This is a genomic window from Candidatus Sulfotelmatobacter sp. (assembly GCA_035498555.1).
Lineage (GTDB): Bacteria > Eisenbacteria > RBG-16-71-46 > RBG-16-71-46 > RBG-16-71-46 > DATKAB01.
This window is the reverse complement of record DATKAB010000126.1, coordinates 1-41,223: the sequence shown is the minus strand read 5'-3', so window position 1 is coordinate 41,223 and position 41,223 is coordinate 1. Positions and strand designations below refer to the sequence as shown.

At 69.4% G+C, this 41,223-nt stretch carries 29 protein-coding genes; 14 read left to right on the top strand and 15 right to left on the bottom strand.

Annotation, left to right across the window (positions count from 1 at the left end):
• Positions 1-181 precede the first annotated feature (181 nt).
• Positions 182-1,990 carry a phosphoenolpyruvate carboxykinase (GTP) gene (locus tag VMJ70_10955; protein ID HTO91636.1) on the top strand — a complete coding sequence of 603 codons (1,809 nt, stop codon included), beginning with the start codon at positions 182-184 and terminating at the stop codon, positions 1,988-1,990.
• A 27-nt stretch (positions 1,991-2,017) separates the two neighbouring features.
• Here the strand turns inward: VMJ70_10955 and VMJ70_10950 are convergent, their stop codons facing one another.
• Positions 2,018-3,316 (bottom strand): aminopeptidase P family protein, encoded by a 1,299-nt coding sequence (locus VMJ70_10950; GenBank protein HTO91635.1) that lies wholly within the window; start codon positions 3,314-3,316, stop codon positions 2,018-2,020.
• A 110-nt stretch (positions 3,317-3,426) separates the two neighbouring features.
• On the opposite strand from VMJ70_10950, the gene VMJ70_10945 reads away from it, so the two are divergent.
• From VMJ70_10945 to VMJ70_10930, 4 genes are all read left to right on the top strand, one after another.
• Complete coding sequence (locus VMJ70_10945; protein HTO91634.1) at positions 3,427-3,603, top strand: hypothetical protein; 177 nt, start codon at positions 3,427-3,429, stop codon at positions 3,601-3,603.
• A 17-nt stretch (positions 3,604-3,620) separates the two neighbouring features.
• Positions 3,621-5,969 carry a hypothetical protein gene (locus tag VMJ70_10940; protein HTO91633.1) on the top strand — a complete coding sequence of 783 codons (2,349 nt, stop codon included), beginning with the start codon at positions 3,621-3,623 and terminating at the stop codon, positions 5,967-5,969.
• Positions 5,970-6,066: 97 nt separating this feature from the next.
• Positions 6,067-7,266: an aminotransferase class V-fold PLP-dependent enzyme gene (locus tag VMJ70_10935; GenBank protein ID HTO91632.1), complete on the top strand. Its 1,200-nt coding sequence runs from the start codon at positions 6,067-6,069 to the stop codon at positions 7,264-7,266.
• A 16-nt stretch (positions 7,267-7,282) separates the two neighbouring features.
• Positions 7,283-8,449 carry a DUF2911 domain-containing protein gene (locus tag VMJ70_10930; protein HTO91631.1) on the top strand — a complete coding sequence of 389 codons (1,167 nt, stop codon included), beginning with the start codon at positions 7,283-7,285 and terminating at the stop codon, positions 8,447-8,449.
• 13 nt (positions 8,450-8,462) lie between these two features.
• On the opposite strand, the gene VMJ70_10925 is transcribed toward VMJ70_10930, so the two are convergent.
• Positions 8,463-8,849, bottom strand: a complete 387-nt coding sequence (locus VMJ70_10925; GenBank protein ID HTO91630.1) for a DUF6165 family protein — start codon at positions 8,847-8,849, stop codon at positions 8,463-8,465.
• A 69-nt stretch (positions 8,850-8,918) separates the two neighbouring features.
• Here VMJ70_10925 and VMJ70_10920 point away from each other — a divergent pair, with 69 nt between their 5' ends.
• Positions 8,919-10,445: a M20/M25/M40 family metallo-hydrolase gene (locus tag VMJ70_10920; protein ID HTO91629.1), complete on the top strand. Its 1,527-nt coding sequence runs from the start codon at positions 8,919-8,921 to the stop codon at positions 10,443-10,445.
• A gap of 53 nt (positions 10,446-10,498) precedes the next feature.
• On the opposite strand, the gene VMJ70_10915 is transcribed toward VMJ70_10920, so the two are convergent.
• From VMJ70_10915 to VMJ70_10880, 8 genes are all read right to left on the bottom strand, one after another.
• Positions 10,499-11,149: an NAD(P)-binding domain-containing protein gene (locus tag VMJ70_10915; protein ID HTO91628.1), complete on the bottom strand. Its 651-nt coding sequence runs from the start codon at positions 11,147-11,149 to the stop codon at positions 10,499-10,501.
• Between the two features lie 266 nt (positions 11,150-11,415).
• On the bottom strand, positions 11,416-12,540 hold the full coding sequence (locus tag VMJ70_10910) for a PilT/PilU family type 4a pilus ATPase (protein HTO91627.1): 1,125 nt from the start codon (positions 12,538-12,540) through the stop codon (positions 11,416-11,418).
• Entirely contained in the window at positions 12,537-13,820 is a 1,284-nt protein-coding gene (locus VMJ70_10905; protein ID HTO91626.1) for a type IV pilus twitching motility protein PilT, read from the bottom strand. Before VMJ70_10905 ends, VMJ70_10910 begins: the two co-directional genes overlap by 4 nt.
• Complete coding sequence (locus VMJ70_10900) at positions 13,820-15,397, bottom strand: ATPase, T2SS/T4P/T4SS family (GenBank protein HTO91625.1); 1,578 nt, start codon at positions 15,395-15,397, stop codon at positions 13,820-13,822. The genes VMJ70_10905 and VMJ70_10900 overlap by 1 nt, the downstream gene beginning before the upstream one ends.
• Before the next feature lie 168 nt (positions 15,398-15,565).
• On the bottom strand, positions 15,566-18,703 hold the full coding sequence (locus tag VMJ70_10895; GenBank protein ID HTO91624.1) for an efflux RND transporter permease subunit: 3,138 nt from the start codon (positions 18,701-18,703) through the stop codon (positions 15,566-15,568).
• Positions 18,700-19,758, bottom strand: coding sequence for an efflux RND transporter periplasmic adaptor subunit (locus VMJ70_10890; protein ID HTO91623.1), 1,059 nt, complete (start codon positions 19,756-19,758; stop codon positions 18,700-18,702). The genes VMJ70_10895 and VMJ70_10890 overlap by 4 nt, the downstream gene beginning before the upstream one ends.
• A 118-nt stretch (positions 19,759-19,876) precedes the next feature.
• Complete coding sequence (locus VMJ70_10885) at positions 19,877-21,328, bottom strand: ATP-binding protein (protein ID HTO91622.1); 1,452 nt, start codon at positions 21,326-21,328, stop codon at positions 19,877-19,879.
• The gene (locus VMJ70_10880) at positions 21,325-22,011 is read right to left on the bottom strand and encodes a response regulator transcription factor (protein ID HTO91621.1); all 687 of its coding nucleotides are present in this window, start codon (positions 22,009-22,011) and stop codon (positions 21,325-21,327) included. The genes VMJ70_10885 and VMJ70_10880 overlap by 4 nt, the downstream gene beginning before the upstream one ends.
• 292 nt (positions 22,012-22,303) lie before the next feature.
• Between VMJ70_10880 and VMJ70_10875 the strand changes: the two genes are divergently transcribed.
• From VMJ70_10875 to VMJ70_10860, 4 genes are read left to right on the top strand one after another with little or no spacing between them, the layout of a single operon-like run.
• Complete coding sequence (locus VMJ70_10875) at positions 22,304-23,167, top strand: hypothetical protein (protein ID HTO91620.1); 864 nt, start codon at positions 22,304-22,306, stop codon at positions 23,165-23,167.
• A 41-nt stretch (positions 23,168-23,208) separates the two neighbouring features.
• Entirely contained in the window at positions 23,209-24,507 is a 1,299-nt protein-coding gene (locus tag VMJ70_10870) for a TolC family protein (GenBank protein ID HTO91619.1), read from the top strand.
• 46 nt (positions 24,508-24,553) lie between these two features.
• Positions 24,554-26,179 (top strand): efflux RND transporter periplasmic adaptor subunit, encoded by a 1,626-nt coding sequence (locus VMJ70_10865; GenBank protein HTO91618.1) that lies wholly within the window; start codon positions 24,554-24,556, stop codon positions 26,177-26,179.
• A gap of 1 nt (position 26,180) precedes the next feature.
• Positions 26,181-27,404: an ABC transporter permease gene (locus tag VMJ70_10860; protein HTO91617.1), complete on the top strand. Its 1,224-nt coding sequence runs from the start codon at positions 26,181-26,183 to the stop codon at positions 27,402-27,404.
• A 1-nt stretch (position 27,405) separates the two neighbouring features.
• Here VMJ70_10860 and VMJ70_10855 read toward each other — a convergent pair whose 3' ends face one another.
• Both VMJ70_10855 and VMJ70_10850 read right to left on the bottom strand, forming a co-directional pair.
• Entirely contained in the window at positions 27,406-28,851 is a 1,446-nt protein-coding gene (locus VMJ70_10855) for an HD domain-containing phosphohydrolase (GenBank protein HTO91616.1), read from the bottom strand.
• The gene (locus tag VMJ70_10850; GenBank protein ID HTO91615.1) at positions 28,844-30,676 is read right to left on the bottom strand and encodes a HEAT repeat domain-containing protein; all 1,833 of its coding nucleotides are present in this window, start codon (positions 30,674-30,676) and stop codon (positions 28,844-28,846) included. The genes VMJ70_10855 and VMJ70_10850 overlap by 8 nt, the downstream gene beginning before the upstream one ends.
• Before the next feature lie 192 nt (positions 30,677-30,868).
• Between VMJ70_10850 and VMJ70_10845 the strand changes: the two genes are divergently transcribed.
• Positions 30,869-32,704: a S1 RNA-binding domain-containing protein gene (locus tag VMJ70_10845; protein HTO91614.1), complete on the top strand. Its 1,836-nt coding sequence runs from the start codon at positions 30,869-30,871 to the stop codon at positions 32,702-32,704.
• 27 nt (positions 32,705-32,731) lie between these two features.
• On the opposite strand, the gene VMJ70_10840 is transcribed toward VMJ70_10845, so the two are convergent.
• A complete protein-coding gene (locus VMJ70_10840; GenBank protein HTO91613.1) occupies positions 32,732-33,775 on the bottom strand; it encodes a molybdopterin-dependent oxidoreductase in 1,044 nt (347 codons plus the stop codon).
• Positions 33,776-33,785: 10 nt separating this feature from the next.
• Positions 33,786-34,574 carry a cytochrome b/b6 domain-containing protein gene (locus VMJ70_10835; protein ID HTO91612.1) on the bottom strand — a complete coding sequence of 263 codons (789 nt, stop codon included), beginning with the start codon at positions 34,572-34,574 and terminating at the stop codon, positions 33,786-33,788.
• A gap of 117 nt (positions 34,575-34,691) precedes the next feature.
• Here VMJ70_10835 and VMJ70_10830 point away from each other — a divergent pair, with 117 nt between their 5' ends.
• From VMJ70_10830 to VMJ70_10820, 3 genes are all read left to right on the top strand, one after another.
• Positions 34,692-36,044: an aspartate kinase gene (locus VMJ70_10830; protein ID HTO91611.1), complete on the top strand. Its 1,353-nt coding sequence runs from the start codon at positions 34,692-34,694 to the stop codon at positions 36,042-36,044.
• A 70-nt stretch (positions 36,045-36,114) separates the two neighbouring features.
• Positions 36,115-37,020, top strand: a complete 906-nt coding sequence (locus VMJ70_10825) for a protein phosphatase 2C domain-containing protein (protein HTO91610.1) — start codon at positions 36,115-36,117, stop codon at positions 37,018-37,020.
• A 7-nt stretch (positions 37,021-37,027) separates the two neighbouring features.
• Positions 37,028-40,174, top strand: a complete 3,147-nt coding sequence (locus VMJ70_10820) for a CHAT domain-containing tetratricopeptide repeat protein (GenBank protein HTO91609.1) — start codon at positions 37,028-37,030, stop codon at positions 40,172-40,174.
• Here VMJ70_10820 and VMJ70_10815 read toward each other — a convergent pair.
• Entirely contained in the window at positions 40,171-40,926 is a 756-nt protein-coding gene (locus VMJ70_10815) for a hypothetical protein (protein HTO91608.1), read from the bottom strand. The two genes, VMJ70_10820 and VMJ70_10815, sit on opposite strands and share 4 nt — an antisense overlap.
• Positions 40,927-41,223 lie beyond the last annotated feature (297 nt).

The following is a 41,223-nucleotide window of genomic DNA, read 5'->3' as shown; positions in this document are numbered from 1 at the left end:
TCAGGAGCAGCTGTCGTGACAGGGCCAAAGAGACTCCCATCCCTGGAAGAGGGGGGTGGACCCCGTCGAGCCCGGCCCGGCGGGGTCGACGGAGTTTTCGGCACTCCGGCGGTCGGTCTGGAGCGCCTTTTCCGGCCGGCTTTTCCGGGCGAGACCCCATCCGCTAGACTGCCGCACCATCATGACGGCACATTCGCGGCTCGAGTCCTGGGTTCGGGACATGGCGCTGCTCTGCCAGCCCGACCAGGTGGTGTGGTGCGACGGCTCGCCCGAGGAATACCAGCGGATGCTCAAGCTGCTGGTGCAGGGCGGCACGGCCCAGTGGCTGGATTCCAACCGGCGTCCCAACAGCGTGTTCGTGCGCTCGGACCCGGCCGATGTGGCGCGAGTCGAGGAATTCACCTTCATCTGTTCCAGGACGCGGGAAGAGGCGGGCCCCACGAATCACTGGCGCGAGCCGACCGAGATGCGCGCCCATCTGACCCAGCTCTTCACCGGCGCGATGAAGGGACGGACGCTCTACGTCATTCCCTACAGCATGGGGCCGATCGGCTCGCCGATCGCCAAGATCGGCGTGGAGCTGACCGACTCCCCGTACGTGGTCGCCAACATGCACATCATGGCTCGGGTCGGGAAGACGGTGCTCGAAGCGCTGGGCGGCGATGGCGAGTTCGTGCGCGCGCTCCATTCGGTCGGAGCACCGCTGGCCGACAACGCTCCCGACGTTCCCTGGCCGTGCAACGCCGCCAACAAGTACATCACCCACTTTCCCGAAACCCGCGAGATCTGGTCGTTCGGTTCGGGCTATGGCGGCAACGCGCTGCTCGGCAAGAAGTGCCATGCGCTGCGCATCGCTTCGGTGCAGGCGCGTGACGAGGGCTGGCTCGCCGAGCACATGCTGATCCTGGGACTCACCCATCCCGAGGGGCGCAAGATCTTCATTGCCGCAGCTTTCCCATCGGCCTGCGGCAAGACCAATCTCGCCATGCTGCAGCCGACGCTGCCGGGCTGGAAAGTGGAGACCATCGGCGACGACATCGCGTGGATGAAGTTCGGCCCTGACGGCCGACTCCACGCCATCAATCCCGAGTCCGGCTTCTTCGGCGTCGCCCCGGGCACCAGCTCGCGCACCAATGCGAACGCCATGGCGACCATGGCCGGCAATTCGATCTTCACGAACTGCGCGCTCACCGCCGAACAGGACATCTGGTGGGAGGAGATGACCGAAGCCCCGCCCGCCGAGTTGAGCGACTGGCTGCGTCGCCCTTGGACGCCGAAGAGTGGCCGCAAGGCCGCGCATCCCAACGCCCGCTTCACCTCACCGGCGCGCCAGTGTCCGGTGATCTCGCCGTCGTGGGAGGACCCGAACGGGGTGCCGATCTCGGCGATCCTGTTTGGCGGCCGCCGCGCGACGGTGGTGCCGCTGGTCTACGAGTCGCGCTCGTGGCAGCACGGCACGTTCATCGGCTCGATCATGAGCAGCGAGACCACCGCCGCCGCCGCCGGCAAGGTCGGCGCGCTGCGTTTCGATCCGTTCGCCATGCTCCCATTCTGCGGGTACCACATGGGCGACTACTTCGCGCACTGGCTCAGGATCGGGGCGCGCGCCGACGCCACGAAGTTGCCGCGCATCTATCACGTCAACTGGTTCCGCAAGGGCGACGACGGCAAGTTCCTGTGGCCCGGCTACGGCGACAACAGCCGCGTGCTCAAGTGGGTGTTCGAACGCGTGACCGGCAGCGGGCAGGCGGTCGAGACCCCGATCGGCCTGGTGCCCGCGCCCGGCGCGCTGGACACGAGCAATTTCAAGATCACGCCCGGCGCGATCGACCAGCTCCTGCGCGTCGATATCGAGGCGTGGAGCAGCGAGCTGATCGCGATCCGCGAGCACTTCGAGCGCTTCGGCAAGCACCTGCCGCAGGGGCTCAGCGACGAGCTGGCGACGCTCGAGCAGCGGCTCCACGCCGCCAAGGTCGACGCCAACGCTTGAGAGCGGCCGGGCGCCCGCGCCGGCGAGCTACCGCACCGGCGCGAGGTCGCGCGGGATCGCGACCGTCAGGTTCTCCGGACCCTGCTCGGTGACCAGCACGTCGTCCTCGATCCGGATGCCTCCGAACTCGAGCAGCTCGTCGACCCGAGACCAGTCGACCGCATCGGCGTACTGAGCACGCCGCGCCGCGTCCTTCAAGAGCGGCGGCATGAAATAGATGCCGGGCTCGACGGTGATCGCGTAGCCCGGCTCGAGCGGCAGATCGGTGCGCAGGTTCTTGAGCCCCGGCCGGGTGCTGCGCACGCGGCCACGCAGATAGCCGCTCGCGTCGCGGACGCCGAGCCCCACCATGTGGCCGAGCCCGTGCGGGAAGAACAGCGCGTGCGCGTCGCGTTCGACCAGCGAATCGGCCGAGCCCTTGAGAATCCCGAGATGCGCAAGGCCTTCGGCGACCTCGCGGCAGGCGGCGAGATGGACGTCGCGCCACTCGGTGCCGGGAGTGCAGCGGGCGACGCCGCGCTCGAGGATTCCCAGCACCACCTGATACAGCTCGCGGAAGAAACCGGCATCGGTGGTGCCCGGCGACGCGCCGCTCTCGGCGCGCCAGGTGCGCGTCACGTCGGCGGCGTAACGCGACACCTCGGCGCCGGCATCGATCATCAGCAGGTCGCCCTCGCGCAGCTTGCGCCCACCGGGCGTGAAATGGAGCACCGCGGTGTTGGAGCCGGCGGAGACGATGGTGCCGTAGGCGGGCCGGTCCCCGCCGTGGCGGAAGAACTCGGCCTCCAGCTCGATCTGGATCTGTCGCTCGCTCGCGCCCGGGCGGATCAGCCGCTCGACCGCCGCGAAGCCCGCCGCGGTCGCCGCCGCCGCGCGCTTCATGCGCTCGATTTCGACCGCGTCCTTGGGACGCCGCGCGTGCATCAGCGCTTCGCCCAGCTCGTCGGTGCGCGCCGCCTCGCCGCGCAAGCCGGCCAGCGGGACGCCGAGCATCACCAGCGGCCGACCGCGCCGCGCCGCCAGCCAGCCGGGCAGGATCTGCAGCGACGTCCCGGGCGAATCGGTGCGCCCTTCCCAGATCCGCTCGGCCTCGGTGACGTCGGGAACGAAGTCGGTCCAGCCTTCCTTGGGATCGAAGGCCAGCACGCCGCCGACGGTTTCGCGGTCGGTGAGATAGAAGTAGTCGGAGTGGGCGACAAAGGGATAGGTCTGGTCGGCGCCGCCGGGAATCCCGATCGGCTCGCCGGCCCCGAGCAGCACGAACTCGTCGGTGAGATTCCAGGCGTCGGCGACGCGCTTGCGTCGGGTCTCAAGGTAGTGGCTCATGCGGGAAATCTACTGCACCCAACCGGCTGGCGGGAAGCGTCAAGCCTCGCTAGACTGCGTGGCGCCTGTCCGAGTCTCCTGCCGCTGGATCCACAGGGAGGGAATCCCACGTGCTGCTCGAAGCCGAACCGGGGCTCGTCCCCGCGCTCCAGAAGGTGTTTTCGGTCTACGCCGCGTTCTGGGTCACGGTGCTGGTGGTGCTGTTCGTCGCAGTCGGCCTCCTGAGCAGGAAGCGCGAGCAGATCTTGTCCAAGTCCCAATCGCACGAGGGCCACTCCCACCACTGACTACTCGCGGGAGTGCCGTGGCGGTCACGCCTGCCGATGCGGCGCTGAATCCGCCGCGCCGCGCCTACGCCGGACTGTTCGCGCTCTCCGCCGGGGCGCTGCTGTTCCAGGTCACCTTCGTCCGCATCTTCTCGGCCGCGATCTGGTACCACTTCGCCTTCCTGGTCGTCTCGGTCGCGCTGTTCGGCATCGGCGCGAGCGGGGTCGCGATGGCGATCGCCGATCGCCGATCGGCGACGTCCGGCTCGCGCGCCTCGGCCATGCCGTGGGCGGCGCCGCTGCTGTTCGCGCTCACCGCGATCGGCGCCCATCTCGGGGCGAGCGTCATCCCGTTCTCCCCGTTCCGCATCCTGCAGCAGCCGGCGCAGGTGCTGTGGTTCCTGCTCGACGACCTGCTGCTGGCGCTGCCGTTCTTCTTCTTCGGCTCGACGGTGGCACGCGTGCTCGGCCGCTGGCCCGAGCGCGCCGGCCGGCTCTATGCGTTCGATCTGGCCGGCGCCGCGCTGGGGACGCTGCTGGTGTTCGTGGCCCTGCCGGCACTCGGCGCCCGCGGCGCGATCGCGCTCTCGGCGGCGCTCGGGGCGATCGCCGCCTGGCTGATGGCGCCGCCCGGACGCGCGCGGATGCTCAGCGGCGGCGTCGCGCTGCTCCACCTGCCGCTGCTGCTCTGGCCCGCGTTGCTGCCCGACGTGCGGCTCGACGACAGCAAACCGGTGGTGCAGGAGGTTCGTGATCGCGGCGGGCGGCTGGCCTCGACGACCTGGAGCCCGCTGGCGCGCGTGGACGTGGTGGATCGCCCGAACGCTTCGCCGATGATCTTCCTCGACGCCGGCGCCGCCACCCCGATCGCGCCGCCGCGCACCGCCGCCACGGCTCTCGCCGACGTGAGCGCGCTGCCCTATGCCCTGCGCCGCGGCGGCTCGGTGGTGGTGATCGGCTCGGGCGGCGGCATCGACGTGCAGAACGCGCTGGCGCTGGACGCCGCGCGCATCACCGCGGTCGAGATCAATCCGGTGATCATCGACCTGGTCACACATCGCTATGGCGAGACGGTGGCCTACGCGTTCGCCAATCCGCGCGTGACACTGGTGCGCGACGAAGGGCGGAGCTGGATGGCCAGGAGCCGCGCGCGCCAGGACGTGATCCAGATCACGCTCATCGACACCTGGGCGGCGAGCGCGTCGGGCGCCTACAGCCTGTCCGAGAACTACCTCTACACCGTCGAAGCGATGAGCACGTTCCTCGATCACCTCGCGCCCCACGGCTTGCTCGCCATCACCCGCTGGTATTACGAGGCGCCGCGCCTGGTCTCGCTGATCCGCGCGGCGCTCGAGCGGCGTGGAGTGCGGGAACCCTCGCGTCACGTCATGGTGATCGAGGAGCGGCTTCGCTCGCTGGTGCTGGTGAGCCCCGAGCCGCTGACCGACGCCGATGTGTCCGCGGCGCGCGCCTTCGTCGCCGCCGATCCGCAACGCCAGCTCCAGCACGATCCCCTGGCCCCGTCCGACACCAGCTTCTTCGGCGCGTTCCTCGGCACGCGCGATCCGAGGAGCTTCTATACCGCCACCGATTTCGCGCTCGCGCCGGTCTCCGACGACAGCCCGTTCTTCTTCCAGATGACGCGCTGGAGTCGCGTCCGGCTCGGCGCGTTGCGCCACTTCACCGGCCGCGGCTTCCTCGAGCCGCTGGCGATCCCGGTCGCCCAGATCGTGCTGCTCACGGCGCTGGCGCTGGCGGTGGTGCTGTCGGCGGGATTGCTGGCGGTGCCGCTGCTCGCGGGCGCGGCGCCGCCTGCGCAGCGCTGGCGATGGCTGGCGTACTTCCTGGCGCTCGGGGTCGCCTATATCGCGGTCGAAGTCGTGCTGATGCAGCGGCTGGCGCTGCTGCTCGGCCATCCGACCTACTCGGTGACGCTGGTGCTGTTCGCGATTCTGCTGTTCTCGGGACTCGGCGCGGGCTGGGTGGATCGGCGGCCGGCGGGTCCGGGGCTCGCGATGCCGTTGCTTGGCGCCCTGCTGGTCTCGATCGGGTTCGTGGCGGTGGTGCTGCCGAGGCTCGTGCCGCTGTGGCTGCCGCTGGCGCTGCCGGTGCGCGCCGGCGCGGCGCTGCTGGTGATCGCGCCGCTGGCATTCGTGATGGGCATGCCGTTCCCGCTCGCGGTGCGGCGGCTGGGCGGACGCGCGCCCGGAATCATCGCGTGGGGCTGGGCGGCCAACGGCTGTGGCAGCGTGATCGGTTCGGTGGCGGCGGTGCTCGGGGCGATGCTCATGAACTTCAGCGCGGTGCTGCTGGGTGCCGGGGCGGTCTACGCTCTGGCGATGGTGCTGTTGGCGCGGGATCCGCCAAGGCAAACCTCCGAGCGATGAGGCCGGGGCCGAGGCCGCGGCCTCCCAGATGCGCTAGAGTGCCGCTTCGGATGCTGGCGGCGCACGGCCAGCTCGACACTTCGACCCGGGATCTCCCATGACCCTCCAGAAAGACGCCCCGGCGCGCTTCGGGCGCGCGGTGCGCGACCTGTGGCCGCTCGACCCGGCGATGCTCTACCTCAATCACGGCACGGTGGGCGTCACGCCAAGGCGCGTGCTCGAAACGCAGCAGCACCTCCGCGACGAGATCGAGCGCGAACCGGCGCGCTTCCTGCTGCGCGAGCTGTCGATGGGGCAGAGCCCGGCGCGCAAGGAACCGCCGCGGCTACGCGTCGCCATGCGACCGGTGGCCGAGTTCATTCGCGCGCGGCCCGAGGACGTCGTGTTCGTCGAGAACGCCACCACCGGCGCGAACGCCGTGCTGCACTCGTTCCCGTTCGAGCGCGGCGACGAATGCCTGGTGACCGAGCTCAACTACGGCGCGGTCACCCATGCCGCCCGCCACGCCGCCGAGCTGCGCGGCGCCACCGTGCGCAGCATCGAGATGCCCTATCCGGTCGGGGATCCCGCGACCTGCGTCGAGACCATCGCCGCCGCAATCGGACCGCGCACCCGGCTGCTGGTCGTCGATCACATCACGTCCGAGACCGCGCTGGTCATGCCGATTCGCGCGATCGCCGAGCGCTGCCGTGCCCGTGGCGTCGCGATGCTGGTGGATGCGGCGCACGCGCCCGGTCAGCTCGACCTCGACGTGCCGTCGCTGGGCGTCGATTGGTACGTGGCCAATCTCCACAAATGGGCGTGCGCGCCGCGGAGCTGCGCGTTCTTGTGGGCGCGGGCCGACCGCCAGGCCGGGCTTCACCCGAGCGTCATCTCCTGGGGCTACGGCAAGGGTTTCCTCGAAGAGTTCGAGATGGTCGGCACGCGCGACAACACTTCCTACCTCGCCGCGCCGGCCGGCCTCGAATTCATGCGCGACCTGGGCCTCGACGAGATGCGCCGGTATCAGCACGCGCTGGCCATGGAGACCGGCCGCATCCTCACGCGGCGCTGGGGCACCACGGTGGAAACGCCCGAGTCCATGATCGCGGCGATGATCACGGTGCCGGCGCCATCCTCGATCGGCAGCACTCGAGAAGATGCCCAGCGGCTCCGTGACGCGCTGCTGTTCGAAGATCGAATCGAAGTGCAGGTCCACGCGATCCGGGGGCGGGTCTGGCTCCGGATCTCGGCACAGGTCTACATCGAGCCCGCCGACATCGAGCGGCTCGGCGAAGCGGTGGCGAAGCGGGCGTAGCGCTCGCAGGGGGGCGATGATGTTTGCGGCCATGCTGGTGGTCTCGCTGGCCACCGCGCAGAACGCGCCGATGCCTTCGGCGGAGCAGGCGGTCAGTTCGGGCGTATTCATCACCCGGCTCGGCACCGACACCATTTCGGTCGAGAAGATCCAGCGGTTCGCCGACCACATGACCGGCAAAGTGGTGCGGCGCGTCCCGCGCACCACGGTGTTCGACTACGTGGTGTCGCTTCGCCCCGACGGCTCGCCCGATCACGCGATCTTCACCTTCGGTCCGCCGCCGGGAGTGAACGGCACGCCGCGCACGATCTTCGTTCGCGCCACCCCCGACTCGATGTACGCGGGGGAGAAGCGCGACACCCTGGTGATGCGCAGCTGGCCGCTGGCGCACGCGTTCCTCTCGATGCCCGACTCCTACGGCCTGTTCGAGCTGTGGCTCGCCGGGCTGCGCCGGTCGGGGCGCGACACCATGGGCCTGAATCTCGTCGGCCCGGTGGGCGGCGCGACCGGCCGGTTCTCGGCGACTCGCGGCGGCGGTGACACGGTACGCACCGTTCTCCCGCCCGGCCGCTACCTGCTCCTGGCCGATGCGCGGGGCCGGCTGCAGAAGCTCGATGCCACGACCAGCACCATCAAGCACACCGTGCAACGCGTGGCCGACGCGGATCTCAACGCGATCGCCGCGCACTTCGCCGCGGTGGACGCGAAGGGCGGCGCCTTCGGTCCGGCGGTCTCTTCGCGCGACACGCTGCGGGTGTCGATCGGCGTGGCCGACCTCAAGCTGGACTACGGACGTCCTTCGAAGCGCGGGCGCGTGATCTTCGATCACGGCGTGCTGGGCGACACGCTGTGGCGCACCGGCGCCAATGCCGCCACCCAGTTCTGGACCGATCGCGATCTCGTGATCGACGGCCGGACGCTGGCGGCGGGCAAGTACACGCTGTGGACGCGCGTCACCGGCGATGAGTACGCGCTGGTGTTCAACTCGCAGACCGGCCAGTGGGGCACCGAGCACGATCCCGCACGGGATGTGGCGCAGTTTCCCCTCACTCGCAGCTCGATGAAGTCCCCGCTCGAGATCTTCACGATCGGGATCGCCACGGTGCCGAACCGTCCCCAAGCCGGCGTGCTCCACCTGCGCTGGGACACCACCGATCTCTCGCTGCCGTTCTCGGTGAAGTAACCGGCGCCGCCGGCTAGTACGGCGTGTAGAACTTTTCCTCGAGCACTTCCGAGCCAAGCGCGACGTTCAGCTCGCGCTTGATCGCCGCGCGGCGATCGTTGGTGCGATAGATCGAGCGCGCCAGCTCGACGAAGTCCGAGTCGAACACCCGCTCGGCCTCCTTGCGCCGGATGCGATCCTCGATCTCCCACAGCGTCTCGTTCACGCTCTTCAACTCGGCGACCAGCTTCGCGACATCGCGCTTCGAGAGGGGCGAGGCCGCCCAGGTGGCGCGCATCAGCTCCAGCTCGCGCCGCACGTTGGCGAGCTTCGCCGCGTCGCGAATGCGTTCGGACTTGATTTCGAGAATCGTGAGCCGGTCGAGGAACTCGCCCGGCGCCGTGGGGACGTTGAGCAGCATGGGACCTCGCAGTGAGCCTCAGGTTAGGCGCTGGACTAGGGATGCGGCAAGCGGGCATGATGCCCGGCCATGACTCCAGACTCAGAGGATCGGCGCACCCACTCGGGGCGCGCGAACCACGTGCGTTCCACGCCCGCAGGCCATTCGCTCGGGGTTCTCCTGACCGCGGCGCTCGTCGTGATCGCGGCGGTGCCCCAGGCGCAGGCCGGCGCCTCGATTTCCGCGCCGCGCAAGCAGAGCGCCTCGGCCCCGAAGGAGAAAGAGCTGGCGCCGACGGCCCTCTCGGGCGACGAAAAGAAGCTGGTGGAAGCTGTGGACAAGGGGCTGCCGGCGGCATTTGCGCTGCTCGAGCGCGCCGTCAACCAGAACAGCGGCACCATGAATTTCGAGGGCGTGCGCGAAGTGGGGAAGATGTTCGAGCCCGAGCTGCAGAAGCTCGGCTTCACGACGGAATGGAGTGACGGCTCGAGCTGGAATCGCGCCGGCAATCTGATCGCGAAGCGCGCGGCCGCACGACCGGAACCGGCTCGCCGGCGCCCGGGAGTGCGAGACATCAAGGGCGCGAGTCAGGACACGATGGCCGTTCCCCACATCCTGCTGATCGGGCACATCGACACGGTGTTCGAGAAGGACAGCCCGTTCCAGCGTTACGAGAAGCTCACCGATTCGACGGCGAGTGGCCCGGGCGTCTGTGACATGAAGGGTGGCGACGTGGTGATGCTGCTCGCGCTCCAGGCGCTGAAATCGACCGGCGCGCTCGACCACATGAACCTCAGCGTCTATCTGGGCGGCGACGAGGAGCGGGCCGGCCTGCCGCTCGACCTCGCTCGCCGAGATCTGCATCAACTCGCTGAGACCGCCGACGTCGCCATTGGCTTCGAGGACGGCTCCGGGGATCCGCGCACCGCGGTGGTGGCGCGGCGTGGCTCGAGCTCGTGGACGCTCGCGACCGGCGGCACGACCTACCATTCGTCGCAGATCTTCCGCGACGACGTGGGTGCCGGCGCGATCTTCGAGGCGGTGCGGATCCTCGAGACCTTCCGGGATTCGCTGCAGGCGCAGCCGAATCTGACCTTCAGCCCCGGCACGATTCTCGGCGGCACCGAGGTGGCCTGGGATTCGGTCGCCAGCCGCGGCACTGCGTTCGGCAAGAACAACGTGGTCGCCGACAGCGCGATCGCGCACGGCGATCTGCGTGCTCTCGCCATCGATCAGCGCGAGCGCGTGAAGCAGACCATGAATGCGATCGTCGCCGCGCATCTGCCGCGCACCCGTGCGACCCTGACGTTCGACGAAGAGTATCCGCCGCTGTCCCCGACCGACGGCAACCGGCAGATGCTCTCGCTCTACGACCAGGCCAGCCGGGATCTCGGATTCGGTCCGGTCGAAGCCAGCGACCCCATGCGGGCCGGCGCCGCCGACGTCTCGTTCACCGCCTTCCATGTCGGGATGGCGATGGACGGCGTCGGGCTCAAGGGCGACGGCGCGCACTCGCCCGGCGAGACCGCGCGCCTGAATACGTTGCAGAGCCAGGCGAAGCGCGCGGCGGTGTTGCTCTCACGCCTTGGCGCGGAGTGGGGAAAGCTCAGGAAGTAGCGGCCGGCGCGCCCGAACCCGCGCGCTTACTTCCCGAGAGACAAGGCCGGGAACTACTTTCTCAAGACTTTATAGGCGTGATTCCACTGGCCGCTGTTGAATCCCGGCGCGCACCACAGGATGCACAGCGGCTCGATGGCGCGAGCGCCCTCGACGCCGCCGATGTCCTGCCACTCCCAGCCGAATTTCGCCAGCACGTCCTGCACCCGGGCCTTGGCATTGGCGTCGTTGCCGCAGATGAACATGGTTGGCTTGATGCCGGCGAAGTCGGGATTGACCATGAAGGCGTTGCCCACCGAATTGAACGCCTTGACGAACCGCGCGTCGGGGGCGAGGCGCTGCAGGCGTTCCATCAGTGACTGCTCGAGCGTCGTGAAGTAGTGGAGCACGCCGTTGGTGGGCGGCGCGTCGGCAATCGGATTGGTGGCGTCGATCACGACCTTGCCGGCGAGACTTGCGGGGCCGGCTTGCCGGACGGCGTCTTCGGCGGCGGTGCCCTTCACGGCGAGCACCACGATCTCGCCGAATCTCGCGGTGTCGGCCATGGTGCCGGTCGAAGCGCTCGCTCCGGCTCCCGATTTCCAGGCGGCGAGCTTGGCCGGGTCGCGGCTTCCTCGCATCACCTCGTAGCCATGCTTCAGAAAGCCGTTCGCCAGAACTTCGCCGACTTTTCCCGATCCGAGTACGCCGACCTTCGTGGCCATGAGCCTCTCCCCGGCAATGATTCGCTCGATTCCATCAAGAGCGCGACGGCGTGCGACACTGCTCCCGCGCGGCATTGGATGTCGCGTGAGGCGCTGGAGATGCCGGCGAGTTGAGAATTGTGGGCCTGCGGCGATCGCCAGACGTGTCGGGATGTGCGTGCCTGGCCGGCGGCCAGGCGCTTTCCCTTCATGAATGCCCCGGGGTGTGGACCGGGCGTCTCGGGCGGGCGCGGGAATCGCCCGCCCCTGCCGGCGTGGAGGAGAGCCTACGCCGCCTCGTCTTCTTCCTTGCGAATCGCGAATTGGGGCGCGCCCGTGGCGGGAGCGCCGCCGGCCGACATCTTGATACGCAGGCGCAGATTGTTGGCGCTGTCCGCCTGTCGCAGCGCCTCATCCTGCGTGATCTCGCCGCGGCGCAGGAGCTCGAACAGGGCCTGATCGAACGACTGCGAGCCGTCCAGCGCGTTGTCCTCGATGGCGGTCTTCAAGGCCCCGATCTCCCCCTTGGCGATGAGATCGGCGACGCGCGGCGTGTTCAGCATCACCTCGATCGCGGCGACGCGGCCCTCGCCGCTGGTTCGCGGAATCAGCCGCTGCGACACGATGCCGCGCAGGTTGAGCGCGAGCTGCGCGTAAAGTTGCGCCTGATGCTCGGCCGGGAAGAAGTTCAGGAATCGCTCCACCGCCTGATTCGCGTTGTTGGCGTGCAGCGTTCCGAGGACCAGATGCCCGGTCTCCGAAAAGTGCATCGCCGCCTCGACCGTCTCGGAGTCGCGCATCTCGCCGATCAGGATCACGTCGGGCGCCTGGCGCAGGGCGCTCTTCAGGCCCGCGGCGAACGAGGCGGTGTCGACGCCCACCTCGCGCTGCGTAATCACGCAGCCCTGATGTTCGTGCACGAACTCGATCGGGTCTTCGATCGTCAGGATATGGCCGCGGGTGTTCCGGTTGCGATGATCGACCAACGCCGCCAGCGTGGTGGACTTGCCGGCGCCGGTGGCACCCGTCACCAACACCAGACCGCGCTTCTGCATCACCAGCCCGAGCAGCGCCTTCGGCAGGCCCAGCTCGTCCGCGGTCGGCAGCCGGATCGGAATGATGCGCGCGACCAGCCCGACCTGGCCACGCTGCCTGAAGACATTGAGTCGAAAACGCCCGACGCCCTTGATCATGCGCGCGGTGTTGAGCTCGTGGGTCCGCTCGAACTCCGCCTGGTCGGCGGGAGAGAGCGCGGCGCGAATCAGCGCTTCGACCTCGTCGGCGGTGGCCGGACGCTCGGTCACCGCGATCGTGGCGCCGTCCACCCGCACCAGGGCCGGCGCCTCGGCGGTGAGATAGAGATCCGAACCCTGGCGCTCGCGGACCTGTCGCAGCAGTTCGTCGAGCGTCATCGGCCGAAGAATCCCGGTTTCTTGGGGGGCGTCGGCGGCCCCATGCCGCCGGTGGCGGGCGGGCGAGCCGCGGGTGGAGCCACCGGACGAGCCGCGCCGGCCGCAGACGGAGCCGCAGGGCGGGGAGCGCCGGCCGCCGGCGCCGCAGGCGGGCGCGCCGCCACGCCCGCGGCCGGCGTTGCGGGCTCGAAGCCGGAACCGACTCCGGCCGAGACCGTCGAGGTCGGCGCCGGCTGCTCGAACAGCTTGGGATTCGAAGAGCGCTTCATCGCCACCTCGCGGGCGAGGCGGCCCTGCATCACCAACTCGCGCAGGTGCTGATCGAGGCTGATCATGCCGTGCTGCGCGCCGGTCTGGATCACCGAGAGGATCTGCGCGGTCTTGTCCTCGCGAATCAGATTGCGCAGCGCCGGCACCCCCACCAGCACCTCGAGCGCCGCCACCCGGCCCTTGGCGTCCTTGGCGGGCAGCAGGGTTTGCGCCACCACGCCCTCGATCGATTCCGAGAGCATCGTGCGCACCTGCGCCTGCTGACCCGACGGAAATATGTCGATGATTCGATCGATCGTCTTCGACGCCGAGTTGGTGTGCAGGGTTCCGAACACCAGGTGCCCGGTCTCGGCGGCGGTGATCGCCAGCTGGGTGGTCTCGAGATCGCGCAACTCGCCGACCAGGATCACGTCGGGATCCTCGCGCAGCGCGGCTTTCAGTGCGTTGCTGAACGACTGCGTGTGCGGGCCGACCTCGCGCTGGGTCACCACCGACTTCTTCGGCTGATGCACGAATTCGATCGGGTCTTCGATGGTCAGGATGTGCAGCCGCTCGTTCGAATTGATCCAGTCCACCATGGCCGCCAGCGTGGTGGATTTGCCCGATCCGGTCGGGCCCGTCACCACCACCAGCCCGCGCTCGAGCTGGGAGAGCTGCTGCAGCACCGGCGGCATCGCCAGCTCCTCGAGCGACTTCACCTGCGAGGGCACGAGCCGGAACACCGCGCCGACGCCCTGCCGCTGCACCAGCACGTTGGCGCGGAAGCGCGAGAGCCCGGGGATTTCGAAGGCAAAGTCCAGGTCGTGGCGCTCTTCGAACACTTTCTTCTGCTCGTCGTTCATCAGGTCGTAGATCGCGGCCCGGGTGGCATCGGGTGAGAGCGGCGCCATTTCCAGCGGCCGGGTCTCGCCGCGCAGGCGAAGCACCGGCGCCATGCCGGGCACGATGTGTACGTCGGAAGCGCCCTGGTCCTTGGCGAAGGCGAGAATCGCGGTGAGGTCGATCGCCATCAGCTCACCGCCCGCGCCGCGTCGCCCGGATCCAGCTCGCCGCGCTCAACCAGGTCCCGAACGCGGTCGGGAAGCAACCGGAAGCCGTCGGCCTGAGCGAGCGCTCGTAATTCTCCGGCGTTCGCGCCGCGAAGGATCGCGGCGCGCATCGCATCGGTCGCGAACAGCGGCGCGAACACCGCTCGCCGTGCCGCGCCGCCGGATGAGGCGCCGCCGGAGTTCGCGACGCTCACCAGCCGCTGTTGGATCACGGCGTGCCAGCGCCGCGAGAGCAATGCGCGCCCCTCGGGGGTCGCGCTCATCGCCTCGAGCAGCGCGAATGGCTCTTCCCAGTCGGTGCGCGCCAGCACCCAGCGCGCATGAGTCGCGCTGCCCAGCACGCGGCGCACCCGCTTGCCGCTGAGGCCGTCGTCCAGCACCAGTCCGTCGGCCCCCTGCACGACCGCGATGCCGCTCCAGTGGCGCGCGAGCCGCCCGCTCACGACTTCGACGAGTCCGGATCCCGAGTTCCACCGTCGATGGTGGTTCGCGAACACCAGCCAGCGCCGGTCCTCGGTCGGCAGCTCCCGGAGCAGCGCCGCGAGCGTCGTGCTGCAGCCCGAACCGGTCGGCCCCGAGACCAGCACCAGGCCGGCGGGCTCGGCCGCCACCGCGCGCAGGCGGGCAAGGTCGATCGCCTCGAGCCCGAGCGAATCGAGGGTCGCGTGGTCGGTCGGGTCGCGCAGCAACCGGACCGTCACGGAGAGCCGGCCGTTCGTCACCAGCCGCGAAGCCAGGATCTCGCCCTCCATCCCGCCGATCTCGCACTCGAGCGCCTGCACGCGATGGCTGCTCCCCTCCCCGGCGGGCGGCATCCCCAGCGATTCGAGCCGCGCCAGCACCAGCTCGGCGAGCTGAGCGGGTTCGTCGGCGACCTTCTGGAGCACGGCGCCGACACGATGGAGCACGCGCAGGGAACTCTGAGAGCCCAGAAAATGCACTTCGTGCGCGCCGGCGCTCGTCGCGCGGCTGAGATGGAACTGAAAGAAGGTGTCGCCTGACTTGTCCCACACCACGTCGAAGTGGGGTGCCGCGCCCTTCGCCGCCTGCGCGAGCGGCGGCGCGGGGGCCGGATGCGACCGGCGCGAGTGCCGCGAGCCCCACACCGCGTCGAGTGCCCGCTCGATGGCGCTCGGAGTCGAAGCCACGCACGACACCGCGACGCCGGTCAGACGCTCCAGCTCCCGCACCAGATCAGGGTCGGTGGGGTCCGCGGCGGCCAGCGCCAGCTGTTCATCGGAACGGACCAGCGGCACCACCTGCAGCCGGCGCAGCGTGGATTCGGGAAACGATTTCACCAGCTCGGGATCGAGGGTGTCGGCGCGTACGTCCACGAACGAGAGACCGAGCTGGCGCGCCAGCGCCCAGGCGATGTCCTCCTCGGAGACGTAGCCGAGCTCGACCAGGGTCTCGCCGATGCGCTTGCCGGTGGCGCGTTGCCGCTCGAGTCCGGCCTGGACCTGCGGCTCGGTCACCACGCCGGCCTCGATCAGGATCTGCGTGATGTTCTTGCGCGGACTGGAGGGGGGCGCCGACATGCGGGGTTCCCGGGCCGATCGGTAGGGGGCGAACGACGGTGCCGCGGACTGCCCAGTCGGTATCGGAACCCCGCCGCGAAACTTGAGAGATCGCTTGCGGGATAGGGAAAGGCGCGCCCCGGTCCTGCGGGATCGGGACGCGCCCCTGGGGCCGGAGGCCGGAACCGCCTAGCCGGCCGACTGAACCTGGGGCTGCTCCACGCGTTCGCTGCTCGAGCCGGCGCGGTGGCGCGGGGCCGAGCGACCACGCGAGAGCCGGCGCTGGAAGGCGTCGAGATAGGTATAGAAAACCGGCGTCACGTAGAGCGTGACGACCTGCGAGAAGGCGAGTCCGCCGACCACCGCGAGCCCGAGCGGCCGGCGTGATTCCGAGCCGGCGCCGAGGCCGACCGCGATCGGCAAGGTGCCCATCAGGGCCGCCATGGTGGTCATCATGATCGGCCGGAAGCGGACGGTGCATGCCTGGATGATCGCTTCCCGCGCCGACTTGCCCTGCTCGCGCTCGGCGTCGAGCGCGAAGTCGATCATCATGATCGCGTTCTTCTTCACCAGTCCGATCAGCATGATCACGCCGACGAACGCATAGATGCTGAGGTCGGTGCGGAAGATGACCAGCGTGAGGAGCGCGCCGAAGCCCGCGAACGGGAGACCCGAGAGAATCGTGAGTGGGTGAATGAAACTCTCGTACAGGATGCCGAGCACCAGGTAGATCACCAGCACCGCCAGCAGCAACAGCCACAACAGACCCTGCTGGCTCGATTGGAAGACCTGGGCGGTGCCGCTGAAGTTGGTGTTGACGTTGGAAGGCAGCGTTTCGCGGGCCACTCGCTGCACCGCGTCCACCGCCGCGCCCAGGGAGGCGCCGGGCTTCAGATTGAACGAGATCGTCACCGCCGGGGACTGGCCCTGGTGGTTCACGGTCAGGGGACCAACGTCGGAAGCAAGCGTGGCGACCGCGCCGAGCGGGACCAGATCCCCATTCTTCGACGGCACGTAGAGGTTGCCGAGTGCGGTGGGATCACGCTGGAATTCCGGCTTCAGCTCGAGGATGACCCAGTACTGGTCGTCGGCGGTGTAGATCGTGGAAACCTGTCGCGACCCGTAGGCGTCGTAGAGCGCCTGCTCAATGTCGTTCGCCGAGACGCCCAGCGCCGCCGCCCGGTCGCGATCGATATTGACCGACACCTGCGGGTTCTTGATCTGCAGGTCGCTGGTCACGTCCTGCAGCTGTGGAACGTCCTGGAGCCTGGCCAGCAGCTGGTTCGAGCTGTCGTAGAGCTCGTTGATGTCCGAGGTCTGGAGCGTGAACTGGTACTGGCTCTTCGACGAACGTCCCCCGACGCTGATCGAAGGCGGGTTCTGCAGGTACACGCGGATCCCCGGCACGCGCGCCAGCTTCGGCTGCAGCTCGCGGATGATGTCGTCGGCCGAGAGCTTGCGCCGGTTACGGGGCTTGAGGCGCAGGAGCAGGCGGCCCTGATTGACCGAGGAGGTCGGCCCGCCCGCGCCTACCGAGGACATGAAGGTCTCGACGTTCGGATCCTGCGAAATGACCGCCGCGATTTCGCGCTGGTGCGTGACCATCGCGTCGAACGAGGTGCCTTCGGCGGTCTCGGTGGTGCCGCTGATGCGACCGGTGTCCTCGCTCGGAATGAATCCCTTGGGCACGATCATGAACAACACCACGGTGCCGAGCAGGATGCCCAGCGAGAACGCCAGGGCGGTACGGCGGTGGTCCATCACCCAGCGCAGCGTTCGCTCGTAAAAGGCCAGCGAGCGGTCGTAGGCGCCCTCGATCGCCTGGTACGTACGGCCATGGCCGCTGGCGTGGTCGAGCTTGAGGAACCGGCTGCACAGCATGGGGGTCAGCGTCAGCGAGACGAATCCTGACACCAGGATCGCCACGCTGATGGTGACCGCGAACTCGTGGAACAGCCGGCCGAGCAGCCCGCCCATCAGGAGCACCGGAATGAACACCGCCACCAGCGAGACGGTCATCGAGAGGATGGTGAAGCCGATCTCGCGCGAGCCGTCGAGCGCCGCGCGCATGGGCGGCTTCCCCATTTCCATGTGCCGGTGGATGTTCTCGAGCATGACGATGGCGTCATCCACAACGAAGCCCACCGACAGGGTGAGCGCCATCAGCGACAGGTTGTCGAGGCTGTAACCAAGGGGCTTGATGACCGCGAACGTGCCGACCACCGAGAGCGGGAGCGCGAGACTCGGAATCACGGTGGCCGGCAGATTGCGCAGGAACAGGAAGATCACCAGCACCACCAGCACCAGCGTGAGCAGGAGGGTGAACTGAACGTCGCTCACCGAGCGGCGGATGGACTCCGAACGGTCATAGAGCGTGTGGATCTCGACCGAGGCCGGGAACTGCGGTCGGAGCCGGTCCAGCAGCTGGAGCACCGCGCCCGCCACCGCGACGGTGTTGGTGCCGGGCTGGCGCTGGACGGCCAGCACGATGGCACGCTCGCCGTGGTACCAGCTCGCCACCTTGTTGTTCTGGACGTCGTCCCGCACGTCGCCCAGATCGCGCAGCCGCACCGGGGCGCCGTTCCGCACCGCCACCACCACCTCGCCGAACTCTTTCGCGTTCGAGAGCTGGCCGTTGGCCTGCACCGTGGCGGTTCGATTCGGCCCCCACAGGATGCCGGTCGGCAGGTTGACGTTGGCGTTGTTGATCGCGTCCGACACCTGCTCGAGCGAAATGCCTCGCGAGGCGAGCGCACGCGGGTCGATCTGAATCCGCACCGCGAACTTCTGAGCCCCGAACACCGACACCTGCGCCACCCCGGACACCATCGAGATCCGCTGCGACAGGATGTTCTCGGCGTAACCGTCGAGCTGCTGGAGCGACAGCAGCGGCGAGGTGAGCGCCAGGTAGAGGATCGGCTGATCGGCGGGATTCACCTTCTGATAGGAGGGCGGCACGATGCCGGTGGGCAGCGAGCGCAGCGTCTTGGCAATCGCCGACTGGACGTCCTGCGCGGCCGCATCGATGCTGCGATCGAGCGTGAACTGCAGGGTGATGCTGGTCGTGCCCAGGGCGCTCGACGAGGTCATGGCATCGAGGCCGGCGATGGTCGTGAACTGCTTTTCGAGCGGGGTCGCCACCGCCGAGGCCATGGTTTCCGGACTCGCGCCGGAGAGGTTGGCGTTCACCGAGATGACCGGGTAGTCCACGTTCGGCAGATCGTTCACCGGCAGCTGGGTGTAGCCGACGATGCCGAACAGCAGCACGCCGATCATGACCAGCGTGGTCATGACCGGGCGCTGGATGAAGAGGGCCGAGAGGTTCATGGCGTACCGCCTTTCGCGGCTCTCACCAAGACTTTCGCGCCTGGCGACAGGCGCAGCTGACCGTCGGTGATCACCGTTTCGCCCGGCTCCACGCCGCCGGCCAGCACCGCCAGCTCGTCGGTCGAACGCTCCACCTGGACGGGACGCGGCGCGACCGTGGAATCCGCATTGAGCACGTAGACGAACGCGCCCTGCTGGCCGCGGCTCACCGCGGGAGCGGGAACCACCACCTTGTTCTTCTGCACGTCGAGCACCAGCTGCACGTCCACGAACTGTCCCGGCACCAGCGCCCGGTCTCGATTCTCGAACTCACCCTTCAGCAACAAGGTTCCGGTGGTGGCGTCCACCGCGTTGTCGACGAACACCAACGCGCCCCGGCGGACCGTGGTGTCGGAATCGGGGATGCGCACCTCGACCATCGGATGGTTGTCGCGATAGCGCTGCACCAGCGGCACGTCGCCGACCGGCACCGTGAAATGCACCCGGACCGGGTGGATCTGATTGATCACCACCAGCGGGTCGCTGGTGGCGGCCTTGATGAGGTTGCCGACATGCACCATCAGCTGCCCGGTCTTGCCCGAGATCGGCGCCTCGATCGAGGCGTACTGGAGATTCAGCCGCGCCGTGATCACCGCCGCGGAGTCGGCGCGCACCGAGGCCGCGGCGGCTTCGGCAGTGGCGCGGTCCTGGTCCCATTCCGATTGCGAAATCAGGTTCTGGTCGACCAGCTTGGCGGCACGATCGGCTTCGAGCCGCGCGCTCTCGTACTGGGCGCGATCCTTCTGGAGCGTGGCCTCCGCCTGCTCGAGGGCGGCCCGGAACGGCCGGGGGTCGAGCTCGAACAGCACCTGGCCCTGGCCGACCTCGTCGCCTTCGCGGAAGGCGACACGAGTGACCACGCCGCCGACCTGCGAACCCACCGCGGCAGTCTGAATCGGCTCGACCGTGCCGGTGGCGGCGAGGGTGAGCGGCACGGAGCGCGACTCGGCGCGCGCCACCGCCACGGGAACGCGCGGCGCACGGGACTTGGTGGCGCTCGCGCAACCCGTCGTCATCAGAATCGCGGCAAGCGTGGGACCGGTGAACCTGAAACCGAAAAGGCGCGAGTGTGCGCTCACGTTCAAGAGTGGGCTCCGATCGGGCGAATCGGCCGGGAGATCATCGGGGTACTTTTCAACGCTGCCGCGGCAATTCGATGGTGATGGCCAGGCCGTGTGGACGAGTGGCCTCGGCGCGCACCGAGCCGCCGTGCCGCTCCACGATCTCCCGCACGATGGCGAGCCCGAGACCCGAGCCGCCGCCGTCGCGGGAGGCGCTGCCGCGCGCGCCGGGTGCCCGGTAGAAGCGCTCGAACACGTGGGAGAGTTCTTCATTGCTGAGCCCGGGGCCATCGTCGTCCACCCGCAGCCGATAGGTGCCGGCGCCGTTGGTGCCGGTGAGCGAGAGTGCGACCTTGCCTCCGACCGGGACGTAGCGAAGGGCGTTGCCGAGCAGGTTCTCCAACACTTGCTCCATGCGATGGCCGTCGGCGTGGATCCAGGCTTCGGGAATCGTTTCACCCCACTCCATGCGCAGACCGGCGTCGGAGAAACGAGCCGAGAAACGCTCGGCGGTATTGCGACAGAGCGCCACCCAGTCGAGCCGCTCGCGCTGCAGCTGAGTCGCGCCGGCCTCGAGCCGAGCGAGATCGAACAGATCGCGGATCAGCCGATCGAGCCTTCGCGCCTCCTCCAGCACGCCGCGGACGAAGCGGCCGCGCTCGTCGCCCGAGACGTTCACCTGCGGATCGAGCAGCGTCTCGGCATAGCCGCGGATGGAGGTGAGCGGCGTGGCCAGCTCGTGGGTGATGTCGGCGAACAGCTGGCGGCGCTGGCGATCGCTCTGTTCGACACGCTCGCGCGCCTCGAACAGGCTCTGCGCCATGTGGTCGAGTCGTTCGGCCAGCCGGCCGATCTCGTCGCCGCTCGGATCGGCGATGCGCACCGACAGGTCCCCTTCGGCGACCCGCGCGGCCAGGGTCTCGATGGCGCGGAGCCGGCGCACCAGGAGTCGCAGGAGCACCAGCGCCGCCGCCATCGAGAGGATGAGCGCGATCGGAAGGAAAAGGAGAGGCGTGAGCCGGCCGAGCGATCCGGAGGTGTCGTCCGGCCGTACCGGGCGAATCGCCACCAGCTCGCCGAGGCGTTCCGACCCGCGCATCACCGGTTCACGCGCCAGCAGCTCGAGTCGGTTCCAATTGACGGCGTGCCCAGCGGGGTCGGTGGTGGGAGGAGGCACGTGCGTGCCGTCGAGTATGCCGCGGGCGAAGCGCTCGCGGCCGGGCGGATTCGAGTACACGACGCCGTTCGACTGGCGGAAGAACAACCACGGCGCGCGAGGCAGCAGCGTGCGGCGATGGCGCTCGAGCAGCGTATCGATGGAGGTGGGCGACATCGGCAGCACCGTCACCAGCTCCGAGATCAGGCCGTTCAGGGCGACCTCGACGCGCGATCGGTCCTCGCTCTGGGAGAGGGGGCCGAGCACCGCGACCGCGACCAGGGCCTGCAGCAGCGTTCCGACCACCGCCACCAGAATGAACAACCCGGCGATGGTCCAGAACAGGCTGTGCCGTGAGTCGCGCTTCAATTCTCGGACTCCGCGAACCGGTATCCAGCGCCCCACACCGTCTGCACGAAGCGCGGGCGCGCCGACTCACCCTCGAGCTTGCGGCGCACGCGACTCACCAGGCTGTCGATCGAACGATCGTCCACGATCCGGTCGCTGCCCCACACCTGCTGCATCAGCGATTCGCGGCTAAAGACCCGCCCGGGCCGGGCGGCCAGGAAGTAGAGGAGATCGAACTCGAGCGTGGTGAGCGGGATCGGCTGCCCGTCGCGCTCGACGGTGCGGCGGCCCGGATCGATCCTGAGGCCATGCAGCTCGAGCACCCGCTCGGTGACCGTGCCGCTATAGCGCCGCAACAGGGCCCGCACCCGCGCCACCAGCTCCGCAGTGCTGAACGGCTTGGTCACGTAGTCGTCGGCGCCGATCTCGAGCCCGAGGAGCTTGTCGCTCTCGCCGGTCCGCGCCGTCACCATCAGAATGGGCACGTCGCTTTCCTTCCGAATGCGGCGCGTGACCTCGAGCCCGTCGATTCCCGGCAGCCCGAGATCGAGCACCACCAGCGCGGGCTTGAGCCTGGTGAAATCCGCCAGCGCTCGACCTCCGTCGGGCGACACGTGGCAATCGAATCCCGCCGATTGCAGATTCTTCTCGATCAGGTCCGCGATGCGGGCATCGTCCTCGATGATCAGAACCGTCTGATTCATGGCTTCCTGGCGGCCTCGGTTGGAATCGAACAGGCGCCCCTCCCGGGCGCGATTCGTCGGGGTCACCCCTGGCCGGGTGACAAATGTAGCGTATGCGCGGGTTTGGGTAGAGATGTGGTGTCTGAGTGGTTTCTCCCTGACAGCTCCCCGAATTTGCCCCGCGTTGATCACATCTCTGCCACAATCGCTGCGTAGGTTCTACTCAGAAGGTCGAGGTCGCCACCCCGGATCGGAGCTCGCCGAGTGCAGCAGGCTCCGTTCAAGCGGCCAGAGGTTTGCACCTGGAGTTCCGATGATCCGGCGAATCGCAGGCACTGCGGCCGCTCTGTCGCTGCTGGCCGTGGCAAGCGCGCGCGCGGGCGGCACCGCGACCCCTTCCCCGAACCTCGCGCCGCCCGCGAGCGCTTCGGCTCCCAGGACCGCTTCGATTCCAGGCGGAGACCGTGACACCACCCTCGGGGCCACGGCGGGGCCCGACTCGGCCGCGCGCGCGGCGGCCGGACTCGCCCCATTCGACCTCTCCGGCACCTGGCGGCTCGATCTGGCCCTGAGCGGCGAGCCACCGCGAAGCGGGGGGCACGGCGGCGGAGGCGGGCGCCACGGCGGCTGGGGAGGTGGCGGAGGCGGTGGCGGCATGCATGGCAGCGGTGGTCACGGCCATTCGGGTGGCGGCTGGGGCGGCGGCAGCGACGGGGGCAGCGACATGGGATCGGACGGGACCGGGCACCACGGAGGCGGAGTTCATTTTGGTGGCGGCGGCTCGGAGTCGAGCGAGGGGGGCGAGTCGTCCGACGGCGGCCAGAGCCCGGCACCGCCTCCGCGGACACCGGGCCCACTTCCCGAACTGATGACCATCAAGCAGAACGGGGGAATTCTGAACCTCGCGGACTCGACGGGTGCCATCGTGGTTCAGGTGACGGTCAATGGCTCGGCCCCCGACACGGCCGGATTGGGTGGCAGAGTGCAGGTGGCGCCCGGGCGCTGGCTGGACGAGGCGCTGCAGGTGCAGCGCCCGAGCTGGCGCGGCTCGACGCTGCTGCAGACCTTCACGCTCGAGGACGACGGCGAGCGGCTCGTGATCCAGATCCATCTCGACATGCATGGGCTGATGCCCCCCGTGGACGTGAAGCGCGTCTATGACCGGGTTGGAGGCTGAATCGGAATGATTGGATCGCATGTGGAAGGGAGCGATCGTTCATGCTGATTGCAGCCGCCTCGGCGTTGCTGGCGATGGCGGGCGCGGACTCCTTGCCGCGCCCGATCTCGCTCGACCAGGCGATCGAACTGGCGCAGAAGAACTCGCCCGCGGTGGTGCAGGCGATCGGCGAGCAGCGCACCGCGGCCGCCAGCGTCCGATCGGCCTACGCGGCGTTCATTCCGAGTTTCACGCTCAGCTCCGGAACCACTCGCCAGCTTCCCGCGCAGGGGCCGCGCACCGTGGTCGAGAACGGCCAGGTGGTGATCCTTCCCACCGAGCCGTGGTCCACCAACATCGGGATGGGCGCCAACGTCACGCTGTTCGCGGGTGGCCGGCGCATCTTCGATCTGAAACAGGCGCACGCCCAGTCCGATGCCGCCGACGTGGGGCTGGTGGAGCAGACCTACATGGTGCGGCTCGACGTCCAGCAGCAGTATTTCAACTCGCTGGCGGCGATCGAGTCGGAATCGGCGGCTCGAGCCCAGCTCGGGCAGGCGCAGGAGCAGTACAAAGCCGCGATCGTGCGGCTGCGCGCGCAAACCGCGACGCGCTCGGATTCGCTGCGGGCCGAGATCCAGATCCGCAATGCGCAGATCGCGCTGCTTCAGGCGAGGTCGGATCTCGAGGTCGCCAACGCCACGCTCACCCGCATGGTGGCCACGCCCTATCCGGTGACGGCAATGGCCGCGGACACTCTCGATCGACCGGGGCTCGCGCTCGAGGACGACGCCATTCTCAAGCTCGCCGGCGAGAGCCCGGCCGTGCACTCGGCCGAGACCGCGGTGACCTCGGCGCGCGCCGCGCGCAACAGCGCGTGGGCGGCCTATCTGCCCACGATCACCGCCAGCTATTCACGGGGCGGCAGCGGCACGAGCGGCGATTTCAGCCCATGGAGCGGCGACCTGACCTACTCGGGCTCGCTACGCTTCTCGATGTCGCTGCCGGTGTTCGATCAGCTGCAGCGCGAGGAGCAGGTGACTCGCGCCGACGTGGCGCTCACCAACGCCGAGGCCCAGCTGCGCGACGCGCGGCTCGCGGCGCAGGAGAGCGCGATCCAGGACCTGGGGGTCTTTCACACCTCCGAGGAGAAGCTGGCGGCCCAGGTTCTCACCGTGGCCGCATCGGAAGAGGACCTGCGCACGCAGCAGCAGCGCTACTCGGTGGGGACCTCGACATTGCTCGACCTGCTCACGTCGCAGGCGACGCTCGACCAGGCGCGACAGGCCCTGATCCGGGCTCGCTACGATCTGCGCGTGGCGCGAGCGCAGCTCGAAGCGCTGCTGGGGCGGGCGTTGTGATCCCGATTCGCGCGAGAACGGGAATCGTGCGGGAGAGGAGCATGCTTTGAGCATCGAAGCGAAACGCGGCTGGCTCCGGAAGCCCTATGTGTGGGGCGCGGCGGTGGTGGCGATCGCCGCCGCACTCTTCTTGCTGCCTCGCCTCCGCTCCGCGCACAAGGCCAGCGCGTTCATTTCGGTCGAGCCGGTTTCGCGCCAGGACATCTCGGTCACCGTGGACGCCACTGGGACGGTCGAGCCCATCGATCTGGTCGAGATCAAGTCGAAAGCGTCGGGGGAGATCATCAAGATGCCGGTGCAGGTGGGCTCGGTGGTGAAACAGGGCGATCTGCTCGCCCAGGTGGATCCGGTCAACGTGAAGAACCAGTACGACCAGGCTGAGGCGGCCCTCCACGCGGCGCAGGCCAAGCTCGACATCTCGACGGCGCAGAAGAAGCGTTCCGACGATCTGTTCGCCCAGCAGGTGATCACCGCCGACGAGCACGAGAGCGCGATCCTCGACTTCGCCAACGCACAGGCTGCGCTGGTCACCGCGCGCACCAATCTCGAGCTGGCGCGTCAGGCGCGTGACGACGCGACCGTCAGGGCTCCGATCGGCGGCACCATCCTGTCCCAGGCGGTGACCGCGGGCACCGTGATCTCGTCGGCGACGCTGTCGGTGACCGGCGGCACCTCGCTGCTCACCATGGCCGATCTGCAGCGCATCCGCATGCGCACGTTCGTCAGCGAGAGCGATATCGGCAACGTCCGAATCGGTCATCCCGCGACCGTGACGGTGGACGCGTACCCGAATCGGCCGTTCCAGGGAACGGTCGAGAAGATCGAGCCGCAGGCGGTGGTGCAGCAGTCGGTGACTCAGTTCCCGGTGCTGATCTCGATCGTCAACGAGCAGGGGCTGCTGCTGCCAGGGATGAATGGCGAGGTCTCGATGATCGTGGACGATCGTCCCAACGCGCTGGCGATCCCGGTGGATGCGGTGCGCACCGCGCGCGAGATCCCCGCGGTCGCCACGGCGCTCGGCCTCGATGCGGATTCGGTGAAGGCCGAGATCCAGCGCCAGCTCGCCGACTTTGCCCCGAGCGCGCGCCGGGACTCGGCCGGCGCGCCGACTGCTTTCGGGGCCTCGGACCCGGGCGGCGGACGCTGGGCGGCGCGTCGCGATTCGATGCGCGCGGCCGGTGGCTGGGGTGGACGCGCCGGCGGCGGGCGGGGTGGAGCGGGAGGCGATTCGCTCCGGCGCCTCCGGTTCGCGGGCGGCGGATTCGGGGGCGGTCGGGACTCGACGCGCGCGCGCGGATTCGGTGGCGGCGCGGGCGGCGCCGGCGGCGGCTTCGGAGGCGGCGGAGGGAGCGCGGGCGCATTCGCCGGGATGGGCGGTCGCAACGGCCGCGCCAGCCGCGCGCAGGTCGCGTTCGTGCAGACTCCGAGCGGCGCGCTCGAGCCGCGGGTGGTGCGGCTCGGCATCAGCAATTTCGACTACTGCGAGGTGCTCGGCGGTCTCAAGGAGGGCGAGCAGGTGGTGATGTTGAGCGTGGCCGAGCAGCAGGCCAAGCGCCAGCAGGATCAGGATCGTCTGCGCCAGCGCATGGGCACTGGCCTGCCGGGCGCCGGCGGCGGTGGAGGTGGCGGCGGTGGCCGCGGCGGTGGCGGCGCCGGTGGAGGAGGACGCTGAGATGATGGTCACCGAAACGCTTCGGGTGGCGCTCGATGCGCTTCGCGCCAACAAGCTGCGCTCGTTCCTCACCATGCTCGGCATCGTGATCGGGGTGGCCGCGGTGATCGCGATGGTCGCGCTGGGCAGCGGCGCCCAGCGCTCGGTCAAGGAGCGCATCGCGGCGCTCGGCACCACGCTGCTCAGCGTGAGTCCCGGTCAGGCGCGAGCGGGCGGTGGCATCGCCTCGTCCACCGATCGCGCACCGCTGACTTTCGAGGATGCCGATGCGATCAGCCAGCGCGCGACGCACGTGCTGGCGCTCCAGCCCGAGCTTTCTCGCCAGCTCCAGGTCGAGTTCGCGAACCACAACACCAGCACCACCATCACCGGCACCACGGCCAACTATCTCGAGGTACGCAATTTCTCGATTGCCACCGGTCGGATGTTCTCCAACGCCGAGGACGCCGCGCGGCGGCGGGTCGCGGTGCTCGGCCAGCAGGTGGTGGACGATCTGGGGCTGCCCTCGGCGGACGCGATCGTCGGCGACTTCGTGCGCATCGACGACAAACAGTTCGAAGTGGTCGGCGTGCTGGCGTCGAAGGGCCAGGGCGCCGGATTCCAGAACCCCGATGATCAGGTGCTGGTGCCGATCCAGACCGCCCGCTACCGGCTGATCGGCAGCGACCGGCTGCGGTCGATCAACCTGCTCGCCCCGTCCGAAGAGGAGATCCCGGTCACCATGGCCGAAGTGGATCGGATCCTGCGGCGCGAGCACAAGCTCCGTCCGGGACAGGACGACAATTTCACGATCCGCAACCAGTCGGATTTCCTGAACACGCTCGGCGAGACCACTCAGGTCTTCAGCCTGCTGCTCGCCGGCATCGCCGCGGTGAGCCTGCTGGTCGGCGGCATCGGCATCATGAACATCATGCTGGTCTCGGTGACCGAGCGCACCCGCGAAATCGGCATCCGCAAGGCGCTGGGCGCCACTCAGCTCAACATCCTGCTTCAGTTTCTGATCGAGGCGGTGGTGCTGTGCATGATGGGCGGGGCGATCGGCGTGGGCCTCGGCGCCGGCGCCGCGATTTTCCTGCATCAGACGTTCCAGTGGAACACCGACGTCGGCGCCTCTTCGGTGATCATCGCGTTCGCGTTCGCGGCCGCAGTCGGCATCCTGTTCGGCGTCTGGCCGGCGCGGCGTGCGGCCTCGCTCGATCCGATCGAAGCGTTGAGGTACGAGTAGCTCAGGCCGCCAGCAGCTCGTTCACGTCGAACGGATGCTCGCCGGGCTCGAGCACGTGGGCCACCGACTCCTCCGGGGGCATCGGGTTCCAGGTCTCGGTGCGATCGAGCAGCGACTCGCCGTTGGGACGAGCGAGGATGCGGCAGACCGGGCGGCGCAGATCGCGCGGGTTCGGCGCGGTGCTGATCGCCAGATGGCCCGAGCGGGTGCGCAGCACCGAGCCGGCCGGATAGAGGCCGATGCCCTGGACCAGCGCCCACAGCACCGCGGGATCGAAGTGCGTGCGGTCCGGCCCCATCATGTGACGGAGCGCCTCGAACCCGGTGTAGGGCCGCGCCCGGTAGGCGCGATGCGCGGTGATCGCGTCGAAGAAGTCGGCCACCGCCACGATGCGCGAGAACGTGGCCAGCGCTGCGGGGCGTTCGAGCCCCGGGTAGCCGGTATGGTCCACGTTCATGTGGTGCTGCAGGCTGACCCGCATCGCCTCGAGGGTCAGCGGGGAGAGCCCCGGCATGCGGGAGATCATCAGCACTCCGACCAGCGGATGGCGGTGTACCTGATCCCACTCCGCGTCGTTGAGCTGCCCCGGCTTCTGCAGCACGTCGGTCGCGATCGCGAGCTTGCCCAGATCGTGCAGGAGCGCGGCCACGCCCAGATTGGCGAGCGCCGCGCGCGACAGACCGAGCACCTGGCCCATGCGCACCGACAGCACGCTCACATTCACGCAGTGCGCGAATGTGTACTCGTCATGGCTGCGCAGCGCGGCCAGGCCCATGATCGAGTACTCGTTCTTCATGATGCTGTCGACGATCGGTTGCACCACCCGCTTGGCCTGCCGAAGCGCCGGTCGGCCGGTCTGCGAGGCCCGGAGCAGAATGCTGCGCGTGCCCACCACCGCCCGCCAGAAGTTCTGGCGTGCGCGCGCTCGCTCGCTCCGGTCCAGCGGCTGATCCTCGACCGGTGTCAGCTGGGACGTGCGCAGATCGCGCATCCGCACCGGCACGATGTGGAGTACCCCGGCCTCGGCGACCGCCTCCGGCATCTGCTCGAACTGCTCAGCGGTTCGGGCCGAAGTGAAGAGCTGGACGAACGTCCTCACCTCGTCCTGGGTGACTCCCTTCATGAACCGAATCGCGCCCAGGGCCCGGGACTCGAACTCCGAGAGCAGGCTCTGAAACAGAGGATACTGCGATGCCTGAGGCCGAATGCGGGCCCCGTTGACGTAGAACATCTCGCCCATGCCGGCGAGTGAAGTCTCGTCTTCGTCGCCCGACTCGACGACGGCGATCATCTCGTCGAGATGGCGCTGGAAGGTCTGGTGGGTGGGTGCGTACAGACGAGCGGCGCGCAGCAGCCCGTGCAGCCTGAACACCACTTCCAGGCCGAAGGCGGTCTCGCGGGCGGCGTCGAGATCGCGCGGGGATTCAGCGCCCGTCGGCTCAGTCATGGTTCGGTCCGGTGGCCAGCGCGTCGAGACAGGCTTTCCTCAGTTGGGGCTTGAGCGAATGAGTGCCGCGCTCGAGGACTTCGCGCGCGGCCGGCGTTCCGAGTCGCGCGATGCAGCGGGCGATCTCCTGGCGGTGAAGATCGAACACCTTCGAGAACCAGCCACCTCCGTGCAGCTCCTGCTCGAGTGTCGAGAGCACCTGGTCGTCTCCGGTCGAACCGATGGTCATGTAGATCGCGCGCCGCTCTTCCACGGGTCGCTCGAGGAAGTGTTCCTCGCGCATCAGGCGGAGCGCGGTCCCGGCCACCTCGGGATCGCGGCGGCCGGAGAGCTGCTTCAGCAGCCAGCTGAAGATCTGACCTCGTGAGTCCGGCAGCATCTCGAGCAGGAGCGGGCGCGCGGCCGTCAGGTCGGCCTGCGCCAGGGCGTTGACGACCTCGCGCCGGACCCGCCGGTCGGCGTGGCGTGCGATCGGGCGCAGGAGTCCGACGATCGCGGAGCCCCCGATGTCGCCGAGGACCGCAACCGCGTTGCGGACCACGTACCAGCGCTCGTCGGCGAGCCACGGCGCCAGGCGCTCGGGGTTGTCGCGCATCAGCACGCTCACCGCCTGGCAGACCGCGCGCCGGACGCGCTGCTGCTGACTCTCTGCGATCACGCGCATCCACCAGTCGAACACCGCCGGCCCCAGCATGCGCCCGAACTCGATGAACGCTTCGACTTCGGACGCCTCCTGCTGATCCACGCGAGAAATCGCCTGACGCGACGGAATCGAGGTTGGCTGGACCAGCTCGGCGGTGAAACCGTCGAGCGACCACTCGCTGCTCCCACACAGCTGAAGCAGCGACAGACAGCGGCGGGCTTCGCTCCACTCGCCGAGCGCGACGGATTCGCGCAGCACGCGCGGGAGATAGCGACCCAGTTCGGCCCGATCGGCGGGCGTCGAACATACGTACAGACAGTCCGTGAGCACGTCGAGCACCGCATGCTCGAGCGGCTGCGCCGACTCGGCTTCGCTCTCGAGCCGGAAACGCGTCAGCTCGGCGGACGACCGGGTGTCCAGCTCGGCGAACGACTGCTCGAAGTCACGGGTGGGCGCGCCAATGATGCGGTCGTCGGACCGGGTCGGCGCCTCGGGAGCCAGGATGTCGTCGTCGTTCGGGTCCCTGCCCTCGGGGAGCTCGACGCCGGCGATCCCCGGCGGCGCGATGTCGGTCCGGGCGGCCGACGCCGGTGGCGCGGTGGCCGCAAGCCCGGCCGCCCCGCCGCTCGCCTGATGCGGCCAGGGCATCAGGCTTCCGCTCTCGGCCGGCGCGTCGCCTCCCCCGGTCTCGATGTCGCCCACGACCGAAACGCACCCGAGCTCGATGTGATCGAGCGAAGCCTCCCAGATGCGCGTCACCATGTCGTCGTCGCTGGCCGATCGTCCCGTGAGCTGCAGCACGATGTCGAGCAGAGCCTCGAGCTCGCGCGAGGGAATGCCCGGCTCGAAGGTGATGCTGCGAATGCCATCGCGGAAGAACGGCAGCGCCAGGTTGTCTTCGCGTGACTTCGCGGGATAGAGAGAGGCCCGGCCCCACTGGACGTCGTTGGCCGTGAACGTGAGGGTCAGCGCCCCGTGTTCCCGGAGGAATCGCGTCAGCCCGGTGGCCAGATCCTCGCGGAACCGGAGCACGGTGGGATTGAACCGATCGTAGAGCCGGCAGGTCTTGAGCGTACGGGCCAGCTGCCGAACCCAGGCGCCGGCGGCCCGGGCGACTGCGGCCTCCTCGGGCGTCAGCTCGGAAAGATCTTGTTCGGGCTCGGGAGTGACGTGCGGTTCCATCGTGGCCCCTCCGGCCGGGGCAATGAAGGCCGACTCGAGATCGAGACGGCCATCGGAACCGGTATCGGCAAGCCCTCCCGCCCGCTTGAGCGAGGGAGGTGCCCGGCGCGCCGCCCGACCCGCGGCGGGGGCGTGGCTCGGCCCGGTGCGATTGGCCGCCGATCCCCGATCGCGGTATCGTAGCTACCCGCCATGAGCTCAGAAACACCACCCCCGAACGGTTCCGACGCGGACACCGAGGCGCCGTCCGCGGAGTTCGCGAAAGCGCTCGAGGAGTTCGAACGGCGCCCGGCACCTGCCGCCGTCGATCCCTCACCCGAATATCGCGTGGGCCAGAAGGTGAGCGCGAAGGTCGTCTCGATTGGCGAGGAACACGCGCTGCTCGACTACGGCGGCCGGGGCGAGGCGGTCGCGGACCTGAAAGGATTCCGCGACGCGGAAGGGAAGCCCAGGATCGCGGTCGGCGACACGCTCGAGCTGTTCGTGGTCCAGGCCGGGGAGCCGCTCACCCTGGGCGCGGTCATGCCCTCGAAGAGCGGCGCCGCGCTCGGCCGGCTGCGCGAGGCCAAATCCTCCGGCGTGCCCGTGAGCGGGAGAGTGACGGGACTCAATGCCGGCGGGCTGACCGTGGATCTGGGAGGGGCGCGCGGATTCTGCCCGGTGTCCCAGATCGAGCTGGGGTTCTGTGACAATCCTTCCGCCTATGTCGGGAAAACGCTCGAGTTCCTGGTGACCGCGGTCGAAGAGGGCCGGCGCGGCGCCGTGCTGTCGCGCCGCCAGCTGCTGCGGCGCGGCGAGCAGGAAAAGGCGAAGGAGTTGCTCGCCCATCTCAAGCCCGGCGACGAGCTCGAGGGCACCGTCGCGCGGCTCGAAAATTTCGGAGCGTTCGTCAACCTCGGCGGACTCGACGGGCTGGTGCACGTGTCCGAGATTTCGCACGAGAGAATCGGCCACCCGAGCAAGGCGCTGAAGCCCGGCGACCGGGTTCGAGTTCGCGTGCTGCGGATCGAGAAGGGCAAGGACGGCAAGCCGCGCGTCGCGCTCTCGATCAAGGCGGCAGCGCCGGATCCCTGGCAGGACGCTGCCGGCCGCTTCGCTCCAGGCCAGCGGGTCAGCGGCACCGTGGCGCGCCTCGCCGATTTCGGAGCATTCGTCAATCTGGCGCCCGGCATCGATGGGCTGGTGCACGTCTCCGAAGCCGCGATGCAGCGCGTCGGCCACGTGAAGGAAGTCCTGAAGCCCGGCCAGAAGGTCGAGGTGGTGGTGCGCTCGGTCGAGCCCGACAAGCGCCGCATCTCGCTCTCGATCCGCGATGCGCTCGCCGAAGGGCTGCCGCCGCCGCGAACGCCGGCGCCGGGCGAAGTCGTCGAGGGCCGCGTGTCGGGGGTCCGGCCGTTCGGCGTGTTCGTCGATCTTCCCGAGTTTGGGCCGCGGGCGACCGGGATGATCCCTCGCGAGGAATCCGGTCAGCCGCGCAACGCCGATCTCGCGGCCGCGTTCCCGCTCGGCAAGACCGTGCGAGTCGAGATTCTCGAGCCGCGCGCCGGGAAGATTCGGCTGCGCCTCGAAGGGGTGACGCCGGCCGTGCCGGCAGCCGATTCGCCGAGTCCGCACGGGGAGGGTGTGGATCTGCCCGCGGGCGAAGCTCAGCGGCCCCGCCGCGAGAGCGGCGAGCGCGGCCGTCGAGAAGGCGGAGCTCCGCGGCGCGGTGAAGAGGAGGTAGGTCGGCCGCGGCGCGGCGCTGCGGGCGGAGAGCGCCCGCGTGGCGAATCCTCCAGTCGTCGCGAAGGCGGCGAACGCGGGCGGCGTGAGGGCAGCCGCGGAGGGCGGCCGGATCGCGAGGAGCGTCAAGGATTCGACCGCTCGCGAGATCATCGCCGCGATTCGGGCGAAGAGCGCGGCCGCTCCGAGGGTGGCCGGCCGATGATCATTTCCTCGCGACCGGTCGAAGGTGAGCTCACCTCCATGGCGATCGCGCTGCGCAAGGCGATGGAAGAGGCGAGGAAGAAAGAGCGCGAGAAGGGCTAGGGGTCGCGCGGCGGCCGACGGTTCCGTCTACAGGCCGTCGTACTTCGAATAGCCGCGCTCGTTCCAGTAGTCCGCCGGCTCATCCATCGAGTAAGCGATGTCGGTGATCGCCTTGATGTTCTTCAAGCCCAGCTTCATCGGCGCCACCAGTCGCAGCGGCGCGCCGTGCGCAAGCGTCAGGGGCTGCCCGCGGTAGTGGGTGGCCAGCAGCGTCTGCGGATGCCGCGCGGTCTCCAGATCGATCGAGACGTAGTAGGGCTCCGGCCCGCCACGCTCGTCCAGGCTCACGGTCGAGCGCAGCGCGGCCCAGCGCGCGCCCGGCGCCGGCGGAAACGCGGCGAGCAGGTCGGCGAAGCGGATCCCTCCCCACCACGCGATTGCGCTCCAGCCCTCGACGCACACCAGTCGCGTCACCTGACCCCGCAGGGTGAATCGCGCGAGGAGCTGCGGCAGGGTGACGCGCGCCGATTCGGCCGAGGCGAGACCGGACAGCCTCAACGCCCATCCGTCGAGAATCCCGGGACCGGGTGTCACTCCGTGATAGTTGTTCTTGAGCGCGGTCACGTCCGCGATCGAGTAGGTCCGCACCCGGCGATTTCGCGAGTAGAGCGCTTCGGCGACGTCGTCGTCGAAGGTCAACGCGCGATCGAGTGACCGCTCGCGGTTCGCGCGGCTGAGTCCCACCCGGGCGCTCAGCGTGTCGAGCCGATCGTGAGAAGTGGGGAAGAGATGCGCGCGCGTGCGGTCGGGCAGGAGCCACCACGCCCCGGCCGCGGTCACCGCGGCGCCGGCGGCGAACAGCAGGAAGTCGCGACGGCTCCGCGCGCGGAGACTTCGGGCCGGCACTTCGACCTCGATTTCGGGGCGTTCGGCGAGCCATTCGAAGAGCGGCGCGCGGCGCGCCGCGGGAGCAGCGGGCGGCGCCGGTGGCGCCGGTGGCTGCTCGGCTGGCGGCGCCTGAGCGTCGGGTGGCTGCTCGGCCGGCGGCGCCTGAGCGTCGGGTGGCTGCTCGGCTGGCGTCGGGTCGCTCTCCGGCGCCGGCTCGGAGGCGGATGCCGGAGGCTGAGCCACGGGTTCTCGGTCATCCATGCCGGGGAGCCTTCACTCGTTTCGACCAGCCCACCACCATCGAGCGGACCGTGTCCCATCCATCCGCGATCGCCAGCACCACGTGCGGCACGATGAATCCGCCCAGGGCCAGCATGCAGGCGAAGTGGACGATGCGCGCGCCGTCGTAGTTGACGAACAGGAGTTCCAGCCAACCGATCTGGACCGGCTTGTGCATGGCCCAGCCCGAGAGCATCGCCAGCGTGCCCAGGATCGGCATCGAGAAGTAGGCCGAGCGCTGGAGCGCGTTGTACTTGAAGCGGACCTCGGGATGCGGCCACGGCCGGCGCAGGATCGCCATCGGGATCACCCCGGCGTAGTAGCGCAGCATCGCCAGCGCCTCGGCGGGATCCGACCCGCGCGGCAGCAGGGCGCGCCAGCCGCCACCGGCCACCAGTCCGATCAGGTAGAGCGCCCCGTTCCCCATGAACAGATAGGCCAGCGCCCAGTGGAACCGCAGCGCGATCGCGAGCTGTTGTGGTCCGAGGCTCCAATGGTCGTAGACCCAGTTGCGCGGATCGCCCGCCCCGGCGCCGAATCCGCGCGAGAGCAGGATGCCGAGGTCCGACACGTAGTCGCGGCTGCGGGTCGCCGGGTCGAAGGCGTGCTGGAACACCGGGGCGGCCCAGTAGATCGAGAGCCCGCTCGCGATCAGTCCCAGGAGCAGCGGAAAGTGGATCCAATGCGAGAGCCGAACGAGCAGGTGATGCTTGATCACCACTCGCAGCCGTGGTTCGTCGGGTTGGGATCGCTGCGGCTTCATTCGGCTCCCCGGGAAGGTTGTCTCGTCGTTCGGACCGAGCCTTCTACGGATCGATCGGCGGCGGCGTGACGCGTCTTCCATGAAGAGACTACACCGCGGCATGCTAGGCTGGGCGTCATGGTGATCCTCAAGTTCGGCGGCACATCGGTAGGGATTCCGGCGCACTTCGGGACCGCCCTCGAACGGGTGGCGCAGGCCGCGCCGCGCGATCCGGTGGTGGTGGTGAGCGCGCTCAGCGGCGTCACCAATCTGCTGGCCGAATATGCTCGCGACCCGGATGCGCGCGTCCGGCTCTCGGCCGCGCTGATCGACCGCCACCTGGCATTCACGCTCGACGTGGGCCTGAGTGGTGAGAGCATCCGGCGCGAGCTGGACGCCTGGCGCGCCGATCACGCGTCGTGGGGCGCGAGTCCGGGCGCCCTGACCGGCGAGATTCGCGATCGCGTGCTCTCGCACGGCGAGCGGCTCTCGGCCGCGATCTTCGCCGCCGGGCTCGAGCGCGCGGGGCTGAGCGCGCGTGCGGTCGAAGCGGGCGAGGCCGGGCTCGTGACCGACGATCGCTTCGGCGCCGCGCACCCGCTGCCCGAGTCCGCGGGGTTGTTGCGCCGCGGCCTTGCGTCGCGCCCGCCGGTTCCGGTGGTGACCGGCTTCCTCGGCCGCACCCGCGACGGCCGCGTCACCACGCTTGGGCGCGGCGGCTCCGACTTCAGCGCAGCGATACTCGGCGCCGCGCTGGGCGCCCAGGAAATCCAGATCTGGACCGACACCAGCGGCATGATGTCGGCCGATCCGCGGCTGGTGCCCGAGGCGCGCCCGGTGCCTCGCCTGTCGTTCGCGGAGGCCAGCGAACTGGCCACCTTCGGAGCGCGCGTGCTGCATCCCAAGACGCTGCTGCCCGCGATCGACCGCGACATCCCGGTCCGCGTCCTCAACACCACCGCGCCCGGCGAGCAGGGCTCGCTGATCACCGCGGCCGCCACCCTGGCGGCGGAGAGCTGGCGGGTGAAGTCGATCGCCAGCAAGAAGGGAATTACCGCGGTCACCATCGCTTCGAGCCGGATGCTGCTCGCGCACGGATTTCTGGCGCGGGTGTTCGAGGTGTTCGGGCGCCATCACATGATTGTCGATCTGGTCACCACCTCGGAGGTCTCGATCTCGGTCACGATCGAGGACGAGTCGCGGCTCGAGGCCGCGCTGGCCGAGCTGGAGGGCATCGGTCGGGTCGAGGTGCGCCGGCATCTGGCGGTGGTGGCGGTGGTGGGCGAAGGCGCGCCGCAGCGCATCGGGCTCGCCGGGCACGTGTTCACTCTGCTCGGCGGTGTGGGGGTGGGCGTGGAGATGATCTCGCAGGGGGCCTCGCGCGTGAACCTGTCGTTCGTGGTGCGTGAGGAAGACGCCGAGAAGACCGTGCGTCTGCTGCATCGCGGCCTCGGGCTCGACGTCGAGCCCACCGTCGAGGCGCGAGCTTGAGCTTGTGGCGGCAGCGACCGGCCCGTACCATGGTGGACACGAACCGCCACCGGTCGCGAGGTCGTCCGCGATGAATCCTTCCGATGCCGCGCGCTCTTCCGCCACCCCCGCCGACGAGGCCGATCGCCGGCCGCCGCGCGTGCACGCCGATATCTCCGCGCTCTCTCATCAGGGTCTGGTGCGGCGGTCGAACGAAGACTCGTACATCGTCTTCCGACTCGGCCGCTACCTCGAGCGCGTCACCAGCAATATCCCCGAGAGCGAGCTGCCGTCGCGTTTCGACGACACCGGTCACCTGATGGTGGTGGCGGACGGCATGGGGGGGCATCAGGCCGGCGAGGTGGCCAGCCGCGGCGCGCTGGTGAAGACCCTCCAGCTCATCCTTCGCTCGCCGCGCTGGGCGCTCAACCTCGACGATCCGACCACGCGCGAGAAGGAGATCCAGGACCTGCTGTCGCGATCGCGCGGCTATCTGGCGGCCGTGCACGCTTCACTTCGCGCCGAGGCGGACTCCGACGCACAGCTCGAGGGCATGGGAACGACCCTGACCGGCGCCTATACGGTCGGCGCGGATCTGTTCGTGTTGCATGTCGGGGACTCGAAGGCCTACCTGGTGCGCGGCGGTCAGCTCAAGAAGATCACGCACGATCACACCGTGGCGCAGCAGTACGCGGATCTCGGGGTGATCCCTCAGGAGGCGGTGCCGGCGCACCGGATGAGTCACATGCTCACCCGCGCGATCGGCGCGCCGATGGAGCTGAGCGGCGACCTGCACCACCTGCGCCTGGAGCACGGCGATCGCCTGCTGCTGTGCTCGGACGGGCTCACCGACATGGCCGGTGAGCAGGAAATCCTCGGCGTGCTGGGCGCGCGTCCCGACAGCGTCACCGCCTGCCAGGGGCTGGTGGATCTGGCGCTGGCGAGCGGCGGGCGCGACAACGTCACGGTGATCGTGGCGCAGTTCGCGGTGGAATGATCGCGAGGTGACGCACGCGCTGCTCCTGGCCGCGCTGATTCTCTCCGGCGCGGCTCGCGGAACGCCTTCTCCCGCGGCGCTCGAGCGCCAGTTCCGGACCGAGCTCGAGCAGGGTCATGTCGCGCAGGCCTCGGCGCTCGCCGATTCGCTGGTGCGAAGGCGCGAGCGCACCGAGGCGCTGCCGGCGGCGCGCGCCGCCCAGGTGCTCGACAGTCTCGGGCTCCAACTGTTCCGTCTCGGGACTCCCGAGGCCATGAGCGCGGCCGAGCCGCTGTTCCGCGGCGCGCTGGCGCGGCGCGAGCGCGCTTTCGGAGCCGACAGTCCCGAGGTGGCGTCGAGCCTGGCCACGCTCTCGACGCTGCTCGACTATCAGGGTCGCTGGAGCGAGGCGGTGCCGCTCGCCACGCGTGCTGCCGACATCCGGCTGCGCAAGCTGGGCGAGCGCGATCCCGCCACCGCCAACAGCCTACGGCAGCTCGGTTCGCTCCACCTCCAGCTCGGCGACGTCGCGGCCGCCGAACCGCCGCTCGAGCATTCGGTTCGCATCTACGCGCAGCTGGGGCCGAAGTACGCCGGACGTCTCGCCGACGGCTACAACAATCTCGGGGAGCTGGCCCGCGTCGAAGGGCGCATCGATTCGGCCGAGGCGCGCTTCCGCGCCGGGCTCGCGATCGCGCGCGCCCGGCTCGGCGAAGGCGATCCGGTTCGCTGGGCGCTCACCAACAATCTCGCCGGGCTCTACAAGGACGTCGGGCGCTACGACGAGGCCGAGCCGCTGCTCGCCACCGCGCTCGCCACGTTCGAGGCCTCGGGCGGGGACGCCGCCTCGCGATCGACCGCCCAGCTCAATCTGGCCGAAGTGCGGCGGTTGCAGGGCCGGTACGAAGCGGCCGAGCCGCTCTATCGCGACGCGCTGGCCGGTGCTCGCAGCGCGCTCGGGCCCGACCACCCGGATCTGGTGTTCTACCTCAACCAGGCTGCGGTGAACGCCCAGGCGCTCCATCGAAATGCGCGCGCCGATTCGCTGTTCCGTGAGGCGGGCGCGATCGTCGAGAAGACGCTGGGCACCGACCATCCGATGATGGCGCAAAATCTGCAAGACCGCGGGCGGTTGAGCCTCGAATCCGGTTCCGCCAGCGGCGCCGAGTCCCTGTTCGCCCGCGCGCTCGCGATTCGCGAGAGCCGCCTGGGCGCTTCGCACCCCGACGTCGGGCTCACGCTAGTCGATCAGGCACGCGCACGGCTGGTGGCCGATCCGGCGGCGAGCTCGGCCGGCGCGCTGCTGGGCCGCGCGCTCGCGATCCTCGATTCGACGCGCGCCTATCCCGAGTCGCGGCTCGACGCCTACGCGCTGCGCGCCGAATGGGAGGCGCACCGCGGACAGCGCAAGGAGGCGATCTCCGACATGCGCGTCGCGCTCGCGGCGATCGATTCGTTGCGCCTGTGGCGCGGTGGCGGCGACGAGACGCGCGCCGGATTCGTGGCGCAGCAGCTCGCGCGCTACGACGAACTGATGACGTGGCAGCTCGACGCGGGCGACGTAGCCGGCGCGTTCGAGACTCACGAGCGCGGGCGGGCGCGGGTGCTGCTCGACCAGATCGCCTCGAGTGGCGTCGACGTGCGCGCTGGAATTCCGCCCGAGATCCTGGCACCGCTCGCCGCGGCCGAACATTCGGCGGAAGGCGCGCTCGCGGCGGCGCAGCGCGCGATCCAGGACGCCGAGGCCGACCCGGCGCTGTCGGCGAGCGAGCGGCTGGTATCGGTGTCGCGCCTCGGCGTCACCCGCGATTCGGCCGCGATCGAGCTGGCGCTTGCGCGGCGGCGCATCGAGGACGCGAGCCCGCTATGGCGCGGAGTGCTGAGCGCCGAGGGCCGTACGCCGCCCGCCGGCGAGATCCAGCGCGACCTCGTGACCGCGGGACGAACGCTGGTCGTTTATCATGTCGGCGTCGCGGCGTCGCGATTGTTCGTGATCCCTCACTCCGGCCGTCCGACCGCGCTGGCGCTGAAGCTCGACGACGCCGACGCCCATGTGCTCGGGGTGCCGGCGGGGGAGCTGAGCGAAGCAAAGCTCGAGCGCATCGTGACCGGCCGCCGTACGTCGTCGTTTCCCGATTCGGCAATCGGGATTGCCGAACTGCTGAGCGGCACGCGCAGCGGCGGCTACGTCGAGCTGAGCCTGCGCTCGCGCGAAGGTCCGGATTCCTGCGAGCGGCGGCTCCACGCGCTGTGGAACGCGCTGGTTCCGACCTCGGTTCGGCCAGCGCTGCGCTCGTCGCGTGTCGTCGTGCTGGTTCCGGACGGCGCGCTGCATCTCATCGCGTTCGAAGCGCTGGTCACCCGAGTGCGCGAGGGCAGGAGCGGCACCCGCTACTGGCTCGACGACGCGCCGGCGATCGTCTATGGCCCGTCGGCGACCTCGCTGCTGGCGCTCGAGAGGCGCGGGCGGAATGCGAGCGCGAGCGACGCCGCGCGGCCCGAGGTCGTGAGCGTGACCAATGTGGCCTTCGATCGGCCGGGCTCGGCCGCGTCCTCGACGGTTCGCGCGACGTCCGGCCGCACGTGGGCGCCGCTGCCCGGCTCGAAGCTCGAGACCGAGGCGATTCGCGCCGCGTTCGGAGACGATCGCGTCCGCGTGATCGAGGGCGCCGCCGCTCGCGAACCCGCGGTGCGCGCCGCGCTTCCCGGGCGTCGCTTTCTGCATCTCGCCACGCACGGCTTCGTCGACGACTCGGGGCGGAACCTGCTCGCCGGTCTGGTGCTCGCGCCGCCCGACTCGATCGCGTCCGCGGACGACGACGGGCTGCTCGAGCTGTTCGAGATCCACCGCCTGCCGCTCGACTGCGAGCTCGCCGTGCTGTCGGCGTGCGAGACGGCGCGCGGCCCGCGCGTGGCGGGCGAGGGCACCTTCGCGCTGTCGCGTGGCTTCCTCGCCGCCGGCGCGAGGCGCGTCGTGGCGAGCCTGTGGCCCGTCGAAGACCGTTCGAGCGGCGAGCTGGTGGGCGAGCTGTTTCGGCTGATCGCCGGCGCCGAGAAGCACGGCGGCTCGCTCGACGACGCGATCGCGCTTCGCGACGCCAAGAAGAAACTACGGGCCGACCCGAAGTGGGCCGACCCGTTCTACTGGGCTGGGTTCGTGATTAGCGGGCTCTAGCGGTACTTGGATTTCAGTCCGCCCCAGCTCTTCCTGGCCACCGGCGTGCCGCCGGTCGTGGTGATCGAGATCGTGAGGTAGGTGACGTCGTGCGGGAAGCGCGCGAAGCCCGCATACCACCACGCGCCCAGATCGTAGCTCTGACCGATCGAGAGCCCCTCGATGTGGACCGAGGTGCTCTTGGTCACGTTGGGCGCGGGAGGGCTGGTGCCGTCGCCGAGCCCGAGCGCGCCACCGGATGTGTCGGTGTCTCCGACCGCGTCGCGCGACCCGCTGCGCGTGTTGTCGAAGTATGCACCGTGAGTCATGTCCCATCCGCGCGCCGTCGGGTCGGTGTCGAACAATTCGAGATACGTCGGAGTCACGCCCGGAGCATTGAAGTAGAAGTAGTTCACCGGGAAGTTGTCGGGGTCGTCCACGTAGCAGCTCTGTCTCGGTTGCCCGTCGGGTGCCGGTCCAAAGTGCGCCGCGACCACGGAGGTCGGAGCGATGGACACGTCGTCGATCAACTGCTGGGTCCACTTCGGAGTGCCGTTGTCATCCGCGAACTCGAGCGCGTCGAAGTGGACGACGACGTCGGTTGCCGGAGTCACGAACGAGATGGAAATCGGCAGCGGGCAAAAGAGACCCTCGGGAAAGTGTCTTACCAGCACCTTGGGGGGAATCAGGTCTTCATCGGCGCGGGCCGTGGGTGCGCCGAGCGCGAGCGCACTCAGCACGAGCAGCAATACCGGGGTATTCGTCGGTTTCATGGGCGGTCTCCGGAGCATGAGTAGAGTCGAATGCGGTGCAGGTGGTCGGCCGTCCGTGGGGCGAACAGGATACCAGCCGGCTCGACTTGGGTCATGCTCCGAAGATTGGTGATGGTGCAGGACGTGCAGGGACTGACCCTGCATGTCGCCAGCGGATCGCTTCTCGCCCCCATTCTGCCCCAACCCATCCTGTTGCCACCACCGCACTAGCGGGATCGGCTGGCGCTGGGTCCGCTCGGGATTCTTCTCCCGTCTCGCTTCCCCTCATCGTGTCCAGCGCTTCCAGTGCCGCCACTG

What these genes read in the sequence shown, in the direction of transcription:
- VMJ70_10935 (HTO91632.1), top strand. Translation starts at nt 6,067, where the DNA reads ATGACCCTCCAGAAAGACGCCCCGGCGCGCTTCGGGCGCGCGGTGCGC.
- VMJ70_10825 (HTO91610.1), top strand. Translation starts at nt 36,115, where the DNA reads ATGAATCCTTCCGATGCCGCGCGCTCTTCCGCCACCCCCGCCGACGAG.
- VMJ70_10920 (HTO91629.1), top strand. Translation starts at nt 8,919, where the DNA reads ATGACTCCAGACTCAGAGGATCGGCGCACCCACTCGGGGCGCGCGAAC.
- VMJ70_10905 (HTO91626.1), bottom strand. Translation starts at nt 13,820, where the DNA reads ATGGCGATCGACCTCACCGCGATTCTCGCCTTCGCCAAGGACCAGGGC.
- VMJ70_10910 (HTO91627.1), bottom strand. Translation starts at nt 12,540, where the DNA reads ATGACGCTCGACGAACTGCTGCGACAGGTCCGCGAGCGCCAGGGTTCG.
- VMJ70_10950 (HTO91635.1), bottom strand. Translation starts at nt 3,316, where the DNA reads ATGAGCCACTACCTTGAGACCCGACGCAAGCGCGTCGCCGACGCCTGG.
- VMJ70_10895 (HTO91624.1), bottom strand. Translation starts at nt 18,703, where the DNA reads ATGAACCTCTCGGCCCTCTTCATCCAGCGCCCGGTCATGACCACGCTG.
- VMJ70_10925 (HTO91630.1), bottom strand. Translation starts at nt 8,849, where the DNA reads ATGCTGCTCAACGTCCCCACGGCGCCGGGCGAGTTCCTCGACCGGCTC.
- VMJ70_10915 (HTO91628.1), bottom strand. Translation starts at nt 11,149, where the DNA reads ATGGCCACGAAGGTCGGCGTACTCGGATCGGGAAAAGTCGGCGAAGTT.
- VMJ70_10900 (HTO91625.1), bottom strand. Translation starts at nt 15,397, where the DNA reads ATGTCGGCGCCCCCCTCCAGTCCGCGCAAGAACATCACGCAGATCCTG.
- VMJ70_10890 (HTO91623.1), bottom strand. Translation starts at nt 19,758, where the DNA reads ATGACGACGGGTTGCGCGAGCGCCACCAAGTCCCGTGCGCCGCGCGTT.
- VMJ70_10875 (HTO91620.1), top strand. Translation starts at nt 22,304, where the DNA reads ATGATCCGGCGAATCGCAGGCACTGCGGCCGCTCTGTCGCTGCTGGCC.
- VMJ70_10930 (HTO91631.1), top strand. Translation starts at nt 7,283, where the DNA reads ATGATGTTTGCGGCCATGCTGGTGGTCTCGCTGGCCACCGCGCAGAAC.
- VMJ70_10835 (HTO91612.1), bottom strand. Translation starts at nt 34,574, where the DNA reads ATGAAGCCGCAGCGATCCCAACCCGACGAACCACGGCTGCGAGTGGTG.
- VMJ70_10830 (HTO91611.1), top strand. Translation starts at nt 34,692, where the DNA reads ATGGTGATCCTCAAGTTCGGCGGCACATCGGTAGGGATTCCGGCGCAC.
- VMJ70_10955 (HTO91636.1), top strand. Translation starts at nt 182, where the DNA reads ATGACGGCACATTCGCGGCTCGAGTCCTGGGTTCGGGACATGGCGCTG.
- VMJ70_10850 (HTO91615.1), bottom strand. Translation starts at nt 30,676, where the DNA reads ATGGAACCGCACGTCACTCCCGAGCCCGAACAAGATCTTTCCGAGCTG.
- VMJ70_10870 (HTO91619.1), top strand. Translation starts at nt 23,209, where the DNA reads ATGCTGATTGCAGCCGCCTCGGCGTTGCTGGCGATGGCGGGCGCGGAC.
- VMJ70_10815 (HTO91608.1), bottom strand. Translation starts at nt 40,926, where the DNA reads ATGAAACCGACGAATACCCCGGTATTGCTGCTCGTGCTGAGTGCGCTC.
- VMJ70_10855 (HTO91616.1), bottom strand. Translation starts at nt 28,851, where the DNA reads ATGACTGAGCCGACGGGCGCTGAATCCCCGCGCGATCTCGACGCCGCC.
- VMJ70_10845 (HTO91614.1), top strand. Translation starts at nt 30,869, where the DNA reads ATGAGCTCAGAAACACCACCCCCGAACGGTTCCGACGCGGACACCGAG.
- VMJ70_10860 (HTO91617.1), top strand. Translation starts at nt 26,181, where the DNA reads ATGATGGTCACCGAAACGCTTCGGGTGGCGCTCGATGCGCTTCGCGCC.
- VMJ70_10880 (HTO91621.1), bottom strand. Translation starts at nt 22,011, where the DNA reads ATGAATCAGACGGTTCTGATCATCGAGGACGATGCCCGCATCGCGGAC.